Annotated in this window: 54 protein-coding genes (2 of these 54 only partly in view); 38 read left to right on the top strand and 16 right to left on the bottom strand. The window is 39.9% G+C overall.

Annotated features, from left to right (window positions below):
* From SJY38_RS20045 to SJY38_RS20035, 3 genes are all read left to right on the top strand, one after another.
* A protein-coding gene (locus SJY38_RS20045) for an MFS transporter (protein WP_004586485.1) crosses the window boundary here: on the top strand, positions 1-45 show its end. It extends 1128 nt beyond the left edge of the window; the window shows 45 of its 1173 coding nt (coding positions 1129-1173); its start codon lies off the left edge, out of view; the stop codon is at positions 43-45.
* A 155-nt stretch (positions 46-200) separates the two neighbouring features.
* Positions 201-1016, top strand: coding sequence for a 2,5-didehydrogluconate reductase DkgB (gene dkgB, locus SJY38_RS20040; RefSeq protein WP_121638473.1), 816 nt, complete (start codon positions 201-203; stop codon positions 1014-1016).
* A gap of 65 nt (positions 1017-1081) precedes the next feature.
* Entirely contained in the window at positions 1082-1369 is a 288-nt protein-coding gene (locus SJY38_RS20035) for a putative quinol monooxygenase (protein ID WP_004586483.1), read from the top strand.
* A 116-nt stretch (positions 1370-1485) separates the two neighbouring features.
* Here SJY38_RS20035 and SJY38_RS20030 read toward each other — a convergent pair whose 3' ends face one another.
* Positions 1486-2139: a DUF6058 family natural product biosynthesis protein gene (locus SJY38_RS20030; protein ID WP_064387197.1), complete on the bottom strand. Its 654-nt coding sequence runs from the start codon at positions 2137-2139 to the stop codon at positions 1486-1488.
* A 172-nt stretch (positions 2140-2311) separates the two neighbouring features.
* On the opposite strand from SJY38_RS20030, the gene dapA reads away from it, so the two are divergent.
* The 21 genes from dapA (at position 2312) to SJY38_RS19925 (ending at position 20867) form a co-directional block, all read left to right on the top strand.
* On the top strand, positions 2312-3229 hold the full coding sequence (dapA, locus tag SJY38_RS20025; protein ID WP_029771987.1) for a 4-hydroxy-tetrahydrodipicolinate synthase: 918 nt from the start codon (positions 2312-2314) through the stop codon (positions 3227-3229).
* Positions 3230-3348: 119 nt separating this feature from the next.
* Positions 3349-4044 (top strand): beta-ketoacyl synthase chain length factor, encoded by a 696-nt coding sequence (locus SJY38_RS20020; RefSeq protein ID WP_095206597.1) that lies wholly within the window; start codon positions 3349-3351, stop codon positions 4042-4044.
* Positions 4037-4822: a 1-acyl-sn-glycerol-3-phosphate acyltransferase gene (locus SJY38_RS20015; protein ID WP_054981881.1), complete on the top strand. Its 786-nt coding sequence runs from the start codon at positions 4037-4039 to the stop codon at positions 4820-4822. The genes SJY38_RS20020 and SJY38_RS20015 overlap by 8 nt, the downstream gene beginning before the upstream one ends.
* Entirely contained in the window at positions 4819-5076 is a 258-nt protein-coding gene (locus SJY38_RS20010; RefSeq protein WP_004586478.1) for a phosphopantetheine-binding protein, read from the top strand. Before SJY38_RS20015 ends, SJY38_RS20010 begins: the two co-directional genes overlap by 4 nt.
* Positions 5077-5098: 22 nt before the next feature.
* Positions 5099-5344, top strand: a complete 246-nt coding sequence (locus SJY38_RS20005; RefSeq protein ID WP_004586477.1) for an acyl carrier protein — start codon at positions 5099-5101, stop codon at positions 5342-5344.
* Between the two features lie 164 nt (positions 5345-5508).
* The gene (locus SJY38_RS20000) at positions 5509-5913 is read left to right on the top strand and encodes a hypothetical protein (RefSeq protein WP_377110671.1); all 405 of its coding nucleotides are present in this window, start codon (positions 5509-5511) and stop codon (positions 5911-5913) included.
* On the top strand, positions 5906-7270 hold the full coding sequence (locus SJY38_RS19995) for an AMP-binding protein (protein ID WP_286743161.1): 1365 nt from the start codon (positions 5906-5908) through the stop codon (positions 7268-7270). The genes SJY38_RS20000 and SJY38_RS19995 overlap by 8 nt, the downstream gene beginning before the upstream one ends.
* Positions 7254-7619: a hypothetical protein gene (locus SJY38_RS19990; RefSeq protein WP_029771994.1), complete on the top strand. Its 366-nt coding sequence runs from the start codon at positions 7254-7256 to the stop codon at positions 7617-7619. The genes SJY38_RS19995 and SJY38_RS19990 overlap by 17 nt, the downstream gene beginning before the upstream one ends.
* The gene (locus SJY38_RS19985; protein ID WP_286743159.1) at positions 7612-8361 is read left to right on the top strand and encodes a glycosyltransferase family 2 protein; all 750 of its coding nucleotides are present in this window, start codon (positions 7612-7614) and stop codon (positions 8359-8361) included. Before SJY38_RS19990 ends, SJY38_RS19985 begins: the two co-directional genes overlap by 8 nt.
* A complete protein-coding gene (locus SJY38_RS19980) occupies positions 8351-9310 on the top strand; it encodes an acyltransferase (protein WP_029771996.1) in 960 nt (319 codons plus the stop codon). Before SJY38_RS19985 ends, SJY38_RS19980 begins: the two co-directional genes overlap by 11 nt.
* A gap of 1 nt (position 9311) precedes the next feature.
* Positions 9312-10856, top strand: a complete 1545-nt coding sequence (hutH, locus tag SJY38_RS19975; protein WP_039037438.1) for a histidine ammonia-lyase — start codon at positions 9312-9314, stop codon at positions 10854-10856.
* Positions 10849-11277: an acyl-CoA thioesterase gene (locus SJY38_RS19970; RefSeq protein WP_377110670.1), complete on the top strand. Its 429-nt coding sequence runs from the start codon at positions 10849-10851 to the stop codon at positions 11275-11277. The genes hutH and SJY38_RS19970 overlap by 8 nt, the downstream gene beginning before the upstream one ends.
* Before the next feature lie 14 nt (positions 11278-11291).
* Positions 11292-11813 (top strand): outer membrane lipoprotein carrier protein LolA, encoded by a 522-nt coding sequence (locus SJY38_RS19965; RefSeq protein ID WP_004586469.1) that lies wholly within the window; start codon positions 11292-11294, stop codon positions 11811-11813.
* Positions 11814-11842: 29 nt separating this feature from the next.
* Positions 11843-14089, top strand: coding sequence for a transporter (locus SJY38_RS19960; RefSeq protein ID WP_377110669.1), 2247 nt, complete (start codon positions 11843-11845; stop codon positions 14087-14089).
* Between the two features lie 4 nt (positions 14090-14093).
* On the top strand, positions 14094-15332 hold the full coding sequence (locus SJY38_RS19955) for an NAD(P)/FAD-dependent oxidoreductase (protein WP_377110668.1): 1239 nt from the start codon (positions 14094-14096) through the stop codon (positions 15330-15332).
* Entirely contained in the window at positions 15320-15907 is a 588-nt protein-coding gene (locus SJY38_RS19950; RefSeq protein ID WP_377110667.1) for a DUF3261 domain-containing protein, read from the top strand. Before SJY38_RS19955 ends, SJY38_RS19950 begins: the two co-directional genes overlap by 13 nt.
* On the top strand, positions 15907-17076 hold the full coding sequence (locus tag SJY38_RS19945) for a beta-ketoacyl-ACP synthase (RefSeq protein WP_377110666.1): 1170 nt from the start codon (positions 15907-15909) through the stop codon (positions 17074-17076). Before SJY38_RS19950 ends, SJY38_RS19945 begins: the two co-directional genes overlap by 1 nt.
* Positions 17069-17524 (top strand): 3-hydroxylacyl-ACP dehydratase, encoded by a 456-nt coding sequence (locus SJY38_RS19940; protein WP_377110665.1) that lies wholly within the window; start codon positions 17069-17071, stop codon positions 17522-17524. The genes SJY38_RS19945 and SJY38_RS19940 overlap by 8 nt, the downstream gene beginning before the upstream one ends.
* The gene (fabG, locus tag SJY38_RS19935) at positions 17521-18246 is read left to right on the top strand and encodes a 3-oxoacyl-ACP reductase FabG (protein WP_029772005.1); all 726 of its coding nucleotides are present in this window, start codon (positions 17521-17523) and stop codon (positions 18244-18246) included. Before SJY38_RS19940 ends, fabG begins: the two co-directional genes overlap by 4 nt.
* Positions 18246-19475, top strand: coding sequence for a beta-ketoacyl-ACP synthase (locus tag SJY38_RS19930; RefSeq protein ID WP_054981893.1), 1230 nt, complete (start codon positions 18246-18248; stop codon positions 19473-19475). Before fabG ends, SJY38_RS19930 begins: the two co-directional genes overlap by 1 nt.
* A 90-nt stretch (positions 19476-19565) precedes the next feature.
* Positions 19566-20867, top strand: a complete 1302-nt coding sequence (locus SJY38_RS19925; protein WP_004586461.1) for a DEAD/DEAH box helicase — start codon at positions 19566-19568, stop codon at positions 20865-20867.
* Between the two features lie 126 nt (positions 20868-20993).
* Here the strand turns inward: SJY38_RS19925 and SJY38_RS19920 are convergent, their stop codons facing one another.
* Entirely contained in the window at positions 20994-22601 is a 1608-nt protein-coding gene (locus tag SJY38_RS19920) for an NAD(P)/FAD-dependent oxidoreductase (RefSeq protein ID WP_377110664.1), read from the bottom strand.
* Between the two features lie 192 nt (positions 22602-22793).
* Between SJY38_RS19920 and fdxA the strand changes: the two genes are divergently transcribed.
* The 4 genes from fdxA to SJY38_RS19900 all read left to right on the top strand — a co-directional run bounded on the left by fdxA (position 22794) and on the right by SJY38_RS19900 (position 28120).
* Entirely contained in the window at positions 22794-23117 is a 324-nt protein-coding gene (gene fdxA / locus SJY38_RS19915; protein WP_029774458.1) for a ferredoxin FdxA, read from the top strand.
* Between the two features lie 140 nt (positions 23118-23257).
* Positions 23258-25504, top strand: coding sequence for a DUF5916 domain-containing protein (locus SJY38_RS19910; protein WP_377110663.1), 2247 nt, complete (start codon positions 23258-23260; stop codon positions 25502-25504).
* Positions 25505-25525: 21 nt separating this feature from the next.
* Positions 25526-25984: an Sbal_3080 family lipoprotein gene (locus SJY38_RS19905; RefSeq protein WP_004586456.1), complete on the top strand. Its 459-nt coding sequence runs from the start codon at positions 25526-25528 to the stop codon at positions 25982-25984.
* Between the two features lie 228 nt (positions 25985-26212).
* Positions 26213-28120, top strand: coding sequence for a putative bifunctional diguanylate cyclase/phosphodiesterase (locus tag SJY38_RS19900; RefSeq protein ID WP_377110662.1), 1908 nt, complete (start codon positions 26213-26215; stop codon positions 28118-28120).
* A 260-nt stretch (positions 28121-28380) separates the two neighbouring features.
* Here the strand turns inward: SJY38_RS19900 and SJY38_RS19895 are convergent, their stop codons facing one another.
* From SJY38_RS19895 to SJY38_RS19865, 7 genes are all read right to left on the bottom strand, one after another.
* Positions 28381-29082 carry a TorF family putative porin gene (locus SJY38_RS19895; protein WP_054981895.1) on the bottom strand — a complete coding sequence of 234 codons (702 nt, stop codon included), beginning with the start codon at positions 29080-29082 and terminating at the stop codon, positions 28381-28383.
* A gap of 9 nt (positions 29083-29091) precedes the next feature.
* On the bottom strand, positions 29092-30309 hold the full coding sequence (locus SJY38_RS19890) for a BCCT family transporter (RefSeq protein ID WP_004586453.1): 1218 nt from the start codon (positions 30307-30309) through the stop codon (positions 29092-29094).
* A gap of 146 nt (positions 30310-30455) precedes the next feature.
* On the bottom strand, positions 30456-32123 hold the full coding sequence (gene betA / locus SJY38_RS19885; protein ID WP_029774462.1) for a choline dehydrogenase: 1668 nt from the start codon (positions 32121-32123) through the stop codon (positions 30456-30458).
* Positions 32124-32133: 10 nt separating this feature from the next.
* Positions 32134-33597 (bottom strand): betaine-aldehyde dehydrogenase, encoded by a 1464-nt coding sequence (betB, locus tag SJY38_RS19880; RefSeq protein WP_286743123.1) that lies wholly within the window; start codon positions 33595-33597, stop codon positions 32134-32136.
* Position 33598: 1 nt separating this feature from the next.
* On the bottom strand, positions 33599-34174 hold the full coding sequence (betI, locus tag SJY38_RS19875) for a transcriptional regulator BetI (protein ID WP_024031790.1): 576 nt from the start codon (positions 34172-34174) through the stop codon (positions 33599-33601).
* A 414-nt stretch (positions 34175-34588) separates the two neighbouring features.
* A complete protein-coding gene (locus SJY38_RS19870) occupies positions 34589-34894 on the bottom strand; it encodes a hypothetical protein (protein WP_286743120.1) in 306 nt (101 codons plus the stop codon).
* A complete protein-coding gene (locus SJY38_RS19865) occupies positions 34894-35151 on the bottom strand; it encodes a DUF3081 domain-containing protein (RefSeq protein WP_024031788.1) in 258 nt (85 codons plus the stop codon). The genes SJY38_RS19870 and SJY38_RS19865 overlap by 1 nt, the downstream gene beginning before the upstream one ends.
* Positions 35152-35297: 146 nt before the next feature.
* On the opposite strand from SJY38_RS19865, the gene SJY38_RS19860 reads away from it, so the two are divergent.
* Positions 35298-36578 carry a flavohemoglobin expression-modulating QEGLA motif protein gene (locus tag SJY38_RS19860; protein ID WP_054981898.1) on the top strand — a complete coding sequence of 427 codons (1281 nt, stop codon included), beginning with the start codon at positions 35298-35300 and terminating at the stop codon, positions 36576-36578.
* Positions 36579-36737: 159 nt separating this feature from the next.
* On the opposite strand, the gene SJY38_RS19855 is transcribed toward SJY38_RS19860, so the two are convergent.
* The 6 genes from SJY38_RS19855 to SJY38_RS19830 all read right to left on the bottom strand — a co-directional run bounded on the left by SJY38_RS19855 (position 36738) and on the right by SJY38_RS19830 (position 43756).
* On the bottom strand, positions 36738-37961 hold the full coding sequence (locus SJY38_RS19855) for a type III PLP-dependent enzyme (protein ID WP_286743116.1): 1224 nt from the start codon (positions 37959-37961) through the stop codon (positions 36738-36740).
* Between the two features lie 293 nt (positions 37962-38254).
* Positions 38255-39109: a transporter substrate-binding domain-containing protein gene (locus SJY38_RS19850; RefSeq protein ID WP_286743113.1), complete on the bottom strand. Its 855-nt coding sequence runs from the start codon at positions 39107-39109 to the stop codon at positions 38255-38257.
* 56 nt (positions 39110-39165) lie between these two features.
* Positions 39166-39969, bottom strand: coding sequence for a DUF1338 domain-containing protein (locus SJY38_RS19845; protein WP_286743110.1), 804 nt, complete (start codon positions 39967-39969; stop codon positions 39166-39168).
* Between the two features lie 27 nt (positions 39970-39996).
* Positions 39997-41463 (bottom strand): succinylglutamate-semialdehyde dehydrogenase, encoded by a 1467-nt coding sequence (astD, locus tag SJY38_RS19840; protein ID WP_286743107.1) that lies wholly within the window; start codon positions 41461-41463, stop codon positions 39997-39999.
* A 7-nt stretch (positions 41464-41470) separates the two neighbouring features.
* The gene (gene astA, locus SJY38_RS19835) at positions 41471-42505 is read right to left on the bottom strand and encodes an arginine N-succinyltransferase (protein WP_154944711.1); all 1035 of its coding nucleotides are present in this window, start codon (positions 42503-42505) and stop codon (positions 41471-41473) included.
* Positions 42506-42550: 45 nt separating this feature from the next.
* Positions 42551-43756 carry an aspartate aminotransferase family protein gene (locus SJY38_RS19830; protein ID WP_029774471.1) on the bottom strand — a complete coding sequence of 402 codons (1206 nt, stop codon included), beginning with the start codon at positions 43754-43756 and terminating at the stop codon, positions 42551-42553.
* Positions 43757-43938: 182 nt separating this feature from the next.
* Here SJY38_RS19830 and SJY38_RS19825 point away from each other — a divergent pair, with 182 nt between their 5' ends.
* Both SJY38_RS19825 and SJY38_RS19820 read left to right on the top strand, forming a co-directional pair.
* Positions 43939-44367, top strand: a complete 429-nt coding sequence (locus tag SJY38_RS19825; RefSeq protein WP_004586440.1) for an Lrp/AsnC family transcriptional regulator — start codon at positions 43939-43941, stop codon at positions 44365-44367.
* A gap of 128 nt (positions 44368-44495) precedes the next feature.
* Positions 44496-45668, top strand: a complete 1173-nt coding sequence (locus SJY38_RS19820; protein WP_286743103.1) for a cellulose-binding family II protein — start codon at positions 44496-44498, stop codon at positions 45666-45668.
* A gap of 53 nt (positions 45669-45721) precedes the next feature.
* On the opposite strand, the gene SJY38_RS19815 is transcribed toward SJY38_RS19820, so the two are convergent.
* A complete protein-coding gene (locus SJY38_RS19815; RefSeq protein ID WP_377110661.1) occupies positions 45722-46654 on the bottom strand; it encodes a hypothetical protein in 933 nt (310 codons plus the stop codon).
* A 373-nt stretch (positions 46655-47027) separates the two neighbouring features.
* Here SJY38_RS19815 and SJY38_RS19810 point away from each other — a divergent pair, with 373 nt between their 5' ends.
* The 7 genes in view from SJY38_RS19810 to SJY38_RS19780 are tightly spaced (at most 41 nt apart) and all read left to right on the top strand, a layout consistent with a single transcriptional unit that may run on beyond the window.
* Positions 47028-47330, top strand: coding sequence for an isoamylase early set domain-containing protein (locus SJY38_RS19810; protein WP_004586437.1), 303 nt, complete (start codon positions 47028-47030; stop codon positions 47328-47330).
* A 9-nt stretch (positions 47331-47339) separates the two neighbouring features.
* Entirely contained in the window at positions 47340-49337 is a 1998-nt protein-coding gene (gene malQ / locus SJY38_RS19805) for a 4-alpha-glucanotransferase (RefSeq protein WP_377110660.1), read from the top strand.
* On the top strand, positions 49330-51549 hold the full coding sequence (gene glgB, locus SJY38_RS19800; RefSeq protein WP_377110659.1) for a 1,4-alpha-glucan branching protein GlgB: 2220 nt from the start codon (positions 49330-49332) through the stop codon (positions 51547-51549). The genes malQ and glgB overlap by 8 nt, the downstream gene beginning before the upstream one ends.
* Positions 51542-53605, top strand: a complete 2064-nt coding sequence (glgX, locus tag SJY38_RS19795; protein ID WP_377110658.1) for a glycogen debranching protein GlgX — start codon at positions 51542-51544, stop codon at positions 53603-53605. Before glgB ends, glgX begins: the two co-directional genes overlap by 8 nt.
* On the top strand, positions 53598-56135 hold the full coding sequence (locus SJY38_RS19790) for a glycogen/starch/alpha-glucan phosphorylase (RefSeq protein WP_377110657.1): 2538 nt from the start codon (positions 53598-53600) through the stop codon (positions 56133-56135). The genes glgX and SJY38_RS19790 overlap by 8 nt, the downstream gene beginning before the upstream one ends.
* A 14-nt stretch (positions 56136-56149) precedes the next feature.
* Positions 56150-57451 (top strand): glucose-1-phosphate adenylyltransferase, encoded by a 1302-nt coding sequence (gene glgC / locus SJY38_RS19785; protein WP_004586432.1) that lies wholly within the window; start codon positions 56150-56152, stop codon positions 57449-57451.
* A 41-nt stretch (positions 57452-57492) separates the two neighbouring features.
* Positions 57493-57671, top strand: the 5' end (the start) of a protein-coding gene (locus SJY38_RS19780; protein ID WP_377110656.1) for a glycogen synthase. 1357 nt of this gene lie beyond the right edge of the window; only the first 179 of its 1536 coding nucleotides appear in the window; it begins with the start codon at positions 57493-57495; its stop codon lies beyond the right edge, outside the window.

Here is a 57671-nt window from a genome sequence, read left to right as displayed (position 1 = left end):
CGTTACAGTGGCATGCTTGATAAGCGAGAAGTGAAACAAGCATAAAGTATTCTGTTAAGGTTGAAACTTAAATTTATGACCTCATTACCTGTATTGAGGTCATAAATTTTTAGGTGACAACACAAAAGAAGTAAAAGGTGTATTTCGTAAAACTTTAAACAGTTTGTATTTTTAACCGATTATTTTATAAGGATAGAGCCATGACACAACGTGTAATAGAAATGCCAGATTTAGGCATGGGAACATTCCGTTTAGAAGGCGATACCGCCTACAATTCAGTAAAAATGGCGTTAGAAGTGGGGTTTCGTCATATTGATACTGCGCAAATTTATGGTAACGAAGAGCAAGTAGGCCAAGCCATAAAAGATAGTAACATTCCGCGCAGCGAAATATTTTTAACCACCAAAGTGTGGAACAACAAACTTAATAAAACTGACTTTATTGCCAGCGTTGAAAAGTCACTTGAGAAATTACAAGTAGACTCTGTCGATCTACTGCTTATTCATTGGCCTGCGCCTTCAAATGATGAGCCAATGAGTGAGTACTTAACGGAGCTTTTAAAAGCTAAGCAGCTTGGTTTAACAAAACATATTGGCGTATCTAATTTTACTATTGCCAACTTAAACGAAGCAATGCAAACACTTGATTCGCGTGAAATATTTACTAACCAAGTTGAGGTGCATCCGTATTTAACCAATACTAAGCTACGCGCTTTTTGTGCCCAGCACGACATTCACGTTACAGCGTATATGCCATTTGTAGTTGGTAAAGTACTAAAAGATCAAACTATTATCGATATTGCTAATAAGCATGAGGCATCGCCAGCGCAAGTAGTTATTGCATGGGTTAATGCCAACGGCATGACCACTATTCCATCGTCAACTAAGCGTAAAAACTTAGAAGATAACTTTAATGACCATGTTAAATTAGACGCTGAAGACATTGCTCGTATTGACGGACTTGATTGTGGCGACCGCCAAGCAACGCCTGATTTTGCGCCGCAGTGGGATCAGTAATAAAATACGCAAAACAACATTAGGTGTAGCAAAGCTGCACCTTTATTTTTTTAAAAGGACTCCGTATGTTAACGGTAATTGCCACTATAGCGAGCAAAAATATCGACGCAGAGGTTGTTTTAACTGCGCTCGAAAATCTGCAAAAGTATTCACGTCAAGAAGTGGGTTGTTTGCGTTACGAGTTGTCGGTTAAACGAGACTCAGACAATACCGAGTACCTTGTAAGTGAGCAGTGGGCGTCGCAAGAACACTTTGAAGCTCATAAACAAGAGCCTCACTACAAAGCATTTGGTACCCAAGTTACCGGGCTTGTAACAAGCAGCAATATTGATGTGTACAACACCATCGGCTAGTAAAAGCACTCTTAATATTAGTTAATGAGTAAAATACAGTGGCGGCGTAAGCATACATCGCCATTTGCGTTACTTAGTCTTTTAAATACCCACCTCGTATTAAAACCTCAGCCATTTTATTTAATCGATAAATCGTACTTTAAAATAAGTGCATCTATGTAACGGGCACGTAATGTGTGTTGTTTTTCGTGATCGGCGCCGTGGCCTAATGCTTTATTGAGTAATTTCATCGCGGGGTGAAGCTGCGTACGCTCTTGTTGATTTAAACTTCCTTTAGTGCGCAATTCAGTAATATCGTCTACCAGCAAGCGGCCTATATCCACACATACTATTTCGTCAATTAAACCGTTTTGTGTCAGTACGCCGTATTTGCTGCATAAAAACTGTTGCCACACTTGCTGTAAATGCTCGTCTATTTCGCAGCCAAATAATTCTTCATTAAAACTAAAACCTTGCTGGGCAAGTTTACTCAGGCTTGCCGTGTACTGCTGCGCAAAGTAATTAAAGGCATTGCTTGAGGATTCAATTTTTTGTTTTATTAGCCCTTGCCCCCAATTTACACAGCCGCGCGGGTAATAGTCATCGTACTCTTCACATTCATACAAACCAGAGTACGAGCTGCAACTTAATTGGCTTTTTATACAATAACTTGGTTTAGGAAAAATACTTTGCTGCTGCCATGTATCTAGTTGCTCGGCATCAATATTTAAAGCATGGCAAAGCTCATCGGTGTTATAAAAATGAGTGGCTAAGTAGTCAGATAAACGCATAATGGCTCGCTTAAAGTTAAAAATACAAACACTGTTTAAATGTACAGTATTTGTATTTTGTATTATCAAACTAAATAACACAAGCCATTTTACGTTTATTATTCGCTTAGGCCTGCAAAAATGCGTGCAAGTATGTTACAAATAGCGCAAGTTTTATAAATAATGAATTTTTATGCGCACCCTAGAACAAATTAAACAAGCAAGCTTAATTACCGCCATTAAAACCCCATACTTAGCGAATGGTGAAATAGATTTAGCAAAGTACGATGAACTCGTTGAAATACAAATTGCAGCGGGTGTAGATGGCATTGTGGTTGGTGGTACAACCGGCGAAGGCCAGCTAATGAACTGGGAAGAGCATTTAATGCTTATCGCGCACAGTGCAAATAAATATGGCGATAAGCTGGTGATTGTAGGGAATACGGGGAGCAATAATACTCGCGAAGCTATTAAAGCCACTAAGTATGGCTTTGCAAGTGGTATGCATGCCGCGCTGCAAATTAACCCATATTATGGCCGCACCTCTATTGCCGGTGTTAACGAGCACTTTAAACGTGTACTGGATATTGGCCCTGCGTTTATTTACAACGTAGCAGGGCGCACAGGGCAAGATTTAACCCCTGATATTATTGAGCCATTAGCAAAACACCCTAATTTAATTGGTGTAAAAGAATGTGGTGGTAACGAGCGTATTGCCCATTACGAACAGCAAGGCATTGCGTGTTGGTCAGGTAACGATGACGAAGCACACGATGCACGCCACACACACAATGCACACGGTGTTATATCGGTCACATCTAATCTTATACCAGGGTTGTTCCGCCAATTAATGGATACTAAAAATGATGCGTTAAATACCTCATTACAACCTTTAATGAACTGGCTATTCTGCGAGCCAAACCCGATTGCAATAAACACCGCAATGATGATGACAGGCGCGGTAAATCCCGTATTTAGATTACCGTATGTTCCACTGAGCGATGAGCAACAAGCACAAGGCGAGGCCTTAATAAACGCGCTTAACGTTGATGATATTGTGGGCAATAAAGCTAAGTGTATAAAACAAAGTGATATTGCTTTGCTTTCTTAGGTTATATGAGCCAGCGCTGAACAGTTAGTAAGTGCTGGCATTTATTTAATGAATATTTTACTTTTATTGCTAATATCGGTAAAATTCTCGCCCCCTTACTTACTAAATAACGTTTATTTGTGAAATTTGTTGTTGAACAACTCGCTACATGGATTAAGCCTGAACAGCGACAAAGCCCCTCTGAAAATTGGTACGACTCATCACCAATTACATTAAGTTGGGTACCTGCAATGCAGCGCAGAAGAATGACACCATTTGTAAAAATGGTTTTACATACTGCGCACCAGGTTACAAATGATAAAGGGTATGAAAACATGCCTGTTATTTTTTCATCACGCCATGGCGATTTCCATAAAACAGCTAATTTATTAGGAGAGCTTGGTGAGAAACAACCTCTATCTCCGACAGGCTTTGGTTTAAGTGTGCACAACGCTGCGATTGGTATGTATAGCATTATTAGCGGTAACACCCAACCTATGAACGCTATCGCAGCGGGTAAGGATAGCTTTGCTTGCGCTTTGATTGAAGCATATATAAAGTTGGTTGAGTATAAACAACCACATATATTACTTGTGCATACAGATGAGTCACTCCCAGAGCCGTACACAACATTTGTTGATGAGGCACAAATAACACATTCTATTGCGTTAGTTATACGTTTAGCTACAGAAAAAGAAGCTCATTTTAGTTTAACTAAACAAGCCACTAACAATAGCGAACAAACAACTACTCCTTTAAGTTTAGAGCTTGCTAAAGCAATGTTTAACAAACAAAGCGCCAGTGCTAATGGTTGGTTGTTAACACACTATGCTTAATACAATAATAAGAGTAATAGGCCTTGTTTGGCGCATTATAGCCACTGGCCTTTGTTTTAGTGTATTTGGTTTAGGTGGGCTATTTTTAGCCTTACTACTATTCCCCGTGCAACGTTTATTTCAACGCTGTCCTGTAAAGCAAAAAGAAAATGCGCGTACGGTAGTGCATTATAGCTTTAAATTTTTTGTCGCTTTAATGCATTATACTGGCGCTATCCGTTTTCATATTAAAGATAAAGCCCATTTAGCTAATTTGAAAGGCGAGCTTGTTTTGGCTAATCACCCATCACTTATTGATGTTGTGGTACTTATATCGGTTATTAAAAATGTTGATTGCGTTGTAAAAGCACACCTTTTTAAAAACCCTTTTATGCGTGGTGTGATAAAAAGTACAGGTTATATAAGCAATGAAGACCCGCAAGAATTATTAAAAGAATGCGAGCAAACACTAAAAAGAGGGAATAACTTAATTGTTTTTCCTGAGGGAACACGTTCAGTACCTCATAATTCGCTTAAATTTAAAAGAGGGGCTGCAAATATAGCCCTTAGATGTCATGCCCCTATAACCACCGTATTGATTAAAATGAAACCTAATACGTTAACTAAAGGGACGCCTTGGTACAAAGTAGCCCCATACCAAGCGCATTTTTCTATGCAACTAGCACCACATTCTTTCAAAAGCGATATTATTTATACAAGCGACGTACCTGCAATACAGTCCCGCCAGCTTACGAAAGGCTTACAACAATACTTTACAAAAGAGCTTAGCTATATATGAGTGAATTAAAACAACAAATTAAACAATTGATTATTTCGAGCCTAGATCTTGAAGATATGACCACTGCCGATATAAAAGACGACGAGCCTTTATTTGTAGATGGTTTAGGGCTAGATAGCATTGATGCGCTAGAGCTCGGGCTTGCTATCAAAAAAGAATTTGACGTAAAAATTGATGCAAATTCAGAACAAACTAAAGCGCATTTTGCGAGTGTTAACTCTTTAGCGCAATTTATAGAACAATCACGTACTTAATTAACACACACTAGGAATAATAATGAAAACCGCTGCTGAAATTTATGATGTATTACACGGCATTTTAGAAAATGAATTTGAAATAGATGCTGAAGATATCTCTTTAGAAGCTAACCTGTACGAAGATTTAGACTTAGACAGTATTGACGCTGTAGATTTAGTTGTTAAGTTACGTGAAATTACAGGTAAGAAAATTGAGCCTGACGCATTTAAACAAGTTCGCACTGTGCAAGATGTTGTATCTGAAATAGAAAAGCTCGTTAAATAAGCATGTTTAAGGCATTTTTAACAGCGTTAATAATGATTTTTTTAACCTGTTACCCTTTCATTGTTTATATAGGGCTGACACGTTTCAACAGTTATTTACTCACTGTGATTTTATTAACACTGTTAATAATAAGGCTTTGGTTAAGCAAGCCTTTATTAGCTAAAATGCCATGGATAAAGCCAGCCTCATTACTTGGAATTTTAGCTATTGGCTTATCAAAAACGATGGGCAGTGATTTTGGTATTCGGCTTTATCCGGTTATTGTAAATACTGTTATGTTTTTTGTTTTTGCTTACTCGCTTTATAAAGGTCCAAGTATCATAGAAACGTTTGCGCGTATCACTGAGCCAAAGCTTGATAAAAGAGCCATTTCGTACACTAAAAATGTAACTAAAATATGGTGCGTTTTTTTTGTTTTTAACGCCAGTATAGCGTTATACACTAGTGTGTTTACAAGTCTTGATGTGTGGGCATTTTATAACGGTTTTATTGCATACATTATTATGGGTGTTTTATTTGCAATAGAGTGGTTAGTAAGGAAAAAAGTAAAAAGGAATGCAGGTGTTTAATACTTTAGATAACGCAAGCATAAATATTCGATTTAATCATAATGGCTCAGCGTTATCTGAGCGTCAATTTGTTAATGATATTAATCAAGTTTTGGCTAAAATTCCGCAATCGCCTACTAAAGCATCGGCAGTGCTTTTCAACAGTAGTAGCTATGATTTTGCTGTAAACCTTTTTGCATTGGCGCATAAAGGCTGGACTATAATTTTACCGCCTAATGGTCAAAGCGAAACACTCAATGCGCTTTTAGAGCAAACCCCTTACTATTTGGGCGATAGTGATTTAGTCGAACATGCGACTACGCCATTTGAAAATATTGGTAATTTAACAACGACACCTAACTACACACCGTTCAATAAAATTGCTTGGCCGAGTGAAGGTAACCTTGTTTTTTATACTTCTGGCTCTTCAGGTCAAGCTAAGCCTATTTTTAAATCGTGGCGTGTGCTTAATAAAGAGATAAAAACGCTCAACAGTACGTTTGCTTTAAAACGTAACCCTGTATTTATTGCCAGTGTTTCGCATCAGCATATTTACGGTTTGTTATTTAGAGTGTTATGGCCGCTTAGCAATAACCACATAATTGATACAGACTTGCTTAACTACCCCGAGCATATTGCTACTAAACTTAAAACAATTACACAGGCCGTGTTTATATCCAGTCCGGCACAGCTAAAGCGGCTGCATCAAGATAACGTTTTAATAGAAGAAAAGTCACATTTACAGTGGGTTTTCTCATCCGGTGGGCCGCTTCAAAATGAAGACGCTGTCACTTTAAATAAACAGCTAAATAAACCCATTACTCAAGTATTTGGCAGCACCGAAACTGGCGGAATTGCATATCGTCAGGTTGTGTCTTTAGAGAACGTTAGTCATTGGCAGCCATTTTTAGGGATCACATTACACAGTACCTCTGAACAACGATTAGTGTTGAATTCGCCTTTAGTTGAGCAAACAAACTATTTATTAGATGACCGAGGTACATTATTTCAAAATGGCCAATTTGAATTACTAGGTCGTTTTGACCGTATTATAAAGCTTGAAGAAAAACGCTTAAGCCTTGACGAACTAGAGCTACATTTATGCAAAAGTGAGTGGGTACAGGAAGCTAAAGTAATAACACTAAATGGGAAACGTTTAGTATTAGGCGCTGTTATAGTGCTTACACAGAAAGGACAAGCATATTTAAACGCCAATGGAAAGTTAGCGACTAATACGCTTTTAAAAGCACATACATTGAATCGTTTTGAAGGGATCTGTACGCCTAAAAAATGGCGTTTTCTAAATCAATTACCCTACAACACGCAAGCTAAAATAAATTTAAAAGTATTGGAGTCTCTTTTTGTCAAAGCTGATTAACACAAAGCCTGAACTTGTTAACTGTGTATCGTCAACGCAGAGTCATTGCCTAACGCTTTTTATACCGCCAAGTTTAGATTATTTTAAAGGTCACTTTAGTCAAGGGCCTATTTTAGCAGGTGTAGTGCAGCTCGATTGGGCCGTAGATGCCGTGCGAAAATACTTTAATGTTAAACGTGAAGTAAAAGATATTGAAGTGCTTAAGTTTCAGGTTGTTATTACCCCTGGTCTAACAATTAAATTAACTGTTGAAGAAAAGCCTGGCGGTAAGTATGGCTTTTCGTATCAATCAGATAAAGGCCAACACGCCTCAGGGCGTATAGTGTTTAAAAGTGATACAGATGAATAATTTTTGTATTGTTATACCTAATTTTAATCATGTAAGTGTTATAGATGAAGTACTTGCAACGTTATCTGAGTATACGCTGCCAATAATAATGGTTGATGATGCCAGTAGTGTGCAGGCTAAATCTCTTTTTGCTACTCTTGAGAAAAAATATGCCCACCTCACTCTTATATCGCATGAGCAAAATGAAGGCAAAGGCGGTGCGGTACAAACAGGATTGCGCTGCGCGTATGAGCAAGGTTATAGCCATGCAATACAAGTAGATGCAGATGGGCAACATAATTTATCAGATATCAAAAAGTTGATTGAGCTTTCAAACACACACCCACAGGCATTAATTAGTTGTTGCCCAGTGTATGATGAATCGGTTCCCAAGCACCGTTACTTAGCACGTTATTTAACCCATGTGTGGGTATGGATAGAAACGCTCAGCTTTAAAATTGTGGACTCAATGTGTGGTTTTAGAGTCTACCCTTTAAATGTGACTAATAAGCTTATGAGTGAGGTTAATCTCGGTAAGCGTATGGACTTTGATCCAGAAATACTGGTTAGGTTATATTGGCGCAACGTTCCATTTGTTTTTTTACCAAGCCAGGTTATTTACCCAGAAAATGGCTTGTCACACTTCCAGCCACTCCAAGATAATGTGCGTATTTCGTGGTTACATACGCGTTTATTTTTTGGCATGCTGCTTCGTTCACCTGTTTTACTATGGCATAAATATAAGAGACGTTATGGCCGTTAAACATTGGTCTAAAATGCAAGAGCGAGGTAACTTTTTAGGTATACAAATATTACTATTTGCCCATAAAGTACTTGGTCGTAAAGGGCTGTGGGTTATTTTGTTCCCGGTTGTTTGCTATTTGTTTATTACCGGTAAAGTTGCACGCGCGGCTTCTAAGCAGTTTTTAGTCCAAGTTAATAATTACAATAATGTTGAGCGTAAAGTAACTTTTAAACAACAGCTTATGCATTTTTGTAGTTTTGCCGATAGCGCCCTTGATAAAATTGATGGTTGGCTCGGTCGGATTTCAAAAAAGGATATCCAATATACTAATGAACAGCTGTTTATTGATTTAAATGAGCAACAGCAAGGGGCCATTTTTATTGGCTCTCACTTGGGTAACCTTGAGGTATGTAGAGCACTGAGCCAGCATCGCAGCAGTAAAAAAATTAATGTGCTTGTATTTACTCATCACGCTGTTGAATTTAATAAAATGCTTAAAAAAATTAACCCCGCGGTGTCGGTTAACTTAATTCAAGTGAGCGATATGGGGCCTGATCTAGCTATTTTATTAAAAGATAAAGTAGAGCAGGGTGAAATAGTCGTTATTGTTGGTGATAGAACAAGCGCTACAACGGGTGAGCGATCAACACGTGTTGAGTTTTTAGGTAAGCCAGCATCTTTTTCTCAAGGGCCTTTTATATTAGCTGCATTATTAGATTGCCCCGTTTACTTTTTATTTTGCTTAAAAGATAAAAAAACAAAAAAGTATCATGTGATTTTTGAACATTATAGCCAAACATTAAAAATACCCCGCTCACAAAGGCAAGGTCTATTAACCACTGTAATTACAGATTTTTCTGCACGTTTAGGCTTTTATGCCGCGCGGTATCCTTATCAGTGGTTTAATTTTTATGATTTTTGGCAAAACGATCAGCAAGTAGAACGCAGCAATGCAAAGGAGAAGTAGAGTGTCAGCTCAGGAAGTACAGCTTTTTGGAAACCAACAACTTTCTATTGAAGATATTGTTAATATTGCACATCAAAATACTCAGGTGCAATTAAGTGGCTGCGAGCAATTTAGCGCAAAAATTGATAGCGCGCTTAGCTTTTTAGACTCTCTACTCAAAGAAGATGGTGTGATTTATGGGGTAACTACAGGCTATGGTGACTCAGTCACGGTTCCTGTACCACTTAACTTAGTTGATGAGCTACCATTACATTTAACGCGCTTTCATGGTTGTGGACTAGGCGATGTGTTTAATAAAGTACAAGGGCGTGCAATTTTAGCTACTCGCTTAGCATCACTTTCACAAGGCTATTCTGGCGTAAGCTGGGAAATGCTTAATCTTCTCAAAGACTATTTAAACCTTGATATAGTACCTGTTATTCCTCAAGAAGGTTCGGTAGGCGCTAGCGGTGATTTAACCCCACTGTCGTATGTAGCAGGTGCTATGGTTGGTGAACGTGATGTTTTTTACAAAGATAAAATACTTAACAGCGCGCAGGTAATGCAAGCGGCTGGTTTAAAGCCTTTAACGCTTCGCCCAAAAGAGGGGCTTGCAGTTATGAATGGTACAGCTGTGATGACCGCACTGGCTTGTTTAGCGTTTGATAGAGCTAATTATTTAGCAAAACTTGCAAGTAGGATTACTGCATTGTCTAGCCTTGCTCTTAAAGGTAATAGTCATCATTTTGATGAAATTTTATTCTCTGTTAAGCCTCATCCTGGGCAGCAACAAGTTGCTAAATGGATACGAGATGATTTAAACCATCATGACCATCCTCGTAACGCTGATAGACTGCAAGATAGGTACTCTATTCGCTGTGCACCGCATGTTATTGGTGTATTGCAAGATAGTTTGCCATTTTTCAGGCAGATGATAGAAAACGAGCTTAACTCTGCAAACGATAACCCCATTATTGATGGCGAGGGTGAACATGTACTTCATGGTGGCCATTTTTATGGCGGCCACATTGCAATGGCAATGGATAGTATGAAAACGGCGATTGCAAATCTGGCAGATTTAGCCGACAGGCAAATCGCTTCATTGGTCGATACTAAATTTAATAATGGATTACCATCAAATTTATCAGATAGTGAGGCTGAACGTCGTTACATAAATCATGGCTTTAAAGCCGTGCAAATAGGCGCCAGTGCCTATACTGCTGAAGCGCTTAAGTTAACGATGCCTGCAAGTGTATTTTCTCGCTCTACTGAGTGCCATAATCAAGATAAAGTAAGTATGGGGACTATTGCCTCACGTGATTGTTTGCGTATTTTACAGCTTACAGAGCAGGTTATTGCAAGTACGTTACTAGCAAGTATTCAAGGGGTGAGGCTGCGTATTAAACAAGGCGAACTTGAATTTTCAAGTTTAACTGCAGATATGCAAGCGATGTATACTGACATAACTCATTATTTCGAAAACCTAACTGAAGATAGGCCAATGGAAGCGGTACTTAGACAAACCATTAGTTATATTCAAGAAAAACGTTGGGCTTTATATGAATAGTAAAGGCGCTTTGCTAACTCATGAAGTGGAAATTGAAATTCCATTTCATGACTGCGATCCGATGAATGTTGTATGGCATGGTAATTACCCTCGCTACTTAGAGGTGGCTCGCTGTGAGTTACTGCGATTATTTGATTACGACTATCCTCAAATGATGGAGTCGGGTTATGCGTGGCCAATAGTGGATATGCAAATTAAGTACGTGGCATCCGCCATATTTACCCAAAAAATTAAAGTGACCGCGCATTTAAAAGAGTTCGAAAACCGATTAAAAATTGATTATGTAATTACAGATGCCATAACGAATAAGCGTATTACTAAAGCGACTACCACTCAAGTGGCTGTTGAGATAACGACTAAAGAAATGCAGTTTGCCTCACCAGCGGTGATAGTTGATAAGCTTGCAAAAATACTTAGCTAATATTGGATGATGCTATGAATTATTTAAAAAATTGTGTGTTTGTTAGTGCTCTTTATTTTGTTTTTTTTAGTGCCAGTTTATTAGCTGCTACGACAGTTTCGGGTGAATTTAAGCAATTAAAGCATTTTGCCGGCTTCTCTAAACCATTCATCTCTAAAGGGGAGTTTACACTTGAAGGGGAAAAGCTGCTTTGGTATGTAAAAACACCAGTGCAAAGTACATTACTAATCGAGAATGGCCAAGTATTTGTGAAAAATAAAGAGGGTGAACTTACTCCTCAGCCTGGCAGCGAGCAGTTTGTAGGCTTATTAACTGACTTACTCGCATTAGATATGAAAGCCTTATATGCGCGGTTTGATGTAACAAATCAAACAGGCTGTTTATTATTAAAGCCAAAAGATACGCTATTAAAACAGCTGTTTAGCCATTTTATTCTTTGTGAAAATAACCAGCGTGTACAAAGTATAACCTTAAATGAGCACTCGGGTAGCAACACAGTAATAGAGTTTTCTTATGCAAATACACCTAATAATTAATAAGTGTAAGTAACCTTCGGAAAAGTGACGTGATTAAACGTATTAGTGTACTTATTACATGGTTTGGTTTTTTAGCTGTTTTACTTTGTGCTGCTTTGTATATCACTAAGCCTGTATTAAATGCTGATATGTTTAGTTTATTACCAAAATCACATTCTCAATTGGCGTACGGCGAAGAGGTCTTTTTTAAAAAAAATGCAAACCGTATTATGTTTTCATTTACTGGTGATGGTAAAAACTTAGCACATGACGAGCTTAAATCATGGCTGTTAAAACGTGATATAAAAAATAGCTTTGAACTGCCAAGCATTGAGCAGTTATCTTCAGTGTTCTCTGCGTATCAACATGCGCTGCTTAGCGACAATTATAAAAATAGTATGGTTGATAAAGCACAGTTTGAGTCATTTTACCTTACTCAATTAAATCAATTAGGAAACCCTTTTGTAAGTGCCACCCTAAAAGCCGATATTAGTTTAAGTCTTGCTGCATTTATAGGCGATAATTTAAAACAAAGTCAGTTATTCTCTTTAAAAAATGAGCGGTTAACGCGCCGTCTAAATCATACTGATTATGCTGTTATATTGGCTACCATTCCTAACAATAGCCTCCCAATTGGTGAGTCTATTAAGCTTGCGAGCAGCATTAAAAATAAGCTTGAAAGTTTAAATGATACGTACCCACAGACCACTATTCGCTATTCAGGTGCTCTTTTTCATACAGCTGAAAACGCTCAGCAAGCTAAGTATGAAATGAGCTTATTTGGTGGCCTTAGTGTAATCGCATTACTTTTAATGGTGTTTTGGGTATTTAGGCAAGTCAGTAGCATTTTGCTTGCAAGCTTAACCGTACTTAGTGCACTGGCTGGTGGTGCTACGGCCATGGTATTTGTGTTTAATTCGATTCATTTGTTAACACTAGTTTTTGCTGTAACCCTAATTGGTATAGCTATTGATTATGCATTTCATGCGATGACTGATTTAGCGTATGGCAACAGTTTTTACCAAAGTAGTGGGTTAAGTAAAGGCACAAAAACAGCCTTGCTTTTATCTTTTATTACAACAGGCCTCGGCTATAGCTGTTTATTAGGTGCGCCAATTTCACTTTTATCGCAAGTAGCAGTGTTTGTAATTGCTGGGCTTGCGAGCGCCTGGTTATTCACATTAATTATATTACCTATCTGGCAATCTAAGCTTGTACTCTCTGAGCGAAGTTTGATTAAAAGTCAGCAGTTATTAGGTTTAATGGTGCGCTTTAACCGTTGTAAGCAATCGGTTTTACTCGTATTGGGGCTGGTGTTAATGTTTTTGTTTTACCTTAAACCCATTTCATTTAACAACGATGTACGTTTACTAAATGCAAGCCCACAACAACTAATACTTAATGAGCAAAAGCATTTAACTTTAATGGGACAGTTAGATGCCCACATTGTATTTTTATTTGCATCAAATGCTGAACAACTACTGCAAAAGCAAGAGCGACTAATAGATGATTTAAAGCGTATTAACCCACATCTTAAACACAATGCTATTAAGCGTTGGTTACCTAGTAAGCGCACGCAAAAAAATAATTTAGCGCTCTTTAATGGGGCTGTTAAAAACGATGTGTTAACTATCACTGAAAAATATACAGGGATAAAAGTTGAGTCTGCTAACACAGAACTTTTGAGTTACGACGCTTTAGCAAGTAGTCATTTTTCAGCACTTTTAAATGCACAAATGTTTGTTGAGCCTAATAAAGCTATTACTTGGTTTTCTGTATCGGGAGTATCCACGCACGCGTTAACTTCTAACGTTAATGCTTATGAAGATGCGTTTATATATAACAAGCCTGAGCAAATCAGTAGCTTACTTGAAAACTACAGCCAGTATTTATTGCTTACATTGGGCGTGGCCATTGTTATTTGCTTTGTTTTATTTAGCTATAAATTTGGCCTTCGGATTGGCACTGTGCAGGTGATAACATTAAGTGCTAGCCTGTTGACTATGCTTTGGGTATGTAATGCAGCGCAAGGAAGTATCTCAATTTTTAATCTGCTAGGTGGCTTACTCATTATTGGCCTAGCCATAGATTATTTAGTGTTTTACCAAATTAACAACTTAACGGCGGTAAATGTATTGGCCATTAGCTTGTCGGCCGCCTCTTCGATGTGTGTATTTGGTATGCTCGCCTTTTCAAATACCCCCGCCATTTTTAGTTTTGGCCTTACTGTTATGGTAGGGATTTTAGCCGTATATATTTTATCTCCATTAAGTGTATTAAAGTCTCAAAAGGAATAATAATTTGAACAACCTTGAGCAGTATGATGTTGTGGTTATAGGAGCAGGGCCTTCAGGTGCACTTGTAAGTAGCTTATTAGTACAAAAAGGCTGGAAAGTGCTGGTGCTAGAGCAACAAGTGTTTCCTCGTTTTTCAATTGGCGAAAGCTTATTACCTCAATGTATGGAGTATTTAGCGGATGCTGGGCTAGTTAAAACAATACATGAACATGCAGATGAGCTTGGCTTTCAATTTAAAGATGGTGCTGCGTTTCATCGTAATGGCCAAAATACAGCTATAAATTTTACTGAAAAATTTAGCCCAGGCCCGGGTACTACTTTTCAAGTTAAACGGGCTGATTTTGATAAGCTGATTGCTGATAGAGCGCAGCATCAAGGCGTTGAAATTCGCTATCAGCATAGTGTTATTGGTTTTACTGATGAAGCCGCTAGTGCGACGCTGCAAGTGCAAAATAATAAAAAACAAACGTATGACGTAAGGGCTAAGTTTGTACTTGATGCGAGTGGTTTCGGCCGAGTTTTACCAAAACTTTTAAATTTAGAAAAACCTTCTACTTTTCCTGTGCGTAGTGCTTATTTCAGTCACTTTAATGATGGCATTACTGACGAGCTGTTTGATAGAAATAAAATTTTAATAACCGTTCACCCTAAATTTAATGATGTTTGGTATTGGCTCATCCCCTTTAGTGATGGCACGTCCAGCATTGGGGTTGTGGCAAAGCAAACACGCTTTAATGAGATTAGTGAAGCTGACACCTTAAAACAGTTTATAGAGCAAGACCCTTACTTAAAAAAACTTTTAGCTAATCGCGTACCTATAACACAAGCGCGTTGCATTAGTGGTTACTCTGCTAATGTATGTACGCTACATGGAAAGCATTTTGCTTTACTAGGCAATGCGGGTGAATTTTTAGATCCGGTGTTTTCATCTGGGGTGACTATTGCTTTAAAGTCTGCACACTTAATTGCCCCCCTTATTGATGATTATTTAAATGGAGAAGTGATTGATTTTGAGGAATGTTACGCCGAGCCATTGCAGGCAGGAGTTGATTGTTTTAAAACCTTTGTTAAAGGTTGGTACGATACCCGATTTCAAGACGTTATTTTTTATTCAGAACAAAACTCGCAGGTTCGTGAAATGATCAGTGCTATTTTAGCGGGTTACGCATGGGATAAAAATAATCCATTTGTTGCTCAAAGTGAGCGTCGTTTAAATGTATTAGCGCAGCTATGTCAAAATTAATCCCAGTTATTGAGGCTCATACCAGACACTTTTTAAGATGTACTTTTATAGCTTTAGTGTGTGTTTGCATAACAGCATGTAGTAGCACATATAAAAGCAGTGAGCGTGTTGATATTTCTGCAGCCACTACACTTGATATTTCGCATGTGCCTGTACAAATGTTTGATCAAAATTGGCAGCATGTTTTATATATTCAAAACAATGAGAAAGAGCATACATTATTAGCACAATTAGAAATAAACAAGCAGGGTACTATCAACTTATTGTTAATGACTACACAAGGCTTACCTATTTTAAAGCTTGAAAAACTAAATAACCAACCACCGAATGTTACTAAAATTATAGTCGGTGTTGATTTAGACCCTGCTTATATATTGGCAGATATTGCCTTAGTGCATTGGCCTGTATTATTTCTTAATGAGAAAATATCTGGGGCGATTATAAAGCAGATAGCCACACAAAGGCGTGTAGTAAAAAATAACCGCTCGATTATTACAATAAATTACAGCGATAATAAAACAGTACTAAATAATAGTGAGCGACATTATCAAATTACATTTGAGAAGGTAAACTAGTGACTTTTTGGTTAAATGATTTAGGCATTGTAAGTGCAATGGGCAAAGGCATTGAAGATACAATTATTAGCCTAAATAACTTACAAAATAATGAAGCCCCACAGCTTTTAAAGACAAAAGATTTAAGCACAGAGGGTTTGCCATTTTATGTTGGGCACGTGGACTGCGTTCCTCTAAATCAAAAGCACCGTATTGATACGCTAATTGATATAGCCCTTGAGCAAATATCCCCAACACTTAAGCGTTTTTCACATATTGATAAATCACGAATTGCTGTTGTGGTAGGTACAAGTACATCTGGGGTGCATGATGGCGAACAAGCTCGAGCTGAACACGACAGTTCAGGTGTTTGGCCAAGTGACTTTTTATATGCTGATCAAGAACTTGCTACTCCTTCGCATTACATAGCCGAAAAAGTAGGGGCGTTAGGTCCTTGTTATAGTATTTCAACGGCATGTACCTCAAGTGCTAAAGCTCTCATTAGCGCAAAAGCTTTAATAACTGCTGACTTAGCAGACGTTGTAATTTGTGGTGGCGTAGACAGCCTTTGCAAACTTACCATTAATGGATTTAATGCCTTGGCATCAATGAGCACTGGAATGTGTAAGCCTTTTTGCGATGACAGAGATGGTATTAATATTGGTGAGGGTGCTGCGTTATTTGTCATGAGTAAAGAAGCACCGTTAGAAAATGGCGTCATGTTTTTAGGTGGTGGGGAAAGCTCTGATGCTCATCACATTTCGGCGCCAGACCCTAGCGGTAATGGTGCAAAATCGGCAATGAAAGCAGCTCTGGCCGTTGCTGACTTATTACCTAGTGATATTGACTATATAAATGCACACGGCACAGCAACAATTAAAAATGACGAAATGGAAGCCCTTGCAATTAATAGTGTGTTTGGCAACAATACACCGCTGAGCTCCAGTAAGTACTTAACTGGGCACACTTTAGGTGCAGCTGGTGCAATTGAAGCAGGTATTTGTTGGCTGTTGCTCAGAGGGAGAGGAAATATTACTTTGCCTTTTAATAAATGCACACACAGAAATAAGCTCGCAGATATCAACGTTATTGAGCAAGCTAGCACGGTTAAATTAAATTACTGTCTATCTAATTCATTTGCGTTTGGTGGTAATAATGCCAGTTTGATTTTAGGTACTCATAATGAATAATTATTCTATAGAGCAGGTTGTACCCCACGATGCTCCTATGATCTTAATAGATCAGTTAGTTGAATACAGCGATGAAAGTGCAACCTGCTCTGTGACTATTACACCCCAAAGCCCTTTTTATAATGAGCAAATTGAGGGAGTGCCAAGTTATATAGGTGTTGAATATATGGCCCAGTCTATAGCTGCCTATGCTGGAGCATTAGCTAACGATATTAATGAAGTGGTTAAAATTGGCTTTTTGATCGGCACGCGAAAATATAAAACACATCAGGCTATGTTTTATAAAAACAGCACCTTAACTATTTATGTTCACAAGCTTTACCAAGAAGAATCTGGTTTAAGTGTGTTTGAATGCCAAATAAGTGAAAATAAAAAAATACTGTGTGATGCAAAAATAAATGTATTTCAGCCAGAAGAACCGCTGGAATTTATAAGAGAAAACCAATGAATAAAAGAATTTTAGTGACCGGCTCTAGCCGGGGTATAGGTAAGGCTATTGCACTTAAACTTGCAGCTCAAGGCTATGACATTACTGTTCATTGCAGAACTGGTTTAGAGCAAGCTCAGCAAACATGTGCAGAAATACACGCACTTGGACAAAGCACTACACTACTACAATTTGACGTATGCGATAGAGCAGCGGCAAAGCAACAAATTGAGCAAGATATTACAAACAATGGTGCTTACTACGGTGTGGTGTGTAATGCGGGCATTACCAATGATATGGCTTTTCCGGCAATGCAGGGCGATGATTGGGATAGCGTAATTAGAACTGGGTTAGATGGCTTTTATAATGTTGTGCACCCAACAGTTATGCCCATGGTACAAACTCGTAAAGGTGGGCGCATTATTACTATGGCTTCAGTGTCGGGTATTGCTGGCAACAGAGGGCAAGTAAATTACAGCGCAGCGAAAGCAGGTATTATTGGCGCTACCAAAGCCCTATCGCTGGAACTAGCTAAGCGAAAAATTACTGTAAATTGTGTAGCGCCTGGTTTAATTGAAACAGCAATGACGGATGAGCTTCCGGTTGCTGAAATGATGAAAATGATTCCACTTAAACGTATGGGAACAGTGAACGAAGTGGCTGGTACAGTTGCATTTTTAATGTCTGATGATGCTGCTTACATCACTCGCCAAGTTATTTCGGTTAACGGCGGGATGGTTTAATGAAACGTGTTGTTGTTACAGGGATGTCGGTTATAACCGCATTGGGCGATGATTGGGATGAATTTAAAAGCGCCTTGATTAAAGGTGAAAATGCAGTTGTAACAATGCGTGAATGGGATAAAGCTGATGGGCTTAATACGCGCTTAGCTGCCCCTGTCACCCATTTTGAAAAACCTAACCATTATAAACGTAAGCAAATACGCTCAATGGGGCGAGTGGCACTTATGTCCACACGTGCAACTGAGCGTGCGCTTGAGCAAGCTGATTTACTTGAACATAAAAGTCTTACAGATGGCTCTACCGGTGTAGCATATGGCTCATCCACCGGCTCAACACCGCCACTTCTCGCATTTGCAAATATGTTGGAAAGTGGCTCAATGTCTGGAGTCACAGCTACAAGCTATATTCAAATGATGGCACATACAGCGCCAGTAAATGTAGGCGTATTTTTTGGCATAAAAGGACGAGTGATCACCACAAGTTCGGCATGTACGTCTGGCTCGCAGGGTATTGGCTACGCTTATGAGGCAATTAAATTTGGTCGTCAAAAAATAATGGTAGCAGGGGGGGCAGAAGAGCTTTGTATTACCGAAGCAGCTGTATTTGATACGCTGTATGCTACAAGTATTAAAAATGACACCCCTAAAAATACGCCTCGCCCATTTGATAAAAACCGTGATGGCTTGGTTATAGGAGAAGGTGCCGGTACTTTAATACTTGAAGAGTATGAGCATGCTAAAGCTAGAGGGGCAAATATATTGGCTGAGGTTGTCGGTTTTGGCTGTAACTCTGATGGACAACATGTTACTCAACCATCTTCAGATACCATGCAAATAGCCATTGAAATGGCATTGCAAGATGCCAATTTATCACCTGATAAAGTAGGTTATGTCAATGCGCATGGTACCTCAACCGATAGAGGTGATATTGCTGAGTCTCATGCTACTTTTAATGCGCTGGGAGTTAAACCTATTAGTTCTTTAAAAAGCTATTTAGGGCATACTTTAGGGGCGTGTGGTGCAATAGAAGCATGGGCTACTATTAATATGATGAGCGATAATTGGTTTGCACCTACAATAAATTTAACCGATATAGATAATGATTGCGCTGAGCTTGATTATATTAAGACACAAGGGCGAGAAATTAACACCGATTATGTCATGAGTAATAACTTTGCATTTGGTGGGATTAATACATCTCTTATTTTTAAACGGTATAAGCAAGATTAATCAAGTTTATAAACACTAATCACTAACTGTTGACTCGTTTTTGCTGTATAATTTGCGACCCTTGATAAATGTGGCCGCAGGTTATACAGCATGAATTTTAAATCTTTTAGTTTTTCCCCTGAACTTATTCAGGCGTTAGACGAACTTAATTACCACACCCTTACGCCCATTCAGCGTTCAGCTATTCCGGCTGTTCGTAAAGGTAAAGACGTTTTAGCAAGTGCCCAAACAGGCACAGGTAAAACGGCTGCGTTTGCTTTACCTATCATCCAAAAATTAACTGAATCTGAGCTAAGCACAAGCAATGCTCCGCACGCGTTAGTGCTTGCGCCAACTCGTGAGCTGGCAGAGCAAATAGCAAATAACTTTAAAGCCTATGCAAAACATACCGCTTTAAAAGTAGTGAGCTTATTTGGCGGTGTTAATACCGCAGGCCAAGCAAATGCACTTAAAGACGGCGTAGATGTTGTAGTTGCAACCCCAGGGCGCTTACTTGATCATATTCGTTTAGGTAATTTAAGCCTAGCAAGTGTTAAACACTTAGTACTTGATGAAGCTGACCGTATGCTTGATATGGGTTTTATTGAAGATATGCAAAGTGTTATTAAAAGTTGTGACGAGCAGCGCCAAATTTTACTTTTCTCAGCCACTTTTCCAGCGGCTATTAAGCAGTTTGCAGCAAAAGTATTAAAACAGCCTGAAATTGTTCGCGTAGATCAAACTAATAGTACTGCAAGTACGGTACAGCATGTTGTGTACCCAGTTGAAGAGCGTCGTAAGCAAGAGCTGCTTTCTGAGCTGATTGGTAAAAAGAACTGGCAACAGGTACTTGTGTTTGTAAACATGAAAGAAACGGCGGATGAGCTGGTTAAAGAGCTTAACCTTGATGGTATTCCTGCCACTGTATGTCATGGTGATAAATCGCAAGGTAACCGCCGCCGTGCACTTCGTGAATTTAAAGAAGGCAAAGTACGTGTTTTAGTGGCTACCGAAGTTGCTGCGCGTGGTATTGATATTGAAGGCCTACCACGAGTAATTAATATTGATTTACCATGGCTTGCAGAAGATTACGTACATCGCATTGGCCGTACAGGTCGTGCTGGTAATCAAGGCCAAGCAATTTCGTTTGTAAGCCGCGAAGAAGAAAACACCTTGTTTGAAATAGAGTCGTTAATTGGCCAAAAAATCAAACGTGTTTACTTAGAGGGTTATGAAGTAAGTAGCCGTGAAGTACTTATTGATAAAATAGGTAAAAAACCAGCGCATTTACGTCGTAGCCGTACTAATAAGCCTACAGGGCAAGCAACAGGCGAAGCACGTGCGGTAAATCGCTCGCGTATTTCAAATGTACGTAAAAGCTTAAAAGGCGCCAAGCTTACCCTTAAAAAGTAAGCTTAAAAAATTTAGCATTTATAAAAAACCTGAGTTTTACTCAGGTTTTTTTGTGCCTCAATTTAGCTCAAGGTGTAAACAAAAAAGCCTCACTAAGTGAGGTTTTTGATTAATAATTTAAAAGGGTTAAGCGTTTTCTAACATTGAGAGTGCAACGGCTTCAGCCGCTTTAATACCATCAATACCTGCAGATAAAATACCACCTGCGTAACCTGCGCCTTCACCCGCTGGGTATAAACCTTTAGTATTTATGCTTTGGAAGCTTTTATCGCGCTTGATACTAATAGGTGATGATGTACGGGTTTCTACCCCTGTTAATAAACCGTCGTTTGTAGAAAAACCACGAATTTGCTTATTAAAGGCTGGAATGGCTTCGCGTATAGCGTCGATAGCAAACTGCGGAAGTACATTTGCTAAATCGGTGAGTTTTATTCCTGGTGTAAACGATGGTTGTACATCACCTAAATCGCCCGATGTTTTTCCTTTTAAAAAGTCGCCAATTAACTGTGCTGGTGCATCGTAGTTGCTACCGCCTAATGCATAGGCTTGCTCTTCTAGTTTACGTTGCAAATCAATGCCGGCAAGCGGGTGACCAGGGAAGTCTTTTTCAGGTGTAATACCTACTACAATGGCACTATTTGCATTGCGCTCACTACGAGAGTATTGGCTCATACCGTTTGTTACTACGCGGCCTTCTTCAGAGGTGGCGGCTACAACAGTCCCTCCTGGGCACATACAAAAGCTGTAAACTGTGCGGCCATTATCACAATGGTGAACGAGTTTATAATCAGCAGAGCCTAAAATGGGGTTACCCGCGTTAGGCCCAAAACGACACTCATCAATCATCGATTGCTTGTGCTCGATTCTAAAGCCCACAGAAAACGGTTTTGCTTCTACGTAAATGCCTTTATCGTGAATCATTTTAAAGGTATCACGGGCGCTATGTCCGACAGCAAGTACTACATGGCGGGTATTGAGCTTTTCACCGTTTGAAAGCGTTAAGCCAGTTACTTGTCCATCATCTATATGAATGTCGTCTACGCGGGTACTAAAGCGGATTTCGCCGCCAAGTTCAATAATACGTGCGCGCATTTTTTCAATCATGGTAACAAGTTTAAACGTACCAATGTGTGGCTTACTTACATATAAAATTTCATCTGGTGCGCCGGCTTCTACAAATTCGGTGATAACTTTACGCCCGTAATGTTTTGGATCTTTTACTTGGCTGTATAGTTTACCGTCTGAAAATGTACCTGCGCCACCCTCGCCAAACTGCACATTAGACTCTGTATTAAGGGTGCGTTTACGCCAAAAGCCAAAGGTGTCTTTGGTACGTTCGCGTACTTCTTTACCGCGCTCTAAAATAATAGGGTTAAAACCCATTTGAGCCAGCACTAAGCCCGCAAATAATCCACACGGGCCAAAGCCAATTACTACAGGTCTCTCAGTAAGGTTAGCGGGGGCGTGGGCAACAAATTTGTATGAGGTATCAGGGGCGGGTTTTACGTGCTGATCTTTTGCAAATGCGTTTAACAGCGCTTCTTCGTTATCTACTTCAATATCGAGGGTATAAATAAGTAAAATAGCCGTTTTTTTACGTGCATCGTACCCACGTTTAAACACATCGTAGCTGTGTAGCTGCGCTGGCTGTATTTTTAGTTTATCAACTATGGCTTGGCCTATAGCGTCCTCATTATGATCAAGCGGCAGCTTTATTTCGGTTAAACGTATCATTGTTATCTCTTTTAGGTGTCTTAGCGGTAATAGTATCCGCTCACAATAAGAAGTGTAGGGCACGTAATGGCTATACATTAAGGGCGCATATATTACGTTAAATTGACCGCAGATGGCACATATTTATTGTGTTTTTAATGGGGTTGGGTATGATCCTCGCTTTAGATAATTAATTACTAGGTTTAAACTATTATGGCGTTTGTGGTCACCGAAAACTGTATTAAGTGTAAATACACAGATTGTGTGGCAGTGTGCCCTGCAGATGCCTTTTACGAAGGCCCTAACTTTTTAGCAATAAGCCCTATTGATTGCATAGATTGTGGATTATGCGTACCAGAGTGCCCAGCTGAAGCAATTTACCAAGAAGACGAGCTGCCGGAAGACCAAAAAGAGTTTACCGAGCTTAATGCTGAGCTTGCATTGGTGTGGCCACGCATTGTTGAGGTAAAACCAGCGCCTGCTGATGCCGATAGTTGGAATGGTGTGGCTAATAAGCTTAAATTAATTGAAACCTAGCTTTTAAATTAAGCCTTTAATATTAATTAGTTAAAAAAGCTATTGTTTTTAGTATCAAACTATTAACAAATGTACTGACTTAAATTACACTGCATAAATAAGTTTACCTTTTAAGGGTAAACACGTCTAAATGGATGTTTATGCAGTACTTAATAATTATAAAAAAACAATGCAGTGCTTTATTCCCCTTCTTATTAGCACTTTTATTTTCTAACCACCTTTATGCCAGTGAAAAACAGCAGCATTCTCTTGTACATATAAATGCAGATATTACTGTAGATGGCGTACTTGATGAGCCCCACTGGCAAAATGCCACTTTAGTTCCTATAGCATTTCAAGATGAGCCTAACGAAAAGGGCACCCCACCGGTTAAAACCGATGCTTACATGTATGAAGATGGCAGCCACTTATATGTTGCTTTTGTAGCCGAAGATCCACAGCCGAGCGAAATAACAGCGTCTCTTCGCGACAGAGATACGCTTTGGCAAGATGATACGGTTATTTTAATTATTGACACTTTTAACGACGAACGTTCAGCTTACGAATTTTATGTAAATCCATTGGGTGCGCAAGGTGATACGCGAATGAGTGACACCGATGGCTGGCAATCAGACCCGTCTTGGGATGCAATATGGGATAGCGCAGGGCAAATTACCGACCAAGGGTTTGTGGTTGAAATGCGTATACCTTTTAAAGCGCTAAGATTTCCTGAAAATAAAACAGATTTAACATGGGGCTTTGCCCTTATGCGAAATTACCAACGTGATGTACTGTATCAGCTTTCAAATATGGGGTTTGACCGAGATATAAAATGCAGTTTATGTCAGTTTGATAAATTAAATGGTTTTAAAAATATAAAAGCCAGCAAAAATCTGCAACTAACGCCCACACTTACGGCGCTCAGAAATGATTCAAAACCTACCTTGCCAGGGCAGTGGGATAATGGTGATATAGACACCGAAGCTGGCCTTGATTTACGCTGGGGGGTTACACAAGATGCGGTAATTAATGCCACTATAAACCCAGATTTTTCGCAAATAGAAAGTGATGCGTTAGCCCTTGATGTAAATACCACGTACTCAATTTATTATGCAGAAAAACGACCATTTTTTTTAGATGGCGCATCCTACTTTAAAAGCAGTTTATTTGAACTATTGTACACCCGCACTATTGCAGAGCCTGAAGTAGGGGCAAAATTAACAGGTAAAACAGGGCAACATAGCTATGCATTTATGTATGCCGATGACAATAATAGCAATATTTTATTGCCAACAAATCAAGGCTCTGGTTTTGCAATTTTAGAGGATAAAACCCATGCAGCAGCGGCGCGTTATCAATACGATATTGGCCAACAAGGCACTATAGGGCTAAGTACGACTCACCGCGAAAGCGATGATTACTATAATACGGTGCTTTCTGTCGATGGCAGCTATTGGTTTAATCAATCAGATCTACTGACCTACCAGGTAGCTACAACAGATTCTAAAAACTCTGATTTTTTAACAAGTAACTATAACTTATCTAAAACTCAATCTGATGAAGCGTACGCTATAGAGTTTACCCGTGATAAACGTGACTACAATTTGTTTGCTAGCTACGAAAATATAGGTAAAGACTATCGTACTGACTTAGGTTATCAAGAAAAAGTAGATTATGAGAACGTAGGCTTTGGGGGCGGACAAACCTGGTATGCAGATGAATCTGGCTTATTAACGTCATGGTCTTATGAGGCTGATTGGGATAAAACATGGGCGCAAAATGGCGACCTACTTGAAGAAGAATACCAAGGGTTTATAACATTAAAAGGGCAAAAGCAGTCTATTTTTGAAATTGGCTTACTGCATCGTTATGAAAACTATAATGATGCTTTTTATAACCAAAATATTGGCTTTGTTTATACGGGCTTTAAACCTAAAAATAATATATGGCTTTCATTTTATGGTGAGTATGGCAGCCGCATTGATTACGCCAATGAGCAAATTGGCGATTCGTATGCTACGCAAACGCAAGTTACGTGGGATATAAACGATCATTGGCAAGTAGACGCTACGCATAACTACAGCGTATTAGATAACCCTGAAGGGGAGCGAGTTTATACTGCTAACTTATTAGATTTTAGGCTTTATTATAAATTTAGCATGCGCGCTATGCTCAAGCTTATATTGCAATTTGAAGACATTGATAGAAATAAAGACGCCTACTACTACCAAGTTAGCCACATTAATAAAGACTATGGCAGCCAATTAGTTTACTCGTACAAAATTAATGCTCAAACATTATTTTATTTAGGCTACTCAGATAAAAGCTATCAAGACGATTCCCTAAAACACGTTGAAAGAGATCAACGCACATTTTTTACAAAAGTGAGCTATGCATGGCAACTTTAAATAACCATTAAAAGGATGAATATGAAAACAATAAAAATAACTATCGCAGCTGCAATGGTAGCAACCCTAGCGGGTTGTGCTGCTAAGCAAGATATAACTCGCTTTGACACTGTGAAACCAGAAGTAGTATGTATAGCTGAACATAAGGCAGTTAAAGAAGGCGTTGTCACAGCAATGGAAGAAGGGTTTGCAAAACATAACGTCAAAACACGTGTAATTGCTGCTAACTATGTATTGAAACATCAGGAGTATCAAACTGAATTACCTAATGCTGACATCGCAGGGTGTAATGCCGTTGCTTATTACGTGGCTAACTGGCATTGGGATTTAGCGTTGTACATGTCATACGCGAATATTTGGGTTACAGACGCTCAAACCAATAAAAAAATTGCGCAAGCATCTTATCGCACCGGCGGTGGTTTGGATAAGTTTATAGACGCGAAAGAAAAAATTATCGAACTAATCGATGGTATGTATTAAATACTTGTAATATTAGTTTTTTCAAACATTTTAAGCTTAAGGTTTATTTTTATTCATCACTCTCTATAATTAGTTAATTATTAAGCATTAATTTATTCTTTTTGAGTACAGTTCTAAAAATTCAATGAATAAGGACTGTGCTATGGCTTGCTTAGTACTAAAAATAGGCGATATAATCGTCTTTTAGTAACGGGTTTATAGGATAAGTAATTTAGATGGATTTTGTTGATGAATAAATTTAAACCCTTAGGCGGCATTTTTTTTGTATTTATCTTGTTTTGCTTTTGTTTAAACATCGAACTAACCAACCAAATTAACCGCATTAATTTATTCAACCCTGATATAGATTTACGCCACTTTGATATTGTAGATACAACGCTCGAAATGGCGCCTTGGTATAACCCTATGCTCAATGGGCACTATTTAATACACCAGCCTTCTGCCGATTTTTTGTTAGTTAAAACTACCGACACGGAATTTATCGCTGCAAACGCAACAAAGCTTATTTTAATGACGTTAACGTCGCCAATAAACTTTATATTGGTGTGTATGGTATTGTTCGTTGGCTTTACAATTATTCGTAAAGAGCGTAAAAAAATCTCTTATCAGCATCAAATTGCACAGCTAAATAACAACGCTAATCAATTGCTTGTAGCCTTTAACCTACAACCCCAACACGACAACCCGTCAGGGCTTGGCAATTTAAGCCAGTCAATAAACAATTTAAATACCCATGTCGCTAATTATTTAAAGCAAACACAAACAAGTATCTGCCAAGATAAGCTAACCTTGCTCATTGACCGCCATGCTTATATTGAGCATATAGATAGGCAAATAAATTTTACTGATGAAGAGCAGCTTAAATGCGCCTTATTGTTTATTGACTTAGATGGCTTTAAACAGGTAAATGACTCGTTTGGCCACAGCTTTGGTGATGAAATTTTGGTACAGGTTGCTACGCGCTTAGCGAACGTATTACGCCATCATAAATTAAGTAATATTAACGAGGCGAATCAGTTAGAGCAAAATTTATCACGTTTAGGCGGTGACGAATTTTCAATTTTTATTGAGTCAGTAGATACCGATAATAAAGTGGTCGATATTGCTAAGCACGTACTCAGTGAACTTGAAAAAGACTTTGTACTGGGTAATAAAATAATAAAAATTAGCGCCAGTATTGGTATAGCGGCGTACCCAGAGAGCGCATCAACCCCACAATCATTATTGCAATTGGCCGATGTGGCAATGTACCGTGCAAAAAGCGATGGTAAAGGGATTTTTAAAGTGTACTCCCCAGAGATGGGTAATAAAATGCGCCGCTATCACTATTTATTAGAAGAGCTGCGTTTGGCGGTTGCGTGTAAAGACTTTTACTTATCTTTTCAACCTATCGTGCATGTAGAAGATTGCATGATAGATTATTTTGAAGCGCTTACACGCTGGGATCATCCTATAGAAGGGATGATTTCACCGGCGGAGTTTATACCTATTGCCGAGGAGTCTAACCTTATTTTAGAGCTTGGCGATTGGATTATGCATGAGTCGTGTAGGCAAATGGCGGCATGGCATAATGCCGGAATGCGCAAAGTAAAAATTTCGGTTAATGTATCGGGTGTGCAACTAAAACACCGCTCAGTGTACGATTGGATAATGAAAAACCTAAAAAACACAGGGCTGCCATCGCATTCTTTAATGCTAGAAATAACAGAGTCTACGTTTATTAAAGCCAGTAAAAGTATGATTGAAGAGCTTGAGCGGCTTCGTGCAGAAGGTGTGACAATTGCTATTGACGATTTTGGTACCGGCTTTAGCTCATTAAGCACATTGGCTGATTTGCCCATTGATGTAATAAAAATAGATCGCTCGTTTATCTCTCAAGCCGATAAAAGTCCAAAGTACAACGATATCCTTAATACGATTAGCGAATTAGGTCAAAAGTTAGGACTTAAAATAGTGGCAGAGGGCGTAGAAGAAATTGAGCAGTTTGAACTTGTAAAACGTATGGGAGTAAGCTCTGTGCAAGGCTATTTGGTTAGTCGCCCTCAATCATCTATAAATGTGGGTAACAAAGTTTTACGTAAAAATACCGCTAACTTATCTGCAGCGGGTACCAGCGCGTGGGAAATAGAAAGTTAGAGCCTGTTTATTATAGGTAATTTAATAGCTTATGGAGGGTTTTAGGCTCAGGCTATGGTATTAAATTGCCACTACCGATAGCGATTAACTTGAGCATTCACTGGCCCAGCTATTTAGGCCACGAAATGTTAAACCCTATATTGTGCTTAATTGCCTCTAAATAAAACTAAGTTCTTTAGGACTACAGCCTTAAAATTTAGTAAAAAAAATGCCACTTTTAAAAGTGGCATTTTTGTTTGTAGAATCTAACAACTACAATTTTATAAATCGAATGTGCGTGATATAGCAAGTACTATACGCTCATCAGCGTAATCGTAATCTAGGCTTGTGTCTTCAGCAGCAATCTCAATGCCAAAGCCTTCGTAGCTAGTTTGGTACGCTAGGCGGTAATGTTTGTATGATTTCTTTTGGTTTACATCCCATGCCCATTTTTCGCCATCAAGCGAATTAGAAATATCAAAGCTTGCACGAATGGCATGATTTGGGGCAATTTCAAAGGTGTGGGCAATCATAGAAATAACATGGCCAGCGCCTGTACCAAAGTAATCCCAGCTATACCAAAAGTTTAGCTCTGTTTGACCATACTCACTTGCATAGCCAAATTTTGTGTAGGCTTCGGCGTAGTTACCGTCGCTGTTATTACCTTGGTATGTGTAATAAGCAATACCGTAATCAGCGCTAACCGTGTCAGTTAATTGCACGTATTTTCCTAGGTAGGCATCAAGTTCAAAATCAGTGTCATCACCAAAATCTACATTAGATGCCCATGCACCCGCATAAACACCGCTGTCAAACGCGTAATCAAGGCTTGCTTGAATTGCAGGGTCGCTATCAGTTTGAGTTACACCGTTAAAAGTATAGTCAGATGCTGCTGTAATGGTTGTTGACCAGTTAGCTGACACTGTAGTTGATAAAAGCGCGAAAGGTAGCGCTACTGCTAGTTGTTTTAGTTTGTTATTCATTGTTGATCCCTAATGTACAGTTTCTATTTTTGTGTAATCTATTTTGTTTGCTTTTGGCGAACTGTCTATATTGTTAACCGTTTTAAATTTGCTGTAGCCAATAAACGCAGCACAACCAAAAAACAGTGCAATTACTAACGCGCCAACCCATTGAATTTGTAAAAACTCAAGCTTAAACAATAGGGTTAGTAACGAAAGGGCAACAATATTGAGTATCATATAGTTCATTTTACCTAAACGTTTAACCGTTAAGTTAAGGTTATCTGTGTATAAGCGTATTAATGAATCAAGCGAATTAATAACAAACACTATCCCAACAAATACCATGGCAAAGTTTTTAATACCCGCTGTTGAAATACCCATTTCGTGGTAGTGATAAAGTACGCTAAACCAAATCGCAATCGGAATAGATGGAAATATCAACATTGCACCTAATACTTGGTATGTTTTAAGGCCGCCTACAAAACGAGACGTAAATTGGCCAATCATAATGCTCCACGCAAACCACCAAAATAGATAAAATTCATGGTAGTCATTAAGCGGTAAAACAAACTGATTTATATTGGCAAAGTAAGTACCAATTTCAGCAAGGTTATTGGTAAATGCCGACATTTCGCTATCACCAACGACAAAGGCACCTGCCCACATAAAGGCAATTAATGCGATAAATAACCACGTTGTAGAAATACTTAAAAAGCGCACGTATTTAATATCTGTACTTGAGTACACAGCAAAGCAAATAGCTGCAAATACAATAAAGTAGAAGGTAGGTATAACGCTCGAACCATCGCCTAGCTCTGGTAAGTACCACGGCAAGTTAGAAAGCAGTAGGTAAGCTGTAAAGGCACATGTGCCAATAATAACTACGTTATTAATGAACTTAACCCATGAAATTTCGAAAAATTTAACTTTGGGCTCTATTACACAGAAATAAAAGCACGTAAGAAAGTAAAATCCCCAGATCAAGAATCCCCAATAGCCAAACTCAATAGCCAGTGGGTTTGCAAACGCGTATTCTGGGCTTGCTTTTATGTCTGCATAACCTGCAAATTCGGTTAATGGAAACATGATTAGGCCAACGTCTAGGCCTGAGGTAAATAAGATTGCGATAAAGGTAAAAGTTCTCACTGGTGTTACGCCTACTACGCGTACGTTACCCCATTTAAATAAAATAGTAATAACAGCAAGTAGCGTAAATATAATGCCAGCACTAAGCCATATAGTCATTATCGCCCTCCCAAAATGAATAAAAGTAACTCATAAGTTCTCCGTTTTTGTTTTATTACTTGCACAAACACCGCGTAACCAATTTACGCCGTGAGCCACTGCAAGTTGAACGTGCCCTACATAGTGTTAGGCACGTTATGGCTTAATTAAATCTCGCTATTACGTTGCGTTGTTTGCCAGTTACTGCTCATGGCAACGTTTACCGATGCCTGTGTAAGTGGGGTTTTACCTAAAATTAGATCAGCTGCTTTTTCTGCAACCATAATTGTAGGGGCATTTAAGTTGCCATTTGGCACCGTAGGGAAGATTGACGAGTCAACAACACGCAGCCCTTCAATACCGTGAACTTGGGTATTAGAATTAACCACGGCCATGTCATCTTCGCCCATTTTGCAAGAACAAGACGGGTGATAGGCACTTTCTACTGCTTGGCGTACAAAGGCATCTATTTCTTCGTCGCTTTGAATGTGCTTACCTGGTTGAATTTCTTCATCGCGGTAGTCATCAAATGCGCTTTGCTCAATAATGTCGCGAGTTAGGCGCACACACGCTCTAAAGCCTTCAATATCGTCTTTATGCTGCAAGTAGTTAAATAAAATTTTCGGCGGTTGCTCAGGATTAGCTGATTGAATAGTGACACTACCACGGCTTTTAGGTTTGTTATGACCTACATGCACCTGAAAACCATGACCCGCAAATGCACTGCGCCCATCGTAGCGCATCGCCGCTGGTAAAAAGTGGTACTGAATATCTGGCCATTCAACGTCTGGTTTTGAGCGAATAAACGCACACGACTCAAAGTGGTTTGTTGCACCTAAGCCTTTTCGGGTCAGTAGCCATTTAGCGCCAATTAAGCCTTTTGAAATAAGACCTAATTTACCGTTTAAGGTAATAGGTTGTTTACACTTATACTGAAAGTAAAACTCAAGGTGATCTTGTAAGTTTTGACCTACGCCTGGTAAATGATGCTTTACCTCAACACCAGCTTCTTCAAGTATGGCTTTATCGCCAATACCCGAAAGCTGTAAAATATGAGGTGAGCCAATTGGACCTGCACTTAATACAACGTCTTTAGTCGCATGCGCCGTTTTAAGAGTGCCATTTACTGTGTATTCAATGCCTGTGGCTTTTTTGCCTTCTAAAATCACTTTTTGTGCTAAAGCACCTGTAATAACTGTTAGGTTACTGCGTGATTTTACTGGGTCTAAATACTCGCGCGAGGCCGAACTGCGAACACCGTCTTTAACAGTCATGTGCATCGGGCCAAAGCCTTCTTGCTGAGCTGCGTTGTAGTCGTCTGTGTGTGCATACCCTGCTTCTACACCTGCTTTAATAAAGGTGGTGTAAAGCGGGTTTTGCATTTCGTTACCGTTATTAACGCCAAGCGGGCCTGTGCCACCACGGTGAGCATTTTCACCTAAATAAAAGCTTTCTGCTTTTTTAAAGTAAGGTAAGCACGACTGATAATCCCAGCCGTTAGCACCGTGTTGCTGCCACTCGTCAAAATCTTTCGCGTGGCCACGTACATATACCATGCCATTAATTGATGACGAACCGCCTAACACTTTACCGCGTGGGCAATGCATTTCTCGGTTATCTAAATACGGCTCTGGCTGAGTGTGAAATTGCCATGCGTATTTATCTGTATTCATAGGAATAGAGAGCGCAGTTGGCATTTTTATAAATATACTTTTATCGCTACCACCGGTTTCTAGCAATAGCACTTTATTGTTTGTATCTTCAGATAAGCGATTTGCAAGTACACAACCTGCAGAACCGGCGCCAACAATAATATAGTCGTAAGTGTTACTCATAGTTGCCACCTTAAAACGGACTTTCTATGTCGGCCATGCCCACATAAATAGACTTAGTTTGCGTGTAATGATCAAGCGTTTCTATGCCATTTTCACGGCCAATACCTGATTGCTTGTAACCACCAACAGGCATTTCAGCAGGTGAATTACCGTAAGCATTAATCCAACAAATACCGGCTTCTAATTGGTGAATAACACGGTGCGCACGTTTAATATTGCTAGTAAATACGCCTGCAGCTAAGCCAAGGTGTGTACCATTTGCACGGGCGATAACATCGTCTTCGTCTTCAAAAACAAGCACGCTCATAACTGGGCCAAAAATTTCTTCTTTAACAATAGTCATGTCATCGTTGCAATCGGTAAATACCGTAGGCGCTACAAAGTAGCCATTAGGCGCTGATTCAGGAGAAAGAGTTGTACCGCCAGTAAGTAGCGTTGCACCTTCGGCCAAGCCACTTTCTATGTAGCTCATTACCAATTCTTGATGCTTTTTAGAAATTAGTGCCCCAAAGTTAGTATTTAAATCTTGTGGGTCGCCGGCAATAATATTTTGCTCAGTACGTGTTTTAAGCTCATCAATAAATTGTTGATATACATTTTTATGAACATAAATACGGGTACAGTTAGTACAAATTTCGCCTTGCGTATAAAAGTTACCTAACATGGCAGCACTGACTGCTTGCTCAATATTGGCATCTTCAAACACTAATAAAGGTGATTTACCACCTAACTCCATTGTTACGTCTTTTAATGTACCGGCAGCGCTTGCCACTACTTTTTTACCTGTGCCTACTTCACCAGTGAACGACACTTTGTCTATTTCACTGTGAGAGGTTAACCACTGACCTACATCACCGGCTCCTTGCACAACGTTAAATACGCCGGCAGGTACGCCTGCTTCAACAAAAATTTCAGCTAGTTTAATAGCACCTAAAGGGGTTTCTTCTGAAGGTTTAAAAATAAACGCATTACCTGCGGCAAGGGCAGGGCCCGATTTCCAACATGCAATTTGCAGCGGGTAGTTCCATGCACCAATACCAGCACAAATGCCTAGTGGCTCTTTGCGGGTATAGTAAAAGTCTTCGCCAACCATTTGCTGCTGGCCAACTTGCGCTGGTGCTAGGCCTGCAAAGTATTCAATTACATCTGCGCCTGTTTCTATATCAACGCAGTTAGCTTCTTGCATTGGTTTACCTGTATCAAGCACTTCAACTAAGGCAAGCTCATCATTACGCTCACGCAATAAAGCAACCGCTTTTAATAAAATACGGCTACGTTCTATTGGGCTCATTTTTGACCATTGAGCAAAGCCTTGTTTTGCACTTTCGATAGCCGCGTTTTGAATAAATTCGTCGGCTACTTCTACCGAGTAAATAACTTCATCTGTGGCTGGGTTTTTTACATCAAAAGTTTCACCACTTTGGTTTGCAAGGAAGTGGCCGTTAATAAAGTTTTGATAGACAGGTGTAGTCACGCTAGGCTCCATATTGCTTGATGAGTGAATGTACATAGCTTTTTGCTAATGTTTCACTGTGTTTAAATTGGTTTTCGTCAGATTGACTTAATACTGCTCTTAACCATAGGCCATCAATCATGGCGGCGCTAAGTTCTGCAGCTTGTTTTGCTTGCTTTACGGGCATTAGTTGCTTAAAAGAAAATGCTAAATTACTTTGCAAGCGATTACTGTTTACATTTTGCAGCCTGTGCAGCTCTTGATCGTGCATTGACTGCGCCCAAAAACTTAACCACGTACGCGTGGTGTCATTGCGCTGTTGAACAAGTGCAAAGTTGGCCTCAACAATAAACATCAAACGCTCAATTGCGCTGGTGGTTGGCTCAACTTTTTCAATTAATTCATTTTTTAAATTCGATAACAAATACCTAACGGTTGCCTCTATTAACCCCTGCTTACCACCAAAGTAATGGCTAATAATGCCAGATGATAAACCCGCATTTTTACTGATGGTGTTAATGGTTGTTCCTTGCAAACCGCGCTGTGCAACTGACTCAATGGTCGCGTCAATTAGCTGCTGACGCCTGACAGGTTCCATTCCGACTTTAGGCATAATTTTTATTAATTGAACGTTCAATAAAGATAAGCTTAATGTAATAGCTCTAACAATTCAAGGCGCAAGTAAACAACCAGATACCAAGATGTAGATGGATTATTAATAAAAACGGGTTAATTTGTAGTAGTACCATATGTAGGTCTTTATTAATAAAGTCAACTATATTCAATGGGTTACACTTTTATTTTTAAACGCTAAAAATAGTAAGGATTTGTTTACGGGGTATGAGTAATAAAAAAGATAAATATTCGTTAGAATGGTAATAGTTAGAGTACGAAGGGTATTTTAAATAAGCAAACGAAACCATTTCACATGTTTAATTAGTGTACTAATTAAAAAAGTAGCAGTGTGTAATGGCTATAAGAGGAGGGGTTAAGGTTAAAAAAGGCGTGTAAATTAGGCGCTATTAATAACGCCTTTAAATAATAGCGGGTAGCGTCTAAGGCGATTACCTATGTAATCATCGGCTAAGATTTGTTGGCATATAAAATTAACATCGTTACTGGCCTCAAACACCCAGTCAAAGCGTTCAATAGCCAGCAAAAAACCGCGTTTAAGGTGAGTCTGTTCGCGGTATTCATTTAGGTTTCGACGGATTATCTCCAGCTTTTCTGGGTGCGCTTGCAGCTCAGTAATGACCTGGTTTATAAACGAGGTGGTTTGCTTGCTTGTGGTGCGTTTACGAATGCGTCTTGGCTGCATTATTCCTCATTAGCAATGTTGTATAGTTTTTTTAAAAAGTCGTCTTTATGTTTGTCATGCTCATAATCTAGGTGATAAGCATTATGAAACCCAAAGCGCAATAATACGCCGCTACCTTCTAAGTAAATAGTGTAGCCGTCAATGTCAGAGTAAGCCGTAACACCTTGATAATGTTTACCAATATCATTTTGTTTACCGCGCTGCTGAATACGTTCGTACACAGAGAGGATCTGCTTGTTATCGAGTTCGTTTTTCATCATTAACCCTTTATTGTTTAAACCTATTACGTTTTATATATGAGGGTCGATCACCGTAAAAACAATGGCTAAAAAGCGCTAAAATAATCTTGCTATTAACTGGTTTTACCTTATGCTCAAGCCTCATTTTTTGTTGAGCTTACACCATGATAGACAAGGCTTTACTCCTTAAAACTCGCGAACTGTCAGAGCAATTAATTGCTTTACAAACACCCATTAGAATACTCGATGCCATTAACTGGGATAAACAAATCAAAGAGACGTTTTTCAGGCAAAAGTGCCAAAAAAATCCGCTAATCGATAGCGCCTATTACCAGCAACGAGATTTAGGATTTGTCCCCAGCGAATTACGCCAAGCGTTTTCTAACTTGCATCGCAATATTATTAACCAGTTAGGTCAGCTAAATCCTATTTCTCAATACATGGGTAAAATGTGTAGTGAGTATAAAACGGTGCTCAGTATGCTTGAGTATAGAGGAACGCCTGAGTTTCATGATTTGTCGGTAGAGCTTTTTGGTCACCCAAAGGATTTATTTCATGCGGGTGAACCTTCACTGTTCGAACTTGCCAATATGCTAGAAAAACCACTGCAAAACTTATTAATAGCCGATATTTTGCCAGATGATCCTAAAAATATTAATGCAAGTGATGCCGTGCGTATTTTATCTGAGCAAGTAAATAGCAGTATGGCGGGTATTAATGTAGAGGTTATGCTCAGCGATGGGATTGTCAGTGATGCTGCTGCAGGTGCAAATAACATTAAGCTAAATCAAGATGTTAAATTCTCCCAGCGTGAGCTCGATATTTTAGAAGTGCACGAAGGGTGGATACACGTAGGTACAACGCAAAACGGGCTAGCTCAGCCTTATTTAACCTGTTTAAGTAAAGGGACGCCAAGCTCAACAGTGACTCAAGAAGGCTTAGCTGTTTTAACGGAAATAATTACCCTTAAATCAACGCCTAGGCGTTTATCAAAGTTAGTAAATCGTATTCAAGCAGTTACTAAAGTGATTGATGGCGCAGAGTTTGTTGATATATACCGTGACTACTTAGCGCAAGGGCTTTCAAAAGATGAAAGCTATACGTTAGCACAACGTGTTTTTAGGGGCAGCACGGCAACAGGCTTACCTTTTACTAAGGATATTGCTTACATTAAAGGATTTGTGCTGGTATATAACTTAATTCGTGTTGCTATACAGCTTGGGCGCATTGATCAGCTGCCATTATTGTTGGTCGGAAAAATATCGATTGATGATTTTAGGCTTATATCGCAATTACATAGTTTAGGTGTAATAGAAAGCCCAAAATTTGTACCACCACATTTTAAAGATTTACGAGGTTTAGCAACATGGCTAAGCTTTGGCAGATTTATAGGTGACTTATCGTTTGAACAGTTAGAAAACGACTATAAACCATTATTTTTGTAATAAGTAGTGCAGGTTGCTTTTATTAGAGCCTGCTTTGCTGATCAAAAAGGTAAACAAGCCCCAGTTATTTAACGCAATAAAAAAACGCAGTTGGAATGAGCAACTGCGTTGAAATGTATAGGTACAAGCCAGCGTACCTATAGCGAGGAACTTATTTTCTTAACCTGTTAATACTTGGCTGTGCATTTGCTCGTTTAATACAACGACCTCAGCACGTTTAAAAAAGTTAAAGTCGGTTGCTGTAGCAAGTGTGTAGGCACCCATCATACGGCTAATAATTAAATCGCCATTGTTTAGTTTTGGCAGCATAATTGAATCACTTATTACATCTATACTGTCGCATGTTGGGCCTGCAAGTACCGACTCAAAACGCTCGCCATCTTGTTTTGCACTATCGATAGGGTAGGCTGCCTCATCAAACATTAAACCGCTAAAAGAGCCATAAACGCCATCATCTAAGTAGTACCATGTTTTACCTTCGCGCGTGGCTTGTCCCATTACAGAGGCAACACTGGTTACACTACTTGCTACAATAAAACGGCCGGGTTCAGCAATAATTTGCATTGTTTCTGGTAATTGTGCCAGCGCGATATTAATAGGCGCACAAAATACATCAATTGGTAGCACATCTGCGCTGTATGGCACAGGAAACCCACCACCAATATCGAGCGTACTAAGTGCTGGTAAGCCTAACTCAGCAACCTGTTTAACCACTTTTGCAGATGCATTTATCGCTTCAACGTATTTAGTTGGGTTAGGTGATTGCGAGCCAACATGAAACGATAACCCTTTAATACGAATACCAAGTTGCTGGGCAAGGCTAATAATGTCGATTGCCGCCTCTGGGCTGCAGCCAAACTTTTTAGATAAATCAGCAAATGCATCTTTATTACGAAAGCTTAAACGCACTAAAATTTCGGCTTGATCTTTATAGGCAATAAATTTTTCAAGCTCGTTAATGTTATCCACCACAAACACTGTACAGCCGTAGGCAAGTGCGGCGCGAATGTCACTGTCGCGCTTTATTGGGTGCGTGTGAATTGTACGCTCGCTTGGTACGCCTTGGCTTGCTACTAAGTCAACTTCGCCACTGGTTGCTAAATCAAAGCTTGCGCCTTCATCTAACAAAGTGCGCACAACAGCAGCATGCGGTAAAGGCTTTAAAGCAAAATGTAACACAACGCCAGGCAGTGCATGTTTAAGTGCACGGTATTGACGACGTATAGCGTCGCAGTCAAGCACCATTAGAGGTGCGCCAAATTGAGAAGCAAGTTGTTCAATGTGGGCAATACTCGGTTGCGCGCAATCAATTGCTTGATTTGCAGCAACCGCTGCTGCAGGTACTTTAGTTACGGTGTCTTGTTGTTGTGTTGATAAAGCCATTTTATTTTCCGAGTCAATTAAGCAACTGCTCGGGTATGGTGTATCCACGAGTCAGTTGAGTGAGATCAATAGTGCAAACGCACAGTCAAATTCACTCTTGGATAGTTGCTCTATCGCCTTGCTACAAACGGGGTTTGTAATGTACTCGGATTGGCTATCATCAAGAAGCGGCGAGATAATAATGTAGGTTTTTATTTAGCGCAATAAAAATTTTAAATAAATTTAAAATAATTTATTTGCTATTAAAATCAGTGGCTTATGTTGATTTGTGGAGTTTGTCTTGACGATTGATTTTACTCATCAGAGGTTAAGTATACGTGCTCTTGAGAGTAAGCAAGCATCATAGCGCTAGATGTATCAGCACTATAGGCTTGTTGTAAACTTTTTTGTAAGCGGTCGTAAATTTCGGGGGTGTTCATTAAAATATTGATGGTTTTTATTACTCTTTCGCCAAGCTCTGACTTACTACATGCAAAGTAGCCATTAACAAATTCTGGAAATTCAGCTATTTCACGGCTATCTATTTGTTTTAATTGCTCACTGGTGAGTGCACCAAGTACGTTAACCTCGTAATCGACAATCATGTCTATTCTATTATGGATGAGAAGTTGAGGCAGTTGAGAGCTGGTATCTTCTGAGCTTATCGCTGCAATTTGCTCATTATACTTTGTTAAAACAGGCTCAAGTTTTTGATAACTCGTTCCTGAGTCTACGGCAAGGATAAAATCTTTTTCTAGTAGTTGAGCAACAGAGACTCGTTCAGGAAAGTTTTGTAAGGTGCGTTTAAATGCGTATATTTTTCGTTGCTCGTAAATAGTAGTTGGTATATTTGAGAACAAAATATGTTTTTCACGCTCGGGCGTTTTTATTATATCGTAGCTGCATACTGCTTCATTACCCATAAGACGCTTGATTAAACGAGCTTGGTTGGTCCACTGCAATTTAGTATAAATTGTATGATTGAGCAGGCTTTCGAACGTTTTATCTGAGTTTAAAAAGCCATCAGTAGACGCATTCGCTCTAGAGAGTAATGTAAGTGGTTCATTTGCATGGCTCAATGATGATATAAGCAGTACATGCAAGATAATCAAAAATTTAGTAAATACAGGCATAAAACTTAGTGTAAATGTTCTAAATATTTTTGTCATAAAAAAAAGCCCAAACGGGCTTTTTTTAAGTTAAAACATTAAGGCATGTTTTATTTTTAACGCGCGTTAGTGCTTTCAAAGATTTTATCAGCAGAGGCTGCAACAAACCCTGTGTAAAGCTCGCCATCGGCTTTAGGATATCTAATGGCAAACTCATAAAAACAGCTAGGGATGCGCAGTTCGCCGTCGCTAAAGGTGACAGCATACTCATCTGCAAGGGTTGATGATTGCTCTAATAATACCTCTGGTGAGCCTTTTACTTCGCCGCCTGATGTATTTAGGGCGAAGCCTGCGTCTTTAAGTGCTTGGTTAACATCCTGAATATTATCAAACTTAGCAAGCATATTAATATTTACAGTAAAGTGGTTTGCACGGTAGCCCCATGCCGACATCCACGCTGCGTACTCACTTTCAGCAAGTAACTGCTTGTATGTGTCGCTACTTACTTGCCAATGGGTACCTGAGTATAAAAAGTTATCGGCAGTTACAGCACTTTCATCTATTTGCTCTACCATATCTGTCACAATAGCTTGTAACTCTGGCGAGCACTTTTCTACTAATAACTCAGAAATAAATACTTTAGGTTGCTTAGGGTCGCTATGCTCGTAGTGTTTAGCATAGAGCTTTTTAGCTTCAAAGTGGTATTCACCACACTCTGTATAACCAAGTGCTAAAAAGTGCGCGGCTAGTTTTTCTAGGCCTACTTTTTCAATATTAAAGGTCCGCAGCGCAATATGGTCGTTAATAATGTCATCTTTTTGCGTTGAGCCTAATAAATCATGAATTTTATCTGCCGAGGGGGTAACGGCTAAATAGTTATCCCATAGGTTTTCAAATAATGTATTTACGTTAGTGTGCATGTTAAATCCTTAAATTGGGTTATTCACTTATTCAATTACTAAGCCTGGCGCTAAAGTTTGTGGCAGGTTTACCTTATCGGCCTCAACTGATGCTACAGGGTAGGCACAATAATCAGCTGCATAATACGCACTTGCTCTGTGGTTTCCACTTGCGCCTATGCCACCAAACGGTGCTGCACTAGAGGCACCTGTAATAGGGCGGTTCCAATTGACGATGCCGGCACGAATGCGCTTTAAAAAGTGGCTGTAATCATCTTCGTTATCGCCAAGTAAGCCTGCTGATAGACCAAAGCTGGTGTTATTAGCCTCTGCTATTGCGCTGTCAAAGTCGTTGTAGCGATACACTTTAATGAGCGGGCCAAAGTGTTCTTCATCGGCCATGTTTGTAATGTTAGTTACATCAATAATACCTGGGCTTACAAACCCAGTGCCTGCTTTTAGCTGCTTAAGCTCAACAAGTATTTCGCCACCACTTGCAACTAATTCATTTTGCGCTGCAACCATGCCTAAGGCGGCTTTTTCGCTGATCATGGCACCCATAAATGGTTGATCGCCAGCAAAGCTGTCATCAACAACAATGTTTTTAGTGGCGCTAATCAGTTTTTCTAAAATAGCATCGCCATTGAGCGATTTCTCAATAAACACGCGGCGTGCACAGGTACAGCGCTGGCCAGAAGTAATAAAGCCCGATTGAATAATATCGTGCACTGCAGCGCTTACATCGGCTACATTTTTAACGATTAATGGGTTATTACCGCCCATTTCAAGCGCTAATATTTTACCTGGGTGGCCTGCAAACTGTTTATGTAATAAATGGCCGGTGTTTGAGCTGCCGGTAAAAAATAAGCCGTCTATGTTTTGATGCGAAGCAAGTGCTTTACCTGTTTCTACTTCACCTTGCACTAGGTTAATAACACCTGCTGGTAAGCCTGCTTTTAACCAAAGTGATAAAGTAAATTCAGCAACGTGAGGGGTTAGCTCAGACGGTTTAAATACCACGGTGTTACCCGCTAAAATAGCCGGTACAATATGGCCATTAGGTAAATGCCCAGGAAAGTTATACGGGCCAAATATAGCCACAACGCCGTGTGGTTTATGGCGTATAAAGGCTTTTGCACCCGGCATTGGGTTTTCAGTGGTGCCGGTACGCTCGTTGTACGCTTTAATCGAAATGGCCACTTTACCTGTCATAGCGCCTACTTCTGTGCGTGTTTCCCAAAGAGGCTTGCCGGTTTCGCGCGCTATAATGGCTGCAAATTCTTCGCTGTGCTCTTTTAATTGTGCTACAAAGTTTTCAAGTATGGTTATACGCGACTCAAATGTAGTATCTGCCCATTGTACTTGTGCGGCTCTAGCTGCATTGATTGCAGCATCTACTTGCTCGGCATTTGCGCCATTACCTTGCCATACAACTTCGCCGTTACTCGGATTAACAGAGCTAAAAGCGGGGCCTTGGCCTGTATGCCATTGGTTATTTATAAGGTGTGTGTTCATATTTGTTTTACAGGCGGAAAAAACGCGCTGCATCTCCTTGGGATAAATTAAGGGCATCAGCCACTTCTTGGCTTATTACTAATGTGTGCTTAGCGTGGTTATAGTGGGCGTGCTGGGTAAAGGTTGCTCTAAACCCACTTACACCTTGATTACAAACGGCTAAAGTATCTGAGCTGTGCTGGCTAATATGTTCCAGCTCGCCAATAGTAATAGGGCATACTTGAGATTCACGAATACTTCGAATATTACCAAGCTTGGCTTCTACCGTTGGGCCTGCATCAAACAAATCAACGTAGCCACGGTGCTCAAAACCTTCTTTTTCGAGCAGTTTAAGTGCCGGTTTAGTTTTTTCATGCACGTTGCCAATCACTGCTTGGGCTTTTTTACTGAGTAAGTTTACGTAAATAGGGTATTTAGGCATTAACTCACTAATAAACACTTTATCGCCAAGCCCCACTAAATGATCGGCCTTGGGAAACTCAATACTAAAAAAGTGCTCTTGCAGCCACTGCCAAAACGGTGAATGACCATCTTCGTCACTTACGCCGCGCATTTCAGCAATCACGGTATCGGCAAAGCGTTCGCTGTGCTGCGCCATAAATAAAAAGCGTGAGCGTGATAAAAAGCGCCCGGTTAAGCCTTTACGGCTGTTTTCGCGCAAAAACAAAGTACATATTTCAGAGCATCCGGTGTAATCGTTACACATGCTTAAAATATCAACGGTGTTATAAACATTAAGTGTAGGCGAGTGGTGTACTGTTTTACCTAAATGGTAATGGTACAAAGGCACAGATAAACCAACAGCGGCTTCTATGGCGGTTGTGCCAATGACCTCACCTGTTTCACTGTCTTCTAAAACAAATAGGTAGCTTTCATCTAACGGCTGATTGATATTTTTAGCAAAGCTTTTTTCGGCGCGGTCTATTTTGTCTTTTAATTGCTGATCGTCAACCGGAAGTGAGGTAAACCCATGGCCCGATTCAATCGCAATTTGCTTAAGTGCAGCAAAGTCTTCAGTGGTAATAGGACGTAATACTTGCATTTATTACTTGCTCCAACAGCGCGCCCTAAGGCGCGCTTAATTAAATTAGCCGTTTACTACGTCGCTTACTGCTTTTTCAAAGCGTGCTAGGCCTTCTTTAATATCTTCAAATGGAATAACTAAAGAAGGGGTAAAACGAATAACATTCATGCCTGCAACAAGGTTCATTAAACCATTGTTAGCACTGGCAACTAAAAAGTCACGTGCACGGCCTTCAAATTTATCGTTTAATACCGCACCAATAAGTAAACCTTTACCACGTACTTCACTAAATACGTTGTATTTTTCGTTTATTGCATTTAAACCATCGCGAAATAGTTGTTCACGCTCTTTAACGCCGTTGAGTACATCCGGTGTGTTTACGGTGTCAAATGCAGCTTCTGCTACTGCACAAGCTAGTGGGTTACCACCGTACGTAGAGCCGTGCGTACCAACTTTTAAGTGCTCGGCGATATGAGTACGAGTGATCATAGCGCCAATAGGAAAACCACCGCCTAAAGCTTTAGCTGTCGTTAAAATATCGGGCACTACACCTAAACCTTCGTAAGCGTATAAATCGCCAGTGCGGCCAACGCCTGTTTGTACTTCATCAAAAATTAGCAGTGCATTGTGTTTAGTACATAACTCGCGTACTTTTTTAGCAAATTCGTCGGTAGGTGAAATAATGCCGCCTTCACCTTGTAGTGGCTCCATCATTACGGCACATGTTTTATCGCTAATAAGTGCTTCAAATGCTGCAATGTCGTTGTAATCACAATGCATAATGTCGCCAGGTTTAGGGCCAAAGCCATCAGAGTAAGCAGCTTGTCCGCCCACCGTTACTGTAAAAAATGTACGGCCGTGAAATCCTTTGTTAAAGGCAATAATTTGTGATTTTTCTTCGCCGTGTTCGTCAAGTGCAAAACGACGAGCAAGCTTAAGAGCCGCTTCGTTGGCTTCTGCGCCTGAGTTTGCAAAATACACTTTATCTGCAAATGTCGCTTCAACCATTTTTTGTGCTAAACGCAGGGCTGGCTCATTAGTCATCACATTTGATAAGTGCCAAATTTTCTCGCCTTGCTCTTTTAAAGCAGATACAAGCGCTGGGTGACAGTGGCCTAAACAATTAACGGCAATACCGCCTGCAAAATCAATAAACTCATTGTTATTTTGATCCCACACACGTGAGCCTTCGCCGCGTACAGGAATAACTGCCGACGGATTGTAGTTTGGCACCATTACATCGTTAAATAAGTCTCTTGTTACTTGCATTATGTACACCTAAAAATTGTGAATATTGAATAAAGATTAGCAAAATAAAAACGTTAGCGTTTTCTCAGCTAGGTAATTTTTGTTATTAAGCACTATTATCGAAGGTTGTAGGTTAAATTTGCAGTGCTATTTTGTGAAAAATGATTACAATAAAAGTCAAAATAACGAAATTAATAAGCAATATGATAACTCCACAAGACGAAAAGCTACTTTCAATTTTAAAAACCAATGCAAGAGCCAGTATTTCTGACTTGGCACGCATGCTTAATTTATCGCGTTCTACCGTGCAAAGCCGTATGTTAAAACTTGAAGAAACAGGAGTTATAAAAGGCTATAGCGTAGATTACGGTGAAGACTATTTGACCAGTATGGTCTCGGCTCATGTATCTATAAAGGTGATGCAAAAACTCACCACTAAAACCAATTTAGAACTTAAACAGATTGATGCTATTTCCCAGCTTTATGCCATAAGTGGGGAGTTTGATTTAATTGCCGTAGTGCAAGCGCAAAACTTAGAAAAGCTAAGCCATTTACTTGATGATATAGGTAATTTAGATGGGGTAGAGCGCACAACGTCGTCAGTGATTTTAGAAACAAAATTTAAGCGTTAAAGTTAAGTGTTACTAAAGCGAAAGGTTACCTATTGATTTAACTTAATATTTAATTTTATCGAAGTTAGGTATTTTGGTAAAGCCTTACTATACTTATTGTAATTAACACAATTATTTAGCAATGGATTATGCCCACAACGTTATTTTTTGCACTTTTAACTTTAACTGAACCCTTAAAATTAGGTACCAATGTATCGCTTACAACACCAGATAATGCGGTTAACCAAGTGCAATGTATTTTACACAATATGGACATGACATTTGAGTTGCAATCGTTACCTTGGCTGAGGGCTCGTCGCGAGGTAAAACAAGATAGGTTGGATGGGTATTTTACAACGCATTTAACCTCTGAGATGAGCCAGTATGGTAAGTTGTCATCACCTATTTACCTAGAAAATTGGTACTGGTTTACTCATCCCGATAGCGTTAATAAAGACCCCAAAAAATTACGTTATGGCGTGGTCCATGGCAGTTATCAGGCTAATTGGTTTAAAACGCAAAATATTACCTCGCTGCTTGAAGTAAACTCGCTGGAAGAAATAGTAAACGTACTTCACCATCATAGAGTAGACAAAGTATTACTTGATTTAGATGACTTTAATAATGCTGCCAATCGCTTAGGTATTGACGCTTCATCCTACCCGCGCTCATTTTATCGTTATGTGCCTTTAGGTGTTTTTGCTGCTAATAAGCTTATTAATTCGCACCCTTCTTTTTTAGAAAAATTCAACGAAACGATTCCTCAATGTGCCCCTGCACCGTTTTATTTATCACAGGGTGAACAAGTACAAATACTAAATACATTGTTAGAGCCAATAAAGGCGTTAATTTCACAGCCAATAATTACCGATGCCGCGGCGCAAAGTAACCATATAAAGCTGAAAAACAAAGCGCTTAAACTCGCTGACGAGCATTGGATAAAAGAAGTCAAAACACATCAACATGATTTAGCTAAAAAAATGTTACTTACTGATGCTTCATTATATTTAAAACAATGGCAAAGGCAGTTCAAAGGCATAATTACCGAAATTATAGTGACAGATAAGCAAGGTAAAAATGTGGCTATAAGCAAAATCACCAGTGATTATTGGCAAGGGGATGAGAATAAATTTAGCCTCGTATACCAGCAGTCTTTAGCGTATCGCTTTGACAGTGTTGAATATGATGCTTCAACACATCATTTTCAGGTGCAATTAAGTCTTCCGATAAAAAATGCCAAGGGCGATCATATTGGCGTTATTATTTTGGGAGTTGATGTAGAAAAAGCGCTGCACTCATTTAATAACAACGCATTAAATTAATAGCGTGTGCAGCGTCTTATTAAAGCCCGCGTGTATAGCAAAATTTTGTGTAGCTATTTATTTACGGCAGTCTTTGGCGCTTGTCTGATAACGGTTTTTTGTGCTTCATTTAATTTAATAACGTAAGCATTTCCTCCTACCAGCCCTTTAAATTCTTCATCGGTAAAAATAAGTGTATTATCATCATAAAAGGTGATCGCTTCTTTTTGCGTGACGATACCTAAATCGATTCGAGACACATCACCAGAAAAAAACTTGTCGCCTTTAAAGTTTTCGAACAGCCAAATGCTTGTAGAATCAAGTAACACAAGTTTAGTCCTGTCAGGGCTAAGAGCAGCGGATGTGATCCAACAGAGTTTTTCTAGAGTTGTGCATGTTTTAAATGAATCAATTAACTGAGCATCAAAATTGGCTGCATGATCGCCCACTTTATAAACATTGGTTATGCCATCGAAAGGTTCGGTTCTATTTTTGGTAAATAAATATAAATGGCGTTTGTATTCTACAAAGGCTTCTAAATCAAAGTTGCGTTTGTTAGGGGTAATGGGAGTGCCATCCATTTCAGGATAGGTAAACTTAATAATTTCGGCTTCGGTGGTCTCTGTTTTTATATCTATTGGGTTTTCTATTTTATAGATAGTTAACCACTTTCTGTCGTTTTTATTATTGCCAAAATCACCTAAGAAAAAATGACCAAATTTATTTTGCGTCATGTCTTCCCAGTCTATATTTTTAGCATTTGTAACAAGGATTTCTTTTTCAATAGCGCCATCTTCGCCCAGGCGATAAAGTTTTGGGTCGTCACCGCCATCATTAATCGCCCACAAACGCTTTTTTTTATCAAACTCAATGCCTGAAATTTCTTTTAATTTAGGGTCTACTGATAATTGCTTTTTACTATAAAGGGTATGTATAGAAAGGCTTACAAAGGAGGCAAGTGCAATAAATACAATTACCGTAGTAAATAAAATGCTTTTTTTCAACATGAAATTTTTGGTATTTCAGAGACGTAAGATGCTGTGTATTATTACTTAAGCACACTGATAACGAAAGAATTTTATAGGTTAGTGTGAACCTTTATACGATTTTTTGCTCAATATATTAATAATAAAAAATGATTAAGTTGGTTTAATACTTGCTGTACATTAGTTTGTCATTAATAAGCGAAAATTTTTATCGTAATCGCACCTTATATGTGCAGCTAAAAACTTTTTTGCACTGTAATAATGCGTAAATAAAAATTTGTTTAAATTACCCGCGTTTAATGATGTTTAAATGCACCCCACATCGCCCTTTAAAGTGTTGTATCGGCCCTGTGGCAAAGATTAAGTACCCATTTTGGTTTAGTTGGAGCCTACTATGTTGAATAAACGTTTTTTCAAAACAAAAAATGAAGCTGAAGTTACCTTTGAGTTTACCCACCCTGATGCAGAGCAAGTAAGTTTACTTGGCGAATTTACCGATTGGCAGCCGGTGCCTATGAAGCTTAATAAAAAAGAAGGGGTCTTTAAATGTAAGCAACGCTTGCCAGTTGATCAGCAGTTTCATTTTCGTTATTTAATTAATGGTGATATTTGGGATAACGACCACCAAGCAGATGACTACCTACCTAATACATTTGGCACAGAAAATAGCATAGTGAACACTCAACGCATAAATTAAGGCGAGTAAATGGACGCACTTTCGCAGTTGTTTTATCTGCACGGTATCGGTTATGAGTTTACTAAATACACGGGCGAGCAGGTTATATTTAGCGAAGACACGCGCAAACGTGCCTTACAATGTTGTGGTGTAAATACCGAAGATGAACACCAAATAGCACAGCTTAATTATCAATTAGATGTTGCGCCTTGGTTAGAGTTAGCACCCGATACCAGCTTAGTGAATTTAACTGATAACCTTTTTTATATTCGCATAGATGAGCGTCAACGTGATTTACCTGTTGCGATAACGTTGCCAAAGTTAAACGTTACCTATGAGCGTGCTAATTTACATAATTTGGCCATCACTGGCGATTACTATGTACATGGCGTGCGTTATATTGAAGTAGCAGTGCCGTTAGGGGCTATTCCGGTAGGTTATCATCAGGCGCTGGTTAGTGTAGGGGAGCAAAGCAAAGAGATTCAATTGTGGGCCACCCCAGAAAAAGTTTTTCAAGTAGATGATACTAAGCGCACTGGGCTTTCGCTGCAGTTGTACACAGTTAAAAACAAAGCAGGCCTAGGTGTAGGGGATTTTAATGATTTACTAGAGCTATGTGATTTATGTGCTCAGCAGCACATGGACTACATATTACTCAACCCGTTACATTTACTGTTTGCACAGCAAAGTGAGCGAGCCAGTCCCTATAGCCCTAATAGCCGTGCGTTATTAAATCCTTTGTACATTTGTGTTGAACTATCAGCTGATGCTAAAAACAATCCACAATTAGATGCTTTGTTACACAGTGATGAGGTAAAAGCGCTTTTTAACAGCAATGAACAGTTTATAAATTATGAAAAAGTAAGCGCAGTTAAATATACATTATTTAAAGCGCTATTTAGTCATTTTGAAGCACATGCCAGCGCTTCACGACGCGATGAGTTTGCCCAGTTTTGCAAACAAAACGCCCAGACCCTAACTACGCTAAATTCAGCCAATCCTACCTTTGATTACTACTTACAATGGCAGGCTAAATTACAATTAAGCCATTGTCAGCAGCACTGTTTAAATAAAGGCATGGCAATAGGTTTAATTAATGACCTTGCTGTTGGTTGTGCAGGAGATGGCGTTGAGTATCAATCTCAGCAATCACTTTTTAGTGATAATGCCAATGTTGGCGCACCGCCAGACCCTTGGGCGCAAGCAGGGCAAAATTGGGGGCTGCCTGCGCTTAACCCGCAACAATTAAAAAATGATCACTTTGCCTTTTATCGCTCACTTATTAGCGCAAACATGCAAGGCGTTGGCGGTTTGCGCATTGATCATGTTATGGCACTAAGGCGCTTATGGTGGTGCTTTGAAAATAACCATACACAAGATGGCTGTTATGTTTATTACCCTTTCGAGCACTTATTGGCTATTTTAAAAATAGAGTCTCACCTTAATCAGTGCATAGTAATAGGTGAAGACTTAGGCATAGTCCCGCCCGAGGTAAAACACGCACTTGCTGTAAGTGGTATTTATTCAAATAGCTTATTTTATTTTGAAAAACAACATGATGGTGAGTTTTTACCGTTACAAGAATTACCTAAGCATTGTTTAATTATGATAGCGAATCATGACGTACCGCCATTTTGCGGCTGGTGGCAAACAGATGATTTAGATATTAAACGTCAGTATCAGCTTATTGATGATCAGCAGTACCAACAGCAATTGCACGAACGACAACAAGAAAAACAACGATTACTGCGTTTTATACGGTTACATAGCGCAGAGCAACTTAGCGAAACTAGCGATGCTATGTGCGTTTACGGTGAACTTGCCAAAGCACTTGCACGCAGTGAGACCCGTTTATTTGCACTTCAGCTTGATGATTTAGATAAACAAACGTATCCGGTGAATATACCCGGCACTAATACCGAATACCCAAATTGGCGCCGTGTTTTAACTCATTCAAGCAACGCTATTTTTAAAAATAATGCCAGTACCTTGGCTGCAGTTAATTCAATAAGGAAAGGATATGAGTAGTACCGCACCAAAGGATTCATTACAGACCCATTACGACGCACAGGTAACTGCACTACAAGGCGGCAGATTTAAAGACCCTTTTAGTTTTTTAGGGGCACATGCTTATAAAAATGGCTACGAAATACGCGTGTATTTACCCGCGGCTAAAAATGTAAATATTATTATTAATGATAAAAAAGTTATTGCTAAGCGTTATAACAGTAGCGATTTATTCATTGCAACAAGCAACGAAATGCCAACGCAACCTTATAAATGCAACGTTGAATATGCAAACTCAGCATTATGTTTTTACGATGAATATAGCTTTGCAAGCAGCCTAGATACAGATGCAATGTATTTATTTAACGAAGGCAGTTTAGAACATGCATATAAACATTTAGGCGCACACTTTATTAATCAACAAGGGGTTGATGGAGTGCGTTTTTGTGTGTGGGCGCCTAATGCAGCCAGTGTATCTGTTATTGGCGAATTTAACCTTTGGCAAGCTAATCGTCATTATATGCGTTTTCATCCTGCGTGTGGTGTATGGGAGCTTTTTATCGCAGGGCTTCAGCCCGATACCTGTTATAAATTTTCTATTGTGACACAGCAAGGCGATGTGCTTGAAAAAGCAGATCCGTTTGCCTTTAAAATGCAGCAAGCTCCGGGTACGGCCAGTGTGTTACAACAGCAAGCAACGCCTATTTCGCTCAGTGATAGCGAGCTTAAAAATCGTCAAAAGCGTAACCATATAGACGCGCCCATAAGTATTTACGAAGTGCACTTGGGTTCATGGCAAAGGGCTGAAGAAAACCGCTATTTAAGCTATAGCGAACTTGCCGACAAACTTGTTAATTACACGCTTGAAATGGGCTTTACGCATATTCAATTAATGCCAATAAGTGAATACCCGTTTGATGGCTCTTGGGGTTACCAGCCGGTGGGGTTGTTTGCACCAACTAGTCGTTTTGGTGATTACAGCAGTTTTAAATACTTTGTACAGCAGTGCCACAAAGCAAACTTAGGCGTGCTACTTGATTGGGTGCCCGGGCATTTTCCTAGTGATCCGCATGGTTTACACCACTTTGACGGCACGCATTTATTTGAACATGCCGATATTCGACAGGGCTTTCATCCTGATTGGAATACCTATATTTATAATTACGACCGCCCGGAGGTTAAAAGCTTTTTAATCTCTAATGCGATGTATTGGCTAGAGCAATTTGGCCTTGATGGACTGCGCGTAGATGCGGTGGCTTCAATGCTTTATTTAGATTACAGCCGCAAAGAAGGTGAATGGGTTGCCAATTGTTATGGTGGGCGAGAAAACCTTGGCGCTATTGAGTGCTTAAAGCAGGTAAATTTGCGTAGTTATAAAAATAATCCGGGCATTATGATGGTGGCTGAAGAGTCGACCGCGTGGCCGGGGGTCACTCAAAGTGTTGATCACAATGGCTTAGGCTTTGGCTACAAGTGGAATATGGGGTGGATGAACGACAGCCTTCATTACATGCAACATGATCCGCTTTATAGGCAGCATCATCATCACGAAATGACCTTTTCTATGGTGTACGCATTTAGCGAAAATTACATTTTACCGCTAAGTCATGACGAAGTTGTACATGGTAAAGGCTCGCTAATTGAAAAAATGCCCGGTGATGATTGGCAAAAATTTGCCAATTTACGTGCGTATTACGCATTTATGTGGGCGCACCCAGGTAAAAAGCTGCTGTTTATGGGCGGCGAAATAGCACAGCGAAAAGAGTGGGATCACAACCATTCTATTGATTGGCATTTGCTAGAACATAAAAGCCACCGCGGTATACAAAACACTGTACAAGCGCTTAATACTGTTTATAAAAAGTCGCCTGCACTGTATGAACTCGACTCAAGCCCTGCGGGTTTTGAATGGATAGATAACAACAATAACGAGCAAAGTATATTTAGTTTTGTACGTTATGCTAAAAATGCCCACGACTTTATTGTAGTAGTGGCAAACTTTACGCCTGTTTCTTATCAAGAGTATGAAATTGGTGTACCCGCAGCGGGTAAGTATAAGGTTATTTTAAACACCGATGATGACGCTTTTTTTGGCTCAGGTATTAAAGTAACAGCAAACAAAAACGCCACGGTTAGTAGCGTTAAGGCAAGCGCTCATGGCTTTTCGCATAGCATTAAAATTGCAGTGGGCGGGTTAACGACTATTTATTTACAAAAGGTTGAAGATGAGTAATCGATTTGAGGTTTCACATGGGCAACCACAGCCACTTGGCGCAACTATTAGCAGTGGCGGCGTTAACTTTAGCTTGTACGCACCTAAAGCAACACAAGCTTATGTGTGCTTATTTGATAAAAGTGGGCACTCTGAAATATTAAAAGTAACCATGCATATCAACGAAGGCGGTATATGGACAGCCCATGTAGCGCCCTTAGCCGAAGGCGCATTATATGGTTATCGCGTAGAAGGGGAGTACAGTCCTGAAAAAGGCCTGCTGTTTAACGAGCACAAGTTGCTGATTGACCCTTATGCTAAAGACTTATTTGGCGAATTTACATGGAGTGAGCGCCACTATGGGCAAATGCCTATTGGCACGAAAAGCACCGTTAATAATGCCATTGATATACCTAAATCACGGGTTGTTAATAGCCAGCCTTATAAACACAAAAAGCCAAACCATAGCTGGTCTAATACCGTTATTTATGAGTGCCATGTAAAAGGCGCCACGTGCCGACACCCTAATATCCCTAAAAATTTACAAGGTAAGTTTTTAGGCTTAAGCCACCCTAGCTTTATTGAGCATTTGCATAATTTAGGGGTCACCGCACTAGAGCTGCTCCCTGTACATGCTTTTATAAGTGAGCAGTTTTTAACAGCAAAAGGGCTGCAAAATTATTGGGGCTACAACACACTCAACTTTTTTACCCCCCATAAAGATTATTTAGTTGATGATGACATTAACGAATTTAAGCGCATGGTTAGTGAGCTTCATAAAGCGGATATAGAGGTTATTTTAGATGTGGTTTATAACCACACCGCAGAAGCGGGCGCCGATGGGCCGATTTTATCGCTCAGAGGGCTAGATAACCTAGCTTATTACCGGACGGTGGCTGATAAGCCTCAGGTGTATATAAACGATACAGGCTGCGGTAACACCATTAATATTGATCATCCTAAAACCTTAAAGCTGGTACTTGATAGCTTACGTTATTGGGTGCAAGTAATGGGAGTAGACGGATTTAGGTTTGATTTAGCCACCATTTTAGGCCGAAATGCCCATGGTTTTAATAGCGCCCATGCGTTTTTTCAAGCCATTGAGCAAGACCCTGTATTAAGTCGTGTAAAGCTTATTAGTGAGCCCTGGGATATAGGGCCAGGTGGCTATCAACTGGGGGCTTTTGCTGCACCTTGGCGAGAGTGGAATGACCAATACCGAGATGTAATACGCCGATTTTGGCAAAGCGAAGAAGGCGTTATTGCAAATGTAGCAAAACGTATTCATGGCTCATTTGATATTTTTGAGCACAGCCAGCGCGGGCCGCTAAACAGCATTAATTTTATTACCAGCCATGATGGTTTTACGCTTGCCGATTTGGTGAGTTATGAGCATAAACATAATGAAGCGAATGGCGAGCAAAATCGCGATGGCCACAGCGCTAATCATTCCACCAATTGTGGTGTTGAAGGATTTACTAATGATGCCAAAATTATTGCCCTAAGGCTGCAGCAACAAAAGAACTTTTTACTTACGCTAATACTCTCAAAAGGGGTGCCTATGATTGCCTCAGGCAGTGAAATGGGTCACTCGCAAGGGGGCAATAATAATGCGTATTGTCAAAATAACCGCACCAGTTGGTTGGCATGGAAAGACTCACAGCTAAATCATTCACTAACCCGATTTATTGACGATGTACTAAAAATAAGGCGTGGTCACAGTGCGTTTAAACACAGTGTGTTTTCAGAAGATATTGACGAGCGCTTTACGGTTAAATGGTTTACCGAGCAAGGCGTAAAAATGACCAACGAGCATTGGCACGAGCCACAGCGCCAGTTTTTAATGTATAGCTTGTTAGATAAGCAAAATAAATACGCCTTATTAATCATTTTAAATGCGAGTAAAAAAACAGTTTTTTGTAAGTTACCCCCATCGCCTATCGCGGCGCAATGGGACATGGTTTTATCAAGTGTACATAACGCATCGGTGAGTAGTAAAGAGGATGCAATAGTCGAAATTTCAGCACAAAGCAGCTGGGTTTTTAGTGCAAATTTAGAGGACGATGGTCATGTCTAAGCAAGACGAAAATGTGTGTGTGGTAAAAGGGTGGCAAGAAGGCCCTGTAATTGATGAAAGCACTTTAAAAGATGATTTAACTCGGCACTTTTATTACAGTTTAGGGCGTGACAAAGTGGGTGAGTCGCAACTGTATTTATATCATGCGCTTGCGCTGACAATCAGAGATCGGCTGGTTGCACGTTGCAGAGAAACCAAACAACAAATCAAGCAAGAAAAACGCCGTAAAACAGCTTACCTATCGCTAGAGTTTTTAATGGGTAGAGCACTTGGTAATGCAATTTTAAATCTCGACTTAGACGAGCAAGTCTCCAATGCACTGCAAGAGTATTGCACCACAATTGAAACCGTAGCCCAGGCAGAGCACGATGCAGGGCTAGGTAATGGTGGCCTTGGGCGTTTAGCTGCCTGCTTTTTAGATAGTTGTGCAAGCCTTGCGCTTCCCGTGGTTGGTTACGGTATTCGCTACGAATACGGTATGTTTAACCAATCATTAAAAAATGGCCACCAAGTTGAGCAACCCGATAACTGGCTTCGTGAGGGGCACCCGTGGGAGCTTGCCGCGCCTGAGCAATCACAACGAGTGAAGTTTTTTGGGCACGTACAAAGTTATACCGATAAACATGGGCGCGAACACCGTCAATGGGTTGGTTGTCACGACGTATTAGCTGTGCCATATGATGTGCCTATTCCTGGTTATAAAAACGACATTGTTAATACGCTAAGGCTATGGAAATCAGAAGCGACCGACGAATTTAACTTAACCGAGTTTAATGCGGGGAGTTATTCAGAAGCGGTAGCGCAAAAAAACCTAGCAGAACAAATCACAATGGTGCTTTACCCAAATGACAGCAGTGAAAATGGTAAAGAGCTTAGATTGCGCCAACAGTACTTTTTATCATCAGCGAGTATTCAAGATATCGTATCGCAATGGGTTGAACAATACGGCGAAGACTTTAGTGACTTTGCTGCACATCATGTATTTCAATTAAACGATACGCACCCAAGTATTGCCGTGGCAGAGTTAATGCGCATGTTAGTTGATGACTACGAGCTTGATTGGGATAACGCGTGGGAAATTACAACCAGCACAATGGCTTACACTAACCACACGCTATTGCCAGAGGCATTAGAAAAATGGTCAGTGCCGCTTTTTGCGAAACTATTGCCGCGAATTTTAGAAATTATTTATGAAATAAACGCCCGCTTTTTAGCGCAAGTGGCACAGCATTGGCCAGGCGATGCAAGTAAACAGCGCGCGCTTTCGTTAATTGAAGAAGGCGACGTGCCGCAAATACGCATGGCTTATTTAGCGATTGTGGGTAGCTATTCGGTAAATGGTGTGGCCGCACTACATACCCAACTTTTAAAAGAAGGGCTATTTAAAACCTTTTACGAGCTTTGGCCTAACAAGTTTAATAATAAAACCAACGGGGTTACCCCAAGGCGTTGGTTAGCACACTGCAACCCGGCCTTAAGTCATTTAATTACAGAAAAAATTGGCTCAAAATGGGTTAGCGATTTTGCAGATATAAGCCAATTACGCCGCTACTTCGACGACACTGCGTTTCATCAGCAATGGCAAAATGTTAAACGCGAAAATAAACAACGTCTCGTCGATTTAGTGAAAGAGCGCTGTGGTGTTGATTTTGATGTAGAGATGATGTTTGACGTACAAGTTAAACGTATTCACGAATACAAACGCCAGTTATTAAATGTACTTCATGTTATTCATTTATATGACCGTATACGCCGAGGCGATACCACAAACTTAGTACCACGTTGTGTGCTACTAGGGGGTAAAGCCGCCCCTGGTTATTACATGGCTAAAAAAATAATTAAGCTAATTAATAACGTAGCTGAGGTTATTAATAAAGACCCACTTGCAGCGCCTTATTTACGAGTTGCGTTTTTGCCAAATTATAATGTAACCGCCATGGAAACTATTTGCCCTGCAACCGATTTATCAGAGCAAGTATCGACCGCAGGTAAAGAAGCATCAGGCACCGGTAACATGAAGTTTATGATGAATGGTGCGCTTACTATTGGTACGTTAGATGGGGCGAATATTGAAATTAGAGACGCTGTTGGCGCTGATAACTTCTTTTTGTTTGGTGCGCAGGCTCATCAAATTGATGATATTAAATCGCGATATAACCCTTCTCATTTAATAGAGCAAAACAGCGACCTAAGCCATGTAATGCAGTTACTCGAAAGCGGGCAATTTAACCTGTTTGAGCCTAATTTATTTGACGACATTATTAATGCTATTAAAAGCCCTCACGATCCGTGGTTGGTTGCACATGACTTTGAAAGCTATGTGGCAGCGCAAAAGCAGGTAGAGGCTGCGTATCAAGACCAAACGCATTGGACGCAAATGAGTATTTTAAATGCGGCCGCAAGCGGCATATTTTCAAGCGATAGAACCATAAGCCAATACAGTGAAGATATTTGGCACCTAACCCCCCTAACTATTAGTGAAACAGACTTACACGCAACTACGAGCCATGCCACTAAGAGCACAGACTAAACGGAGAGAGTATTATGCCTAGTTATGCAAATCGTTACATAAGTAGCTTAACCCGAGATACGTACGCGTTAATACTGGCTGGTGGACGCGGCTCACGCTTACACGAATTGACAGATTGGCGCGCAAAGCCCGCTGTTTATTTTGGCGGTAAGCACCGTATTATCGATTTTCCATTATCAAATTGTATCAATTCGGGTGTGAGGCGTGTAGGCATAGCCACACAATATAAATCGCACTCTTTGATTCGCCATGTTAATCGCGCCTGGGGCCATTTTAAAAAGGAGCTGGGGGAGTCGGTTGAAATTTTACCCGCATCTCAGCGTAATGGTGATGAGTGGTATTGTGGAACTGCCGATGCGGTATTTCAAAACATGGATATTATTCGCCACGAACTGCCAAAATATGTGATGATTTTGTCAGGCGATCACGTTTATCGAATGGATTACGGCGCTTTATTAGCAGAGCATGTGCAAAAAGGCGCCGACATGACAGTATGTTGCCTTGAAGTACCTGTTGAAGAGGCTGCAGATACCTTTGGGGTAATGACCGTTGATGAAAAAAATCGGGTATGTCGCTTTGATGAGAAACCTTCGATCCCCAGCTCTGTCCCTGGTAAGCCAGGTACCTGCTTAGCCTCTATGGGCAACTATGTGTTTAATACTGAGTTTTTATTTGAGCAGCTAAAAAAAGATGCTGAAAATGAAGGTTCTGGCCGCGACTTTGGGCACGATATTATTCCGGCAATTATAGAAGAGCACAGTGTGTATGCGTTTCCGTTTAGAGATCCCATGCAAGAAGGGCAACCTTATTGGCGCGATGTAGGAACGTTAGACTCGTTTTGGGAAGCCAATATGGAATTGGTAATGCCCGAGCCACAGCTAGATCTATACGATCCAACCTGGCCTATTTGGACCTACCAAGAGCAGTTGCCACCGGCTAAGTTTATTTTTGATGATGAAGATAGACGAGGTATGGCGGTAGACTCAACGGTATCAGGAGGGTGTATTGTATCGGGCTCAGTGGTTAGAAAATCACTGCTGTTTTCAAACGTGCACGTGCGTTCATTTTGCGAAATAGAGCAATCAGTAATTTTACCCGGAGCTCTCATTAATCGTCATTGTAAAATTAAGCGAGCCATAATTGATCGAAGCTGTGAAATACCCGCAGGGCTTGAAATTGGCTACGATAGAAAAGCCGATGAAGAAAATGGCTTTAGGGTGTCTAAAAAAGGCATCGTATTAGTCACCCGTGATATGCTCACGGAACTTGCTAAAAAGCTTGAACGTCAAGCACACGAAAATAAAAAGTTCGCTTAAAATCGGATGCGAATAACAAAGGTTAAGGAAGTAGTAAATAAATGCATGTATTAATGGTTGCCGCAGAAAACGATGCTCTACCAAACGCTAAAGTGGGCGGGGTAGCAGATGTAGTCAGAGATGCCCCAAAAGCACTAGCAGCACAAGGCGTGAGCGTAGATGTTGTTATTCCTGATTATGGGTTTGAGCAACTGCAACGTGAATATATAGGTGATGTCAC

This window comes from Pseudoalteromonas sp. R86517 (assembly GCF_042466295.1).
Classification (GTDB): domain Bacteria; phylum Pseudomonadota; class Gammaproteobacteria; order Enterobacterales; family Alteromonadaceae; genus Pseudoalteromonas; species Pseudoalteromonas atlantica.
This window is presented reverse-complemented; position numbering and strand designations above follow the sequence as displayed.

Excerpts from the sequence above, each read along its gene's own strand:
- dkgB (WP_121638473.1), top strand. The coding sequence starts at position 201 with ATGACACAACGTGTAATAGAAATGCCAGATTTAGGCATGGGAACATTC.
- SJY38_RS20035 (WP_004586483.1), top strand. The coding sequence starts at position 1,082 with ATGTTAACGGTAATTGCCACTATAGCGAGCAAAAATATCGACGCAGAG.
- SJY38_RS20030 (WP_064387197.1), bottom strand. The coding sequence starts at position 2,139 with ATGCGTTTATCTGACTACTTAGCCACTCATTTTTATAACACCGATGAG.
- dapA (WP_029771987.1), top strand. The coding sequence starts at position 2,312 with ATGCGCACCCTAGAACAAATTAAACAAGCAAGCTTAATTACCGCCATT.
- SJY38_RS20015 (WP_054981881.1), top strand. The coding sequence starts at position 4,037 with ATGCTTAATACAATAATAAGAGTAATAGGCCTTGTTTGGCGCATTATA.
- SJY38_RS20010 (WP_004586478.1), top strand. The coding sequence starts at position 4,819 with ATGAGTGAATTAAAACAACAAATTAAACAATTGATTATTTCGAGCCTA.
- SJY38_RS20005 (WP_004586477.1), top strand. The coding sequence starts at position 5,099 with ATGAAAACCGCTGCTGAAATTTATGATGTATTACACGGCATTTTAGAA.
- SJY38_RS20000 (WP_377110671.1), top strand. The coding sequence starts at position 5,509 with ATGCCATGGATAAAGCCAGCCTCATTACTTGGAATTTTAGCTATTGGC.
- SJY38_RS19985 (WP_286743159.1), top strand. The coding sequence starts at position 7,612 with ATGAATAATTTTTGTATTGTTATACCTAATTTTAATCATGTAAGTGTT.
- SJY38_RS19980 (WP_029771996.1), top strand. The coding sequence starts at position 8,351 with ATGGCCGTTAAACATTGGTCTAAAATGCAAGAGCGAGGTAACTTTTTA.
- SJY38_RS19970 (WP_377110670.1), top strand. The coding sequence starts at position 10,849 with ATGAATAGTAAAGGCGCTTTGCTAACTCATGAAGTGGAAATTGAAATT.
- SJY38_RS19965 (WP_004586469.1), top strand. The coding sequence starts at position 11,292 with ATGAATTATTTAAAAAATTGTGTGTTTGTTAGTGCTCTTTATTTTGTT.
- SJY38_RS19950 (WP_377110667.1), top strand. The coding sequence starts at position 15,320 with ATGTCAAAATTAATCCCAGTTATTGAGGCTCATACCAGACACTTTTTA.
- SJY38_RS19940 (WP_377110665.1), top strand. The coding sequence starts at position 17,069 with ATGAATAATTATTCTATAGAGCAGGTTGTACCCCACGATGCTCCTATG.
- fabG (WP_029772005.1), top strand. The coding sequence starts at position 17,521 with ATGAATAAAAGAATTTTAGTGACCGGCTCTAGCCGGGGTATAGGTAAG.
- SJY38_RS19930 (WP_054981893.1), top strand. The coding sequence starts at position 18,246 with ATGAAACGTGTTGTTGTTACAGGGATGTCGGTTATAACCGCATTGGGC.
- SJY38_RS19925 (WP_004586461.1), top strand. The coding sequence starts at position 19,566 with ATGAATTTTAAATCTTTTAGTTTTTCCCCTGAACTTATTCAGGCGTTA.
- SJY38_RS19920 (WP_377110664.1), bottom strand. The coding sequence starts at position 22,601 with ATGATACGTTTAACCGAAATAAAGCTGCCGCTTGATCATAATGAGGAC.
- fdxA (WP_029774458.1), top strand. The coding sequence starts at position 22,794 with ATGGCGTTTGTGGTCACCGAAAACTGTATTAAGTGTAAATACACAGAT.
- SJY38_RS19910 (WP_377110663.1), top strand. The coding sequence starts at position 23,258 with ATGCAGTACTTAATAATTATAAAAAAACAATGCAGTGCTTTATTCCCC.
- SJY38_RS19905 (WP_004586456.1), top strand. The coding sequence starts at position 25,526 with ATGAAAACAATAAAAATAACTATCGCAGCTGCAATGGTAGCAACCCTA.
- SJY38_RS19900 (WP_377110662.1), top strand. The coding sequence starts at position 26,213 with ATGAATAAATTTAAACCCTTAGGCGGCATTTTTTTTGTATTTATCTTG.
- SJY38_RS19895 (WP_054981895.1), bottom strand. The coding sequence starts at position 29,082 with ATGAATAACAAACTAAAACAACTAGCAGTAGCGCTACCTTTCGCGCTT.
- SJY38_RS19890 (WP_004586453.1), bottom strand. The coding sequence starts at position 30,309 with ATGACTATATGGCTTAGTGCTGGCATTATATTTACGCTACTTGCTGTT.
- betA (WP_029774462.1), bottom strand. The coding sequence starts at position 32,123 with ATGAGTAACACTTACGACTATATTATTGTTGGCGCCGGTTCTGCAGGT.
- betI (WP_024031790.1), bottom strand. The coding sequence starts at position 34,174 with ATGGAACCTGTCAGGCGTCAGCAGCTAATTGACGCGACCATTGAGTCA.
- SJY38_RS19870 (WP_286743120.1), bottom strand. The coding sequence starts at position 34,894 with ATGCAGCCAAGACGCATTCGTAAACGCACCACAAGCAAGCAAACCACC.
- SJY38_RS19865 (WP_024031788.1), bottom strand. The coding sequence starts at position 35,151 with ATGAAAAACGAACTCGATAACAAGCAGATCCTCTCTGTGTACGAACGT.
- SJY38_RS19860 (WP_054981898.1), top strand. The coding sequence starts at position 35,298 with ATGATAGACAAGGCTTTACTCCTTAAAACTCGCGAACTGTCAGAGCAA.
- SJY38_RS19855 (WP_286743116.1), bottom strand. The coding sequence starts at position 37,961 with ATGGCTTTATCAACACAACAACAAGACACCGTAACTAAAGTACCTGCA.
- SJY38_RS19850 (WP_286743113.1), bottom strand. The coding sequence starts at position 39,109 with ATGACAAAAATATTTAGAACATTTACACTAAGTTTTATGCCTGTATTT.
- SJY38_RS19845 (WP_286743110.1), bottom strand. The coding sequence starts at position 39,969 with ATGCACACTAACGTAAATACATTATTTGAAAACCTATGGGATAACTAT.
- astD (WP_286743107.1), bottom strand. The coding sequence starts at position 41,463 with ATGAACACACACCTTATAAATAACCAATGGCATACAGGCCAAGGCCCC.
- astA (WP_154944711.1), bottom strand. The coding sequence starts at position 42,505 with ATGCAAGTATTACGTCCTATTACCACTGAAGACTTTGCTGCACTTAAG.
- SJY38_RS19830 (WP_029774471.1), bottom strand. The coding sequence starts at position 43,756 with ATGCAAGTAACAAGAGACTTATTTAACGATGTAATGGTGCCAAACTAC.
- SJY38_RS19825 (WP_004586440.1), top strand. The coding sequence starts at position 43,939 with ATGATAACTCCACAAGACGAAAAGCTACTTTCAATTTTAAAAACCAAT.
- SJY38_RS19820 (WP_286743103.1), top strand. The coding sequence starts at position 44,496 with ATGCCCACAACGTTATTTTTTGCACTTTTAACTTTAACTGAACCCTTA.
- SJY38_RS19815 (WP_377110661.1), bottom strand. The coding sequence starts at position 46,654 with ATGTTGAAAAAAAGCATTTTATTTACTACGGTAATTGTATTTATTGCA.
- SJY38_RS19810 (WP_004586437.1), top strand. The coding sequence starts at position 47,028 with ATGTTGAATAAACGTTTTTTCAAAACAAAAAATGAAGCTGAAGTTACC.
- malQ (WP_377110660.1), top strand. The coding sequence starts at position 47,340 with ATGGACGCACTTTCGCAGTTGTTTTATCTGCACGGTATCGGTTATGAG.
- glgB (WP_377110659.1), top strand. The coding sequence starts at position 49,330 with ATGAGTAGTACCGCACCAAAGGATTCATTACAGACCCATTACGACGCA.
- glgX (WP_377110658.1), top strand. The coding sequence starts at position 51,542 with ATGAGTAATCGATTTGAGGTTTCACATGGGCAACCACAGCCACTTGGC.
- SJY38_RS19790 (WP_377110657.1), top strand. The coding sequence starts at position 53,598 with ATGTCTAAGCAAGACGAAAATGTGTGTGTGGTAAAAGGGTGGCAAGAA.
- glgC (WP_004586432.1), top strand. The coding sequence starts at position 56,150 with ATGCCTAGTTATGCAAATCGTTACATAAGTAGCTTAACCCGAGATACG.